This is a genomic window from Vibrio sp. 10N.222.52.C3, assembly GCF_041474195.1.
In the GTDB taxonomy this organism is placed as follows: domain Bacteria; phylum Pseudomonadota; class Gammaproteobacteria; order Enterobacterales; family Vibrionaceae; genus Vibrio; species Vibrio crassostreae_C.
Window position 1 is genome coordinate 1662 of record NZ_JBFRTQ010000136.1, and the last position, 56825, is coordinate 58486.

Sequence of the window (56825 nt, forward strand, 5' to 3'; positions counted from 1 at the left end):
CAGAGCTGTCGAAAACAGTACCGTCAGTTAGTTCGCCGTGGTAGTGAACACGTACTTGCTTGTCTGCAGTTGGGATTTCGCCAGTACCTTCAGTTAGTACTTCGTACTGAAGACCAGACTCAAGAACCGTTACTTCTGAACGAAGAGCGTTGTCAGCTAGGAAAGCTTCGCCGTCAGCAGCAGCAGCTTTAGCTAGTTCTTGACGTGCAGCTTCACCGCGAGTGTGTAGCTCTTGTAGTGCGTTGTTGATTTCGTCAACTTCGATAGCTGGCATGTCGCCAACTAGAGCTGTTGCGATACCAGCAGCGATTGCGTCAACGTTTAGGCCTTCAAGACCAGAACCAGCAAGTTGTTGGCCCATTTGTAGACCGATACCGTAGCTAGCTTTTTGCTCTACAGTTTCAAATTTTACTTCAGACATGAAAAGTCACTCTTTTTGTCAGTACGAAAAGGGTAAGAATACCAGTATTAGCAGCGTGAAGAAACGGCTAGTCCCTGATCACTTGCGCTTTACCGCGCCCAAATCACAGCCATGTCAATTTTCTCGCTTTGGGCCTTGTTGTGACGGAAAGATCTATACTGTTGGTACTTTGGTTTTTATACTGTAGTTATTCAATGTATAGGACGCAGTGGTATGAATCGTCGTCAAAAGAAAAAACAGAAAGTTGACCACTTAGCAGAATTCAAGGATCGACTGAATCAGGTCAAAGAGAAATTGAGTTCGATCGATGTGAAGAAAATGAAAACCTCGACAGCGCAAACTTGGGGTTCATTGCCGAAGTTACACCAAAGACTGTTGATGGTGATTTCTCCGATCGTACTGATATTACTTTTTGTGCCGCTACCAGAACCTAAAGTAGACACAGCTCCAACAACATCGCGCGTTGAGCTTGAAATAAACACCGTCGGCTTAAGCGAACAGCAAAATGCCAAGAACAGCTCATTAGAACCGAGTAACAAAAATTGGCAGGAGTACCTTGTTAAGCAAGGGGATACGTTAGCGCAGGTTTTTCGAAACAACGATTTGCCATTGTCTGACTTGAATGCGTTAGTGCGAATTGAAGGTGCAGATAAGCCGCTCAGTCAGATTCGTAAAGGCCAGCTGGTTCGTTTCAAACTTGCTGAAACTGGGCAGTTGGACATTCTTCAGCTAGAGAAAGGCGACACTTCGGTGATGTTCTTCCGCTTATCCGATGGTGGCTTTGGTCGCAGTAAGTAGATGAATAGTGAGCCTGAGTTAAAGCGCTTCACCAGGCACAGATAAACGATAGAAAAGAGCTAAGCATTAGCTCTTTTTTTTGGTCGCTTGAAAGGGGCGAGTGGCAAGATGATAAGCATGATTCCGATAAAGGTTAATGTATCCGGAATCTCATCGAACCATATTGCACCTATTAGCGCGACAAACACCAATCCTGAATACTCAGCCAAGGCAATTTGGCTAGAGTGTGCTTTTTGATAGGCAGCAACCGCAAGGCCGTTGTAACTTAAGATTAGCGTCGCACTCAGGGCTATGTATCCCAAATGCTCCACAGACACTGGCTGCCAGTATAAGAAGCACAGTACTAATGAGGCTGGAATAGAGAATAAGGTTGTCCACCACAGCGTAGTGACCACCGTTTGCTCACTAGGAAGCTTTCTTACGAGTACATTAAATAGTGCTAGGGTGAGTGCTGTCCCCAAAGCAAACAGTGCCGCCCAATGAAATTGTGATGGCCTCAAGACAATCAATGCACCAATAAAACCTATGGTTGTGCCGATAACCTTGCCGAGTGCCGGTTTCTCTTTCAATAGCAACATTGAGAGCGGCAACATCAGTAAAGGCGCGACATAAAATACTGCGTTGGCGGTTGCCAAAGACAAGTGAGTGATCGCGACCACCATGCACCCACTGCCGGTCAGAATTAACTGACCTCGAATGAAGGTTACCTTAGCCTGCTGTAAGCGCCGTTGTTCTTTTTTCTGCTGTAGCCACAAAGGGGTGATGATGACCAGAGATATCAACTGTCGGAAAAAAATATACTGTAAGGGCGGTACTTCGCCATTTAACAGCTTTACCGCTACGTCGGAAAGCGAGGCAAACAAGTTACCTGCAACCAACAATAGAATACCGGCAGTGATATTCGTCATTATTTTTCTAATCTCATGTCTATATGAGGAATGTCATCTTCGAGATACATATCCGAGATGGTGTTGAAGCCGTGGCTCGCATAGAAGTTTTCTAGGTGTTGCTGCGCGCCAATATCAATGGCCGTATTTGGCCAAAGAGCCTCGCAGCGTGTTAATGCTTCTTTGATTAATTGATGCCCCAAGCCACCACCTCTTGCCGATTGCTTGGTTGCGACTCGACCGATGCTGGTGTTGTCGTAAGAGGTACCTGGTGGTAATAAACGTGCACACGCTACCAACTCTTCATCAGCATAGCCAAGCAGGTGCTCAACACCCGCGAGTGTATCTTTACCGTCCAGCTCTGGATAAGGACAAGTCTGCTCGACCACAAATACATCGACTCTTAATTTAAGTAGTTGATAAAGCTGTTGTGTTGAGAGTTCAGAAAAAGGAATTGAGTGCCAAGTGATCATGTTTACATCCAGAGATTATCGATGCTCTGAATGTACTATGCGCGATGATTGTTGGCATTAACTATTGTTAATTCGACCTTTAATTCTGCTCAGGCTGATTGCGGTTATTCCTAGGTAGGCTGCAATTTGATTGTCGTTCAAGCGCTGCTCAAGGTCGGGATAGTGCTCGCAGAACAGCTGATAGCGTTGCTCTGGTGTATAGAGCAGCATGAAGCGTTCTTTGTTTTCCTTATGCATCAGTTGTGTTTCTAACAGCTTTAAATACAAAGGATTATTTGATGCACGCCACTCGATAACCGCATTCATTGGCAGCTCTAACATGGTGATGGGTGTCAGCGTTTCTAATAGGTAAGGAGAGGCTTGGTTCTTTATCAGACTCTCAAAGCCGATGATCCAATCTTGTTCCCAATAGAACTCTTTGCTGTATTGCTTACCATCATCAGTGAGGTAGCAGGCATGGCACAAGCCTTCAAGTACAAAGTAGATTGAACTCGCCATCTCACCTTGATTGATCAAGATGTGTCTGGTTGGCAGCTCAAGTGGCTTGGCGACAGCGAGTAGAGATTCAATCTGGCTTTCAGAGAAGTCGAAGCTTTGCAGTTGTTCGATAAAAGAGGTGTGCATGAAAATAACCTATCCCAAATAAGTGCCGAAATCATCGCACTTATTTGGAGAGAGGTACAGAGCAGGATAAATCAGAGGCGTGCGTGTTGCTCTAGGTAATCTTGAGCAAGTTCTCTGCCCATGTATTTACCTAAGGTCTTCAATGGAACCTTCTTAAGGTTCACCACAATCAAGCCATCCAAGGCATCATTAAACGATGGGTCGACATTAAAACACACCAGTTTACCGTTCATCCCTAGATATTGGCGCAGCAGTACCGGCAGGCCTTTACCTTGCTCCATGCGTGCTAACACTTTAGAGAGCAGAGGCACACTCGCCAGTGAAGAGAGCAGGTGATTTTGCCAGAACACATGACTGCTGGTATTGAGTGGTGACGAAGGTGAAACCAAATTCGCCTTTTCCTCATCATAATGGTGGATTGATAACGTGGTCGCGATCAACAGACGCGCATTGTGGCTGTAATCATTGCTGATACTGACTGGGCCGAACAGATGGGTATATTGAGGGTGACGAGACACAAAGGTCGCAATGCCTTTCCACAATAGTAACAGTGAGTTCAGGCTCTTTTGGTAAGGTTTACTTACTACCGATCGCCCAAGCTCAATGCTGTTTTCTAGAGTATCAATGAATTCTTGGTTGTAGTTAAACAGGCTACGAGAGTAGAGCTGATCAAGCCCGTGCTCAGCGATGAGTTTGTCGACCATACCGAGTCGATACGCGCCAACCAGTTCTGCCTTGGTTTTATTCCACACAAACAGTTGATGGTAGTAAAGGTCATAGTCATCTAAATCACAGGCCAGCCCGCTGCCTTCTCCGACTTCTCTAAAGCTTTCTTCTCTTACTCGACCAATCTCGCGCATTAAGTTAGGAATGGATTGGCTTGGTGTGCAGTAGACCTCAAAGTTCCCTTGCTCGAGCAGTTTCATCTCTTCAGGGAGTGAGTCTATCTCTATTGATAAGACTTCTGGTGGAATAGGCGCTATCACTTGGGTATCGAAAGAGGGCGCGTGGATTGGCGTGTTCGGACTATCTTGTTGACTCATTAGATAGGTATTAAGTCGTAGGTAGTTGACGATATCCATCTCTTTTTCAAACGATTTTATCTCTGAATACGGAATCGATGAGCCAATCGAGATAGAGATAGTTGTCGCTTGTTTATTAAGAAGTTCACGCCCGAGTAGAGCGGTTCTCAACAGTGGATGAACACGACCCGCTTGATAGAAAAGCTCACTGTTCTTGTCATTGATAAAGATAGGTACCGTGGTGGCTTGGTGACGTTTGACGAATTTCGCTACCGACTTGCTCCACTCGATGTCTGTCAGTGTTTTTGCCCCTTTACGGTAGCTTGATACTTCACCTGCTGGGAATACAATCAATAGTCCACCATCAGCCAAATGACGATTGGCATCTCGAATCGCTTTGGCATTGGTGCGTTTCGATTCTTTACTGTTAAAGACATCGACACCGATGAAAAGATCATCCAGTTCAGGCAGGCGCTTAAGTAACTCATTGGCCAGCACCTTCACATCCTTTCTTACTGATCCTACGAGATCGGCAAGGATCACGCCTTCGATGGCGCCAAGCGGGTGGTTCGCCACAATCACGACAGGCCCTTCTTCCGGGATGTTTTCCGTGCTTCCCGATGCAACCGAGTAGTCGATATTGAGCGCCGACAGAGTGTAATTCATGAATTCGAAGCTAGATAACTCGTTTTTACGATCTTGGTAGAGTCGGTCTAGCTTAGATAGCCCAGTTGCCCACTCGACAACAGACTCACCTAAACCAAAAGGCGTGTAACGTGGTAAACGAAAAGGACTATCAATCATAATGAAATTACCTTACTTAATCAGTTGCGGCCAAACTTTATCGGCTTGTTGAATATGCTGTGCTTGGTCTTGTTCCCAGCGCTGCTTAATCTCTTGGTCGTAGTTAAGATAAAGTTTGTCATCAACTATGGTCCAATACTGTGGGTCACCTGGTGCGAAGTCGTTTTTGGCAGAAACGGCCCATGCGCAATAACCACCATATTGAGGGGCATATTTTTCAGGATTATTAACAAATAAAGTCAGATTCTTTTCAGAAGAGAAATACCAGTCCGCGCCTTTGTACTCTGTGCTGAACTTCTTGCTCCCTTCAACAGGCTTACCGGAAGTGAAATATGCGACGGTATCGTAGCCATCGAGCGCCTTACTGCTAAAGAAACCAGTGTAGATTTCATCGGCGGCAAATACGTACGGGCTAACAAGTAGCAGAACCATGGTGAATAGTTTTCTCATGATGGACTCCATCTATAGATTGATTGCGGGTGATAAATCAAAGGTAAAGCGCTGCTGATTTATCTGACATGGTTTAATGGGTTCGCATGGTGAGCCGGGTGCATAAAACATAGAGGCTTGACCATGCAGGTTACGTAAGTGTGTAAAGCTCACGGTATGTGCGTCTTCGCGATGCATACAGGTCGCTAAATGAGGTTGCTCATTGTGATGGTGAGAGTGGAACATCAGTAAGTTCTGTTGATTCTTACCTGCCGCCATGAGCTGATCATATTTTGCTTGTCGGTAGGCTTGCACTCGCTCTAAATCAACACCGGATGAGAAGAGTGGAGAATCAGTGTCGACTATTTTCTGTTGAATACCATCCCACATGTAGGCGATAACCAGACCATTGTGTTGGGTTAGATTGGGCGCGAAAGCTAGCAAGGTAAATGGGGCAAAAGAGTGTAGGTCTAGCTTGTGAAACGCTTCAGATAGCTGACTGATATTACGACTCGATGATAGGTTTTTAAGTAGCAAACCGCGGCTTACTAAAGGACCAACGGGCACTGTGCCTTGATAGTTATTGAGTAGGCATAGCGAAAGCCCGAACTCATTAATACTTATCCAGCTACCGCCGCCAGTTGGGTCGAGTGGCATAATGATATCGACACCGTTGACTCGATATTGTCTGGGTGGCATTGCCAGTACTCGCGTCTTTTGTTCATCACGATTAAAAAAGACCTGATAACCATTCTCTTCAAGCAGCCAAGATACTGAACACATGATTATTGCTCCCTCAGATAGCTGTTGGTGGTTGGGGCATAACCAAAAGTGTTGCAGGTCTCGACGTCTAGGAAGGTGGTGATCACCTTGATCATCGCGTAATGATGATTGGCATGCAGTGCGGCAAAGGTGACCTCTCTTTCGAGCGTTGAAGGCAGGCTTGCGAACACTTGAGCATCCATCGAAACCTCGGTTTGGATCATGATAGGCGCTTCGAGATCTCGACGGTCTAATCGTTCAAGCCAGTTGATCACATAGTGGATCTCTTTGACTGCAATAGAGCGGTCGTATTCGACAGGATGACCACGACGACGAGTGTTGTAATCAACGGCCTCATCCTCTTTTAAAATCAAGGCGTGAAAAAGATCCAGTGTGTGACGAGTATGTTCACCGATAGAGCTTGTAACGTGTGGCTTTGCTCGTGTCAGGTAATCGCTGTCAGAAATCGCTAACAAAAACTCTAGACCCTGATTCAATATCTCTACCGCTCCCTTGATACTAGGAGAGAAAGAAGTAAGGGCGCTCGGTTGGGCTATGGGGTTCATTCATGATCCTCGTGCAAAGTTAGTCGGTAGTCGGATATTGTTGAACAAGACGTCGCTCTTCTTGCCACGCCGCAAATAAGCTCTTGAAAGAAGGGGATTGGTGGCCTCGTTGTTTTTGCTGAGCGCCAATATCAAAAAGAATGCGATATTGCAGGAGTAGCGTAGAAAATATCTCTCGTAATGGGGTGTTGCGATCCCAGATATGTCCAGCCTCACTGCTTGCGCCATTGACCTCAAGGATCGTGAAATCCTCGCCGTTCATTAGGCTGTGCATGTCCTTAAACTTGACGTCGAGTCGGCCAAAATGAAAACCATCGAAGTCATCGAATATCTCGTCTAAACGTTCAGTTAAAGCCCGAGTGATGTATTGATTGCCATCGCGGAAGATGCAGCCACGGCTATGGCTACCTGCGAACGCGAGTTGGAACTCTTCGCCCTCTGCGAGCACGTGATCCAATTTATCTTCATGCCTTGGTAGATACAGGTGACTGAGCAGCCCAGCACGTGGGCTATTTTCAATTAACTGCTTGAGTGTCGACTTGCCATCACCCATCACCATTGGCGCATATTTGAGTGTGATCGAGATGATCTCGCCTTGCTTTTTGTTTGGGTAACGAACATAGAAAACGCCAGCTTCTGCCTGATAAGGCGCCTTTTCTTGCAGTAGAAAGCGAGCGTTATTTGGGAAAGATTCAACATATTGCTCAAGTTGATCTTGTGTGTTGATCAGCTTGACGCCAACGCCTCGACAGCCAAGATCTGGTTTAGCGACAATCGGGAAATCAAGATCGGATTGTATGAGTGCGCTGCGTGCATCTTCAGCTTGTTTCTTACCGTTGAGATCCGTTTTGGTGAGGGTGATAAACGGAGAGATCCAACGCTGACTTGAAGATCCGGCAAGGCTCAGTATCTCGTGTTTTGATTCGCCTACCATACCGCTTAACTTGATGCTTGGGTTGGCGATGAGCGGCAGTGCCCAGTCAAAGTGCCGTAACCCTTGCATCAGGCTTTGAATCACCACTGGCGTGTAGAAGAACCAAGTTGGAAGAAACTCATAAGGAGAGACGCTGCGCACGGTATCTTTTTCAAGCAAAGGCATGCCTGCATTAATTTGATGTGCTGGAATGATGCGAATATCTTGCGGTGAACTCATGATAATCCTCTAGAGTAGGTTCTATTCATTAATCGATTGCCGATAAACAGCAAAGCGATGGCACACGGGATGATGATCCATTGATATTCAGAGGCTTGCAGCCACGCTGATGTCCCTAAATAGTAGATGGCAGAGAAGACAATGCCAGTCCAGAGCGCAGTGGCACTAATCACGGCAAACAAGAAAGTAGGCAGTGGGATGGCGAAAAAGCCACTTAAGGTAAAGCCGACGGTACGAAGCCCGGGAATAAAGCGGATAACAAAAAGGCTGCTGAATGCGTTCTGACGTAATTTGGTACGAAGCGAACGAAAGTACTTATTAGTGAGGGCTTTATATCGAACACCTCGGAAGTAACGTCCTGATTTACCCAGGTAATAAAGACCGAGATCACCCGTGGCAATACCTATGAAAATAGCAAGCAGCGCATATTGAGGAAGTATTAGACCTTGAGTCGCGATACCTGCCGCCGTAACAATCGCAAGATCTTCAAGCAGATAAGAAAGCGCGATGATGCCAAGCATCAGCCATAGCAGCGACTCCTCCCCTGAATGTAACCATGCTTGAATGCTCTCGACGGTGCTCATTAAATGTCCTTATCTATCCTATAGATGAATGGCTTAACCACCATTTATTGAGTGTAGTAAATTAAATAGACAGGAGGAGCAGATAAAAACTTACAGCTGATTAGTGTTTTTTTGTGTTGGATTCATTCAATTGGTGGTTTGAGTCGTGCTGTTTGACTGCTGTTTTGAAGCTGAAGGCGTGGCATTTGGAAGCGGGTTGAACGAGAGTTTGTCGTTCGAAAATTAGGGCTTTGGGCTGAACATTTAGAAGAAAAGAAAAAGGCTGAGTCGTAAAACTCAGCCTTTCAGAACGTTAACTATGGATTACTTAAGCAATCTATTTAGTTAGGTCAATCTGGTAAACAGCGAAACCAACATCGTCAGTCGCAACACGTTTCATCGGGTATTGACCCTTCTCTTTAATGAACTCTGCTGCTTTGTCGCTTGGAGATGTTTCAAAGCGGATATCTAGCTTGTTATCCGTTTTGATTGGTGCAAATGACCAATTGTTATCCGCGCTTGGGCTCACTTGACCTTGCTCTTTGCTTACGCGAGAGATGTAGTTTGCAAGAACAGTACGGTTCTCATCTGGTGCATCAAATGCGATGAAGTCTTCACCTGTGCCTGGGAACTTAGCGCTGTATGCACGGTAGTTGTTGGTGGCGATCAGGAAGTCTTGCTTCATGTCGATTGGCTTACCTTGGTAAGTTAGGCCAACAATACGCTGTGAGTCAGGGTTAACCACTTTACAGTTCGCATCGTATTTTGCTGGCTGTGTAACATCAATCTGGTAGTTCACGCCGTCAATCACATCGAAGTTGTAAGTACGGAAGTTATCCCACTCAATCAATGATTGTGGAGCCGTCGAGTTCGCGTCGATTTGATTAAACTGACCTGCAGAACACTCTAGCCACTCTTTCACTTCTTTACCTTTTACCTTCATCGCAACTAGCGTGTTCGGGTATAGGTATAGGTCAGCAGCGTTACGGAAAGTCAGTTGACCAGACTCTACTTCAGTAAAGTTTGCTGGGTCATTCTTACGGCCGCCCGCTTTAAATGGTGCCGCTGCAGAAAGTACTGGTGTGCCATCTAGGTCTGGGTCGCCTTGGATGAAGCGCTCAACGTAGTCCTTCTGTGCAAGGTTAACGATTTGAACTGTTGGATCGTCTTGTACTAGAGACAAGAAGCTGTACATCACATCGTCTGCTTTACCAATCGGTTGGTTAACAAACTCACGAGTACCAGCGTGGTCTTTTTCTAGTGCTGTTACGATGCCTTCATCAGCCGCAGCAAGAGATTTCTTCTCGATCTTGTCGTAGATAGGGCGTGCTTCTGATTGGCCTTTAACGACTTCCCACTTACCGTCTTTTTGTGCCAGTGTTAGGTCCATAACACCAACGTGGCTACCCCAACGACCTGGCATTACCGCCGCAACGCCGTTCATTGTGCCCGTTTCGTTGTCGATGCCTTGGATGTCATCAAAACCTTTGCCTGGGAACACAGCGTGAGAGTGGCCGAATGCGATTGCATCAATGCCGTCTACTTCAGATAGGTAGAACGTTGAGTTTTCTTCGCCATTTTTGTATGGGTCAGTTGATACGCCTGAGTGAGGGATAGCAACGATAACTTCAGCGCCTTCCGCTTTCATTTGAGGCACTAACTCGTTAGCCGTCTCAATGATATCGCGAGCGATCACTTTGCCTTCAAGGTTCTTCTTATCCCACGTCATGATTTGTGGTGGAACAAAACCGATGTAACCCACTTTTACTTCGTGCTCTACACCAGCAGTATCTTCGAACGTGTGCGTCTTGATGATATAAGGCGTGAAGTAGTGTTCTTTGGTTTCTGCGTCGTAAACGTTAGCACTGATGTACGGGAAATCAGCGTCGTTGATAGATTCTTCTAGGAACTCAAGACCGTAGTTGAATTCGTGGTTACCTAGGTTTGCAGCGTCGTAGCTTAGTTGGTTCATAGCTTTGTATGCAGGGTGAACTTCGCCTACTTCGATGCCTTTGTCTGCCATGTAGTCACCCATTGGGCTACCTTGCAGCAAGTCACCGTTATCAACTAATACGCTGTTGGTTACTTCGCTTTGAGCTTCTTTTACTAGAGTTGCAGTACGTGCTAAGCCAATTTTTTTCGATGGCTTGTCTTTGTAGTAGTCGTAATCCATTAGGTTGGTATGGATATCCGTCGTTTCTACGACACGTAATTTAATCACTTCATCGGTATCTGGTGTTGTTGTGCAGCCTGCTAAAGTCAAACCAAGACCCGCAAGTACAGCCAATGACAAAGGTTTCATTGCAACTTTCATTTTGTAGCTCCAAAGTGGATAGTAGAAAATTCGTTGCGTAATGTAACAAAACCGAATGAAACAATGATTACAACGAATGTTAAATCGTGACTTTGATCGATTACTTTATGGTGTTCTGCAATATACCTCTCAAAGCTGCCCATCAATGTACAAATGATATCGATAATATTAGTCCATTCATTTCATCTGTTTATCGATAAATCCAATCCCTTATCAGCTTTTCGAATAAAAAATGAAATTTTAGAATTTCCAGTAATATGAGAGGCTCGTCATAATGCCTATATCAAGGACGTATCAGGCAGATGAATAGCAAGGATAGCTCATACGAAGCTTCTGTTTTCTTCTAGTGCCAATACTCCCATTCACACCAGTGGATGAGTTAAATCCCTTACTTGGTATGCCAAGTAATGAATTGCTCGTAACGCGAGCCTTAAAGGAAGCACTGAAATGGACCAAGAACGTTTAACCCACTTAAAACAGCTAGAAGCGGAAAGTATTCATATTATCCGTGAAGTGGCGGCTGAGTTTGATAACCCAGTGATGATGTACTCCATCGGAAAAGATTCTTCTGTGATGCTTCATTTAGCTCGCAAAGCGTTTTATCCAGGCAAGATTCCATTCCCGCTATTGCATGTAGATACGGATTGGAAATTCCGCGAGATGATTGAGTTTCGTGATCGTACGGCTAAAAAGTACGGCTTCGACCTTTTAGTACATAAGAACCCAGAAGGTATTGAGATGGGTTGTAGCCCATTTGTACATGGTTCTTCGAAGCACACTGACATCATGAAAACACAGGGCCTTAAGCAGGCGTTAAACAAGTATGGGTTCGATGCGGCTTTTGGTGGTGCGCGTCGTGATGAAGAAAAATCTCGTGCGAAAGAACGTGTTTATTCTTTCCGTGATAAGAACCATACGTGGGATCCAAAAAACCAGCGTCCAGAGCTTTGGCACACCTACAACGGTCAGGTTAATAAGGGCGAAAGCATTCGTGTCTTCCCGCTATCTAATTGGACTGAGCTCGATATCTGGCAATACATCTATCTAGAGAGCATCGATATTGTTCCACTTTACCTTTCAGACAAACGCCCTGTAGTTGAGCGTGATGGCATGCTGATCATGGTTGATGATGACCGTATGGAGCTGCAAGAAGGTGAAGTGATTGAAGAGAAAAGCGTTCGTTTTCGTACTTTAGGCTGTTACCCATTAACCGGAGCGGTTGAATCTGAGGCGAATACGCTAACGGGCATTATTGAAGAGATGCTGGTGGCGACGTCTAGTGAGCGTCAAGGTCGAGCGATTGACCATGATCAGTCGGGCTCTATGGAGCTGAAAAAGCGCCAAGGTTATTTCTAAGAATCTAAGGAAAGAAAAATGAATAGTGCAGTAGAAGCCGAATTGGCTGAACTAGGGATTGAAGGTTATCTAAGTCAGCATCAGCATAAATCTATGCTTAGATTTTTAACTTGTGGCTCGGTAGATGACGGTAAAAGTACGCTAATCGGTCGCTTACTCCATGATACAAAACAGATTTATGAAGATCAGCTAGCAGCGGTTCACTCGGATAGCCAACGAGTGGGTACCACAGGTGAGAAGCCTGATTTAGCACTGCTTGTTGATGGCTTGCAGGCTGAGCGTGAGCAAGGGATTACGATCGATGTGGCTTATCGTTACTTCTCGACTCAAAAGCGTAAATTCATTATTGCTGATACCCCAGGGCATGAGCAGTACACGCGCAACATGGCAACAGGCGCTTCAACGTGTGATCTGGCTGTGATCTTGATTGATGCTCGTAAGGGCGTTCTGGATCAAACCCGTCGTCACTCGTTTATTTCTAACCTACTTGGTTTGAAGCATTTCATCGTCGCAGTCAACAAAATGGATCTGGTGGAGTACTCGCAAGATCGTTTTGAAGAAATTCGCGATCAATATCTAGAGTTTGCAGAAAACCTAGAAGGCGAAACCAATATTCAGATCTTGCCAGTATCGGCGCTTGAAGGCATCAACGTTGCTGCACCAAGTAAAGAGCTTGCATGGTTCGAAGGCCCATCTCTGCTAGAAGTGTTAGAGAACGTCGACATTGACCAAAAGCGTTCGGCAGGTGAATTCCGATTCCCAGTTCAGTACGTCAATCGTCCTAACTTAGACTTCCGCGGTTTTGCTGGCACCGTTGCCTCTGGCCGTGTCAGTGTCGGTGATGAAATCAAGGCGCTGCCGTCGGGTAAAACCTCTAAGGTTGCACGCATTGTAACTTTTGATGGTGATTTGGAGTCTGCGCAAGCGGGCTTGGCAGTAACACTGACCCTTGAAGATGAGATTGATATCAGTCGTGGTGATTTGATTGTGCTAGAAAACGCGCAGATTGAATCCACTAACCACGTATTGGCTGACATCGTGTGGATGACAGAGCAACCATTGCAACCGGGCAAAGCTTACGACATCAAGATCGCAGGCAAGAAAACCGTTGGTCAGGTTGAAACGGTTCGTCACCAATACGACATCAACAACCTATCGACTCACGCTGTCGATGAGTTGCCATTGAATGGTATTGGTTTGTGTGAATGGTCATTGAACGAGACTGTCGCGCTGGATAAATACCGTGAAAGTGCCGATACCGGTGGCTTCATCGTTATCGACCGACTAACCAACGTGACGGTTGGCGCGGGTTTGATTCGAGACCGTTTGGACTCTGTTGAACAGCAAGTCGGTAACTTCTCTGCATTTGAACTTGAGTTCAACGCATTGGTTCGCAAACATTTCCCTCATTGGGATGCCAAAGATCTAAGCCAACTACTGAAGTCATAAACGACCAAGTAACAGCTTATTGAATTAGGCGGAAACCGATCGTTTCCGCCATAAAGGACGGGTATATGTGGCAACAAGGATTTGTATTAGCGATTTTGCTCGGCATCATTACTTGCCTGCTCGTTACCCGTATTAAGCCAAGCTTTATATTTGCTGGCGCGGCGTTTATTGCTTTTATGGCTGGCATGATCGACTTGTCGAGCTTAGCCAATAACTTCACTAACTCCTCGTTACTGACTTTAATTCTTCTTATCCTCGCATCAAGTGCGTTGGAGAAAACTCGCTTAATCAGTTGGGTTAGCCGCAATATCTCTGAAGGTAGGCTAGGCACCGTGGTTGCGAAGTTGGGTATTTCCACAGCGTTACTTTCTTCTTTTACCAATAACACGGCAGTGGTGGTTTCTTTGATCGGTGCGATCAAACGTAATCAACAGCACGCGCCATCTAAGTTACTTATCCCTTTGTCATACGCTGCCATTTTAGGTGGCACCCTGACATTGATCGGCACATCAACCAACTTGATCATCAATAGCTTTGTTGAAGATGCCGGATTGCCGAGCTTAAACTTTTTCACACCCACCTTGATCGGTTTAGCTGTTTTGATCGGCGGCGTGTTGATCCTTATTCCTCTTAGCTATTTTTTACCCAGCTACGATGATGGTTCTCAAGATGATCTGCCTTACTTTTTAGAAGCCAGAGTGGAGCCGGGCTCACCGTTAGTTGGTCGCAGCGTAAGTGAAAACAACCTCAGAGCATTGAGAAAACTGTTCTTAGCGGAAGTGATTCGAGACGGTAAGACCACCGCATCTATTGACCCTGATTTTATTCTTCAAGCTCGCGACCGATTGCTGTTTTGTGGTGATGTAGAGAGTGTTGCAACACTGCAAGAAATCCAAGGTTTAACCCTGTTTGGTCAGCATCATTTGAATGGCCAGAGCTTTGTTGAAGTGGTGGTGAGTTCGTCGGCAAGCTTCTGTAACAAAACCCTGAAAACCAGCCAATTTAGAGATCGTTTCGATGCGGTTGTGGTTGCTATTCGTCGTGGCCATGAACGCCTAGAAGGTGGGCTAGGGAATATCACATTGACCGCTGGTGATACCTTGATTTTGGTTCCAGGTAAACGCTTTGAAGAACAGCGCCAACAACACAACAAAGAGTTTGTGTTGATGAATGACTTAGATTCGAGTGCCAAGCTTGATGCCGACAAATCGACGTTCGTGTTGCTCGGCTTTGCTAGCGTGATTGGTTTAGCCCTTGTCGATGCAGTACCGATTATCAAAGGCTTAGCTGGTTTTCTACTGTTGCTGGTGGTATTTGGCGTGGTGCAGCTGGGTGAGCTCCGCCGCCGTTTCCCAGTTGATATTGTGGTGATCGTGGGCTCTGCACTTTCTATTGCTCAACTGATGATTTCATCGGGTTTATCTGAGCGGATGGGGCTGATGTTTATGGAGGCGTTTAATGGCTGGGGCGTATTCGGTGCGTTAGTTGCTACCTACTTTATGACTTTGGTTTTGACAGAGCTGGTGACCAATAATGCGGCTGCAGCACTCTCATTTCCGATTGGCTACAGTATGGCAGTAGGTTATGGCGTTGACCCTATGCCGTTCATCATGGCGGTACTGTTTGGTGCCAGTGCCAGTTTTATCTCTCCATACGGCTACCAAACCAACTTACTTGTTTATAGCGTAGGTAATTACCATTTAACGGATTATCTGCGTATCGGCATTCCAATCTCGATTGTATATTCGGGCTTGGTGCTGACCCTAATTCCTTATTTTTTCCCATTTTAATGCTGTTTATTTAAAGGACTAATTATGACCGCAGTACTCAAATCCAAAGATGAGAATGTTGTGTGGCATCAACACTCGATTGATAAAACATTTCGCGCGGATCTGAAATCACAAAAGCCAGCCGTGCTCTGGTTCACGGGGTTGTCTGGTTCTGGTAAATCGACAGTCGCTGGAGCATTAGAAAATCGCTTGGCACAGCTTGGTTACCATACTTATTTATTGGATGGCGACAATGTGCGTCATGGATTATGTAGTGACCTTGGCTTCTCTGAGCAAGATCGTCGAGAGAACATCCGTCGTATTGGTGAGCTTGCTAAATTGATGGCAGATGCAGGCTTGATCGTGTTGTCAGCCTTTATTTCTCCGCATCAAGCTGAAAGGCAACTCGTGAGAGATTTATTGCCGGAAGGTGAGTTTCTTGAGGTGTTCGTCAATACGCCATTAGAGGTTTGCGAACAGCGTGATCCTAAAGGTCTGTATAAGAAAGCACGTGCCGGAGAAATCCCGAACTTCACAGGTATTAGTTCAGTGTACGAAGCGCCTCTGAACCCTGAGATTGATCTACCTGCAGGTGAGAAGACACTCGATGAATTGGTCGAACTGTGTATTGATGCGTTGGAGAAGCGAAATATCTTAGCCAACTGAGATCGTTGGTATGACTAAGGCTACTCAGCTGTTTATCTGTTTATTCACGACCGATAAATAGTGCAGCCTTAGTTTACCGAGACAAGAAACCTATCCTCTAGATTCTCTTTATTCCTCTCTATACTTCACTTTTTACACCGTCAATTTTAGCTCCGTCGAGTGTCTAGACGGTGTAATTTACGCTGCTTTTCACTTCTGTCTGTACTGTGAATTTCTGGCTCAATAGTGCAATCAGTTGATCGTAATACTGCGTGTTTGGCTTGTTACCGAGCAAGGTACAAAGCTCATTGCCTGTAGGGCTGAATCGGTAGTAAACCAGCTTCACGCCTTTTGATAATGGTGCCAGTGACATGCTCTTACCTTGATAGGTTAGGTGCAGGGCTGGATCGAAATCAATCTCTCCGGATTCTAATTCTGTGCCCAGAATAATCCCGAGCTCTATCAAGTGGAGCAAGCTGGAGTAGGGCAGGTTGTGCCCACCAAGGTTGATGGTGTTGGTGGTGTCCCTTTTGCCAAAGTTGAATAGCCCAGCATGAGATTTAAAGCCGAGTAAGAGCTTTCTGCTGTTATCGCTACCAAAGCTACAACCCAGTGATGCTGCCCTTTGTAGGGTTAACGCTTCTTTTGGTGTCATGTCTTTTAAGATTTGCAGTGCCTTCATCGACGTCGAGCCTGGGTTGGTGACTTCTCGTTTCAGTACTTGAGCCCATAGCCTCTGCATCGATGTATTGTGGATCTCTTGTGCCATGTCGAAGAAACGGTATAACCAGTCCTGATCCGGGTCTCCAGCCGCTTCATCCTTACATGAAGAGTGCGCCAACTTTAGAATCTGTTCTAGGTTCTTTTGGCGAAGCTCTCTACGTTTTTTCTCTCGCAATAGTGCCCGTTCGATAAGCGTACTCTCAGCTTTATCCTTTGGCTTGGCACTATGACTAATTAAGGAATCGAGGCCGAAGCTTTGTGCGATGTGCAGCATTCTGCTGGCACTGTCGGCAATATGAGGCTTTTTCTCATGCTTATGCTGTGTGTCGCTAGCATGCTCAATGATCACTGGCTGTTTGGTTTTTGACATAAGAGTACCGTTAGGAGACGACTCAAAACCAATCGTAGTAAATAATTGCTCAGCCTAGCTTGTTAAAACGCTTGATAACTGAGCTACAATTTTTGATTGTAGAATAACCACTTATCAAAAAGCTCCGCCTTGTTCTCAAGGCTTTTTCCTACGCTATTTCTGAACACTTACTTATTGTGATTGGTATAACTGTCTAAAATGTAACTCTTTATCTTATTGGTGGCTAGATTTTGCGAGCATAGTTGAAGGTTTCAACAAAATTTTACTTTTGTTAATGATAATAAAATGTTAAATTTGTTGTAATTCTCAAGGAGGAGTTATGAATCAAGTCAATGATAACAAGCTGAAGAAACAGCTTAGTATAGGGTTATTACTCGCGATTTATGTCGCTGTTCTAGCTTACTTATCTAATTACATCGCGTAATTCAGAAGAAAATTATCGTTATTAAACTGTTATTGAATGATCACACTCGTTCAGTGACGGCAGCTCATCCTTGAGCCACCCTTCTAATGACTACATGTCGTCATACTCTTCAATCGCAGTACCTTCAATAAGATAACCGGTTTGCGCTAAGTCATGGCTGATTGACTCAGTTTTCAGCGTTCCGACCAAATAGATCACATCCCATAACTGCTGTATTGGTGCACCTTTCGGGAACTTCACGTAGATGATTTGGTTCGGTGGCGGCGGTGGCACGTGGATACATGCGCCAAAGTACGGTACCAGCAGAAACTCAGTGATCATATTCTCATCACCTTCCAATGGAATCACAAAGCCAGGAATCTTCACTGTGCTGCCATTCAGCTCTGGGCGAACAGCACCAAGTGTCGATTGTTGAGGTTTGTCCATACTATTGTGGTCAACCATCGGCATACCAAATGAATCTAGCTGAGCACGTTCTGATTCTGGAATCAAATCAATCCATTCAAGTGTTAATACCGATTCGTCATTCTGAGTGGTTTCAGCGTGAGCTGTACTGATAAATGGGAACAGAAGTAGCCCAAGTATCAGTAGGAATTTGCGTTGCATCGTAGGTTCCTATTTTAGATTCGAATCGTCATGCCATCAGACAATGACTGGCGGTAAGCCCTGAAAGCGGGAATAAAGCCGATAATGATTCCAGCAACTTGTACCAGCATAAGCAGTTTCCACTCATGCGGTGTGATTGCGGATATCGATATGTTGATACCATAACTTTGTTGCACAATAGGAGCAACCACTGCGATCAGCGCAAACAATACTGCAACACCTAATGTAATGCCAAGGAAGGTTAGCGCACTGGCTTCACTGATCAGTAAACCAAACACATGACGAGGTCTTGCGCCCATCGCACGTAGGATGGCCATCTCTCGGCGCCTTTCTTGCAAGCTAGTGAGTAGGCTACTGAGCATGCCCAATAAACCGGCGACGACAACAAACCCTGAAACAATCAGTAGTGCTTGTTCTGCTACAGCCATCATTCCCCACAATTCGTGAAGCGCAATGCCCGGCATAATGGCGCTTAAAGGTTCTTGGCGGTAGTTATTGATTTCTCGTTGCAGTGCGAAGGTTTGGATCTTCGATTTAAGGCCAACCATCATCGCGGTAATCTGCTTCGGTTGGAAGTCACGTTGCTTTAGCGCTTCAGCATTCGGTGTGTGCCCGAGGTTGGCACCTGATTCCCAGCCAACATGAATTGCTTCGATTGCCTCTAGCGATACGTGTACGGTTTTGTCTACTGGTGTTCCTGTTGGCGCGAGTATTCCCACAATCTTGAAGGGCAGATTATCGTGACGGCTAAACGCAACATCACTGATACCGTGCGCAAGAATGATTTGATCACCTATTTTGTAATCTAGCTTCTTCGCGACGTCGGCACCAATCACTACGTCAAATAGCTGATTAAACTCTTTACCTTGTTGGAAAGTAAGTAATTGCTTACTTCCATAGCGATAGTTTTCAAAGTAACTATGATTTGTACCCATCACACGGAAGCCTTTGTGTGAATCGCCCAATGATATTGGTATCGCCCACTTTACTGCGTTGTGCTGGCTAAATTCTTCATAGCTTTTCCAGTCGATGTTGTTGGTCGCATTACCGATTCTAAATACGGAATAAAGCAGCAGGTTTACCTGACCAGAGCGGCCACCGACGATAAGGTCAGTACCTGAAATCGTATTGGCGAAGCTGCTCTTAGCTTCGGTTCTAACGCGTTCTACGCCGAGCAAGAGAATGACAGATACCGCCACCGTGAGAATGGTGAGAATAGCCGTGGCTTTACGGTTGAGTACGCTTTTTAAGGCTAAGTGAGTAATTACTTTCATACGACAACCTTAGCTTGGTTAACGGTTTTTAAATCTATGGTTCGAGTAAATAATTTTTCTAGTGTTGGATCATGGCTAACAAAGATAAGAGTAGAACCTGCCTGGTTGGCTTGTTCTAACAACAGTTCGATAAAAGCTTCTCGGTTGTCATGATCCAAAGCCGAGGTTGGCTCGTCGGCAATAATGATTTTGGGTTGGCCGATCAAAGCACGAGCGGCAGCAACACGTTGTTGTTGACCGATGCTTAACTCGGTAACGGGCTTGTCCATTAAAGCTTGAGGTAGTTTTAATCTGAGTAACAACTCTCGAGCCGTCTCTTGTAAGCTTTTCTGGCTTTCAGCGACTTGCTGTTTACGTATCTGTGAAAACTGGCAAGGAAGCGTCACGTTATCGATAACTGATAGATAAGGAAGCAGGTTAAATTGTTGGAAAATATAACCAATATGATCGGCTCTGAATTTATCTCTTTGACGAGGTGTAAGCTGAGTGAGGTCTTGATCAAGGATAGAGACTTCTCCTTGCTCAGCTTGGTTGATTCCGGTCAGTAGCCCTAACAAAGTTGATTTTCCACAACCACTTGGCCCTTTAATAAAAAGGTGCTCTTGGGCTTGGATGTGAAGAGAGGGGATCTCTAGCGTTGGTGGTAATTCAGGCTTCCAACGAAAGCTGATATTTTCGAGTTTGACCACAAGTGATGAACTGTCAGAAGACATGCTAGCTCCAATAATTAAAGCGGTGTATCTACTGGACAGTAATTTGAAACATAAATTCCCAGGAACACACCGATTTGAACAGCCAAGTAAGCGATGACTTACCTGGCTGTTTATTTTACGTTTAATCCGATCTAGGAGTGATTAGAATCGGAAACTAATACGCTCTGCGTTAAGCACTTCTTGTACTTGAGCTGTGTCTGTTAGTAGGTTCACCGTCATTTTTTCAGTGTTGCTGAACTTAGAGAACCACTGAGTGCTAACTGTGTCTAGCTTAGCAACATCTGAACATTCATAGTGGTACTCAACAGTGAACTCACCGTGGCCACCTTCTGAGTGATCGTGGTGGTCGTGACCTTCGTGGTCATCATGATCGTGCTCAGCGTGGTCATGGTCTTTGTGGTCATCATGATCGTGTTCAGCGTGGTCATGGTCTTTGTGGTCGTCATGATCGTGTTCAGCGTGATCATGGTCTTTGTGGTCGCCATAACCGTGTTCCGCATGGTCATGGCCTTCATGGTCGTCATGACCGCCTTCTAAGGTGTTTGCTACAGACTTGAACTTCAGAGTACAACTCGCATTGTTAAAACTAAACAGCTCTTCTGGCTTGTTTAATTGTGCGATAGCCTGTTCAAACACTTTCTTCTGTTCTGCAGTTTTTGGAGCATGTTCAAACCCAACCACATCTGCGCCTGGAGCTGTTACTTCAACAAGCAATTCTTGCCCATCTTGCGCGATGTTTACTTCAACTTGGCCATGTACGTGTGCATCATGAGAGCGGAATTCTTCGTTAGCTAGAGCATTTGTAGAGACAGTCATGCCGATAACAACGGCTAAAAAAGTAGGTTTCATGTTTTTTCCTGAATAAAGGTTAATTAAAAAGTAGTGGTAATTAAGCGATATTTACAGGAGGTGAGCGTGCCAAATAAGCGAAATATAGCCGCTGTAGTGAAGTTACTGACTCTGTAATAGCGACAGTAAATTCCGAATGGAACTCTGGAATCTGTGGTAGTGAGTGCGCTGTGATGAACTGATTAAGCGAAAACAGCTCACAATGGTGTGAAGTGTGGTGCTCTGGTGCGATATCCACAATGTGTGTTGCGGCTAACACGCTTAACATGAGCATAAGCCCAAGCAAGAAGCCTGTTTTGCGTTTCACATTGTTGGGTGTGTTTTGCCACATCAGGATGATTAACCACAGAATTAAAAAAAAGGATAATGTTATAATATAACAATATCCTTTGGTTAGGTCTCGAAAAAGACGCGAATATCTTATTAAAGGCTCGCTTTAATCAACTCAATGACTTGAGTGACTTCTGATTCGTTTAATGCACCTTCTTTTACAAACAAGATTTTACCTTGCTTGTCTTGAACGATAATCGCTGAGCTTTCTTCTTTTAGAGCCCATGTTGACGCAACGGCGCCGTCTTCATCTAGGACCATAGAAGACCATGGAAATTCTTCTTTGCTGCTTTCGGCAGAGGACTTAACAAAAGACCCAGTACCCCAAATCGCATCATCTTGGTTGATGATAGTGGTGGTTTGGTAGCTGTCTTCTGAGAATTTCGATGCGGTAATGGCTGCCATCAGTGGTGCGTTGAGCTCTTTAGAGCTGCTGCGGCCAGCGATAGCTTGAACGACGCGAACTTTACCTAGAAGATCATTGGTTGCCCAAGCTTGATATCCAGTATTTCCGTCGTTTAGAACAATCTCACCATAGTTACTCACATCGACGGCAGGCAGGGTAGCGCCTACTGATAGGTTGTGAGCATTGGCGAAGAGTGGAGAGGCTGCGGCTAGAAAAGCCAGTAGAGTTTTGTTTTTCATTATATTTTTGTTCCGCTTATTGGTTTGCACAGGAAGTATAATATGAAATTTGAAAAATGCCTCTTTAACTTTTTTATCGTACGACGTAGAAAGAAGTTGCAGGCTTGTTACCAAAAGGTATAATGCATCAATATCAAGATGAACAATAGATTATCTTGCTGTTTGCTAAAGGAATTAGCGATTAAATGTGCTTTGAACAGCGACGCTGTTCAGGCATGTGACTGTAGTACTCAAATGGAATTGAGGTTGTATTATGTTAAGAAAATTTTCTACTTACCGTCCACGTCAGGTGGCGCGTTTCGTTAAAGTCCTGTTCAAAGGCCAATTTGCTATTGAAGGTGTTGGAGAGTTTCGCTTCGACCAAGGCAAGGTGCTACTTCCTGAAGTTTCAGACAAACAAAAGCTCACTATTTTTAAAGAAGTTAACGGCACCATTGCAGCGTTGCCGGTGTAACTGAGCTTTATCGATTTGTCTTGCACCGAATAGATTAACAATGAAAAGGGCTTCCTGATGGAAGCCCTTTTTTAATGCGTGTCGTTCACGATGGTATGTCGAACGGCACTTTATTGTGGAGGGAAGCACACACCTGTTCCACCCAACCCGCAATACCCATTCGGATTTTTAGCTAGGTATTGCTGGTGGTAGGTTTCTGCGAAAAAATATTTTCCAGCAGGCAGAACTTCCGTCGTGATCTCGTTGCCTAAAGATTCAGTCATTGCTCGTTGATATTCACGTTTAGAGTGCTCAGCGATAGATTGTTGTTCTTCACTGAAGGTGTAAATCGCAGAACGGTACTGAGTCCCTAAATCGTTGCCTTGGCGCATCCCTTGAGTTGGGTCATGACGCTCCCAAAAGGTTTCAAGTATTCGAGCTAGAGAGGTTTGTTCACTATCAAATATGACACGAACGACCTCGGTATGGCCGGTTTGCCCAGTACATACTTGTTCATAAGTGGGATTAACTGTGTATCCGCCAGCGTAACCAACGGATGTTGAAATAACGCCATCCAATTGCCAAAACAAACGCTCAGCTCCCCAGAAGCACCCCATACCAAACAGGACTTCTTGTTGAGAGCCCGTGGGTGCATCGAGCAGGTCGGTTTGATTGACGAAATGGCGCTCAGTGATTCGAATTGGGTCAGTATTTCCCGGTAGTGCGGTTGCTGCAGAAACCAGTTGTTGTTTGTTTAGCATGTTATATTCCTTTTCGCATACGTTTACCGCGCTGGCTTTTATTTAACGTGGGTTCATATTAACTGTTGGTCAATATTGAATAAGTCTTTAAATTAGACCGTGTTATTCCAGGATTTATTACAGACTCAATGCCTATTTAGCGGTATTATTTCTTTTCACTTATTAACGTATTGATAACTTCTTCACCAATTAAACATGATAAGAAAAACTTTACCAGTTCTGATTGGCACTCTATTGTCATCGACGCTCGCTTTCGCTGACGTTTCCCTTGAAATCAAAGGGCTAGATGGAGCGCTTGAGGATAATGTTGATGCTTATCTGAGTGCGATCCCTGAAGAAGAGTATTCGGTTTCACTAAGATTCCAATCCCGCTTGGAATCTATGATTAAAGAAGCCCTGAATGCGTTAGGCTACTACCACCCTAAAATCACATTTACTCACTCCGAAGATGATACCGAAATGACCGTTACGGTTGAGCCGGGAGAGCCTGTTGTTATTTATACTTCAGATATCGTTCTAACTGGTGAAGCCAAGGATGACCCAGACTTTTTAGCCTTGATAGCGAAGAGTAGCTTGTCTAAAGGTTCGACTCTGAATCATGGTAATTATGACTCTTTGAAATCGTCGATCCGCAACCTTGGCTTAGCGAAAGGCTACTTCGATGGTGCTTATGATCTTAGTAAGCTAGAAGTCGCTCCTGAATTGAACCGCGCTTATGTTCGTCTTCATTATAACAGTGGTATCCGCTATCACTTTGGTACTACTCAGGTTACTGGTAGCCAGATAGAAGAAGATAAGGTGCAGTCACTTAAACCATTTGAGGATGGCGAACCTTACTCAATCACCAAAGTCGGTGAGTACAACCAAAACCTGTCCAATACGGATTGGTTCTCCTCGGTATTTGTTGAACCAGATTTAAGCCAGTTAGGCGAAGGCCGAGAGATCCCGATGAAGGTTAGCCTTGCTCCGCAAGCTCGTAACCAAATCGAAACGGGTATCGGTGTATCCACCGACCTTGGCGTAAAAGGCACTCTGAAGTGGAAAAAACCTTGGGTTAATGAACAAGGCCATAGCTTCAATAGCAGCCTGTCGATTTCTAAACCTGAACAGACGATTACCGCTACCTATAAAATACCTCTGGATGACGTGCTGAACGACTACTATCAAGTTAAGTACGGTATGAAAAACTTGGATAATCGTGATACCAAGAGTTTGGAGTCAAACTTAGCGCTAGAAAGATATTGGCGACTGGATAACGGTTGGCAACGCACGGTCTTCATTCGATACTTGGTCGAAAACTATGAGCAAGGTTTGCAGGATGATTTAGCGCAATTTGTGCTGCCGGGTATCTCTTTCTCACGCACTCGAACGCGAGGCGGTTCGATGCCGATGTGGGGCGATAAACAAACCATTATGGTTGAAGCGGGTGATGATACCTTGTTATCTGAAACTAAGGTTGTTCGTTTTCAAGGTCAAACCGCTTGGATTCGAAGCATTGGCGACAATCACCGAGGCTTAACTCGACTTCAATTTGGCGGCAACTTTGCCGACGAGTTTGATAAGCTATCTCCCTCCCTAAGATTCTTTGCTGGTGGTGACAATAGCATTCGTGGTTATGGTTATGAGTCGATCTCTCCTCGAGATGAAAGTGGCGCACTAACTGGTGCCAAATTCATTGCAACCAGCTCGTTTGAATACCAATACCGCTTGGTTGGAAACTGGTGGGGCGCAGCATTCTACGACATTGGTGATGCCTTCAATGATAAACCTGAATGGAAACATGGTACCGGCGTCGGGGTTCGTTGGGCGTCGCCCGTCGGCCCTGTGAGCTTAGATTTTGCTTGGGGTCTAGATGCAGCAAAAGGTGATGAGTTCCAGTTACACTTTAGTTTAGGGCCAGAATTATGATCAAAGTGATGGGCAAGTGCATCAAGTGGACGTCGATCTCATTGACGTCTATTTTGCTGTTGTTGATAGCCTTGCTAGGTTTTGTTTTGTTCACCAATCCAGGGTTGAACACTGTGTTGTGGGGCGCTGAAAAAGCGTTGCCACAGCTTAAAGTGGAAAGCACTAAAGGGGCTCTGTTCCCGAGTTTTACGCTTAATAATGTTCAGTTTAAAGATGACAGCCTGCATATCGACACCAAAGTTCAAAAGCTGAACTTGGCGATTAATCCTCGCTGTCTGCTCGACCCTAAGTTGTGTGTCGATCGTTTAGCGATTCAAGGATTGGACTTCGCATTTACTGAACTGCCTCCGGCCTCTACAGAAGAAACAGAACCTACTCCGCCCGTAACATCGGTAAAAACACCGTTGCCAATCGTAATCAACCGTATCGCTTTGTCTGATATCAAGTTGAATATCTTAGGGCATGAAATTGAATGGAGCCTGTTCTCTACGGCTTTGAGTATGCAGGGAGAAACGCTGACGGTATCGCCAACCTTATTCAATGATCTGAAGGTTAAGCTTGCTGAGTCGACAGAAGAACCGCAAACAGAAACAGTAGAGCCAGAATCAACCGCTAAAACTGCGATCGAGCTGCCTGAAGTCTGGATTCCTTTACAGGTTGTACTGGAGCGTTTTGACCTCAACCGTTTCACCTTAGAACAAGAAACCCCAATTGTGGTGAACCATCTTGGGCTAGAAGCTCGAGCAGGTAAACATACGGTAGATGTTTCTACTCTAGAGCTCGATATGCCACAAGCAAGCGCTAACCTTGCGGCTAAGGTTGAGCTTAAAGGTGGCTATCCGTTAGATCTTTCTTTAGATGCTTTGGTGAAAGAAACCGACCTCGCTGGTCAGAAGCTATCGCTGAAAGCACAAGGTAGCGTGGCCAAATTAAGCCTAGAGTCTCAGTTTTCTGAATTGATTGAGGCAAAACTGTCTGGGGATATTCAACCCTTAGAGCCAACTCTGCCATTTAACCTTCTTTTGGAGGGAGGTAAAGCGCAATGGCCTCTTACTGGTAAAAGTGACTACCAAGCTGCAATTGAGAAATTCAAAGCCGATGGCTCATTAGATGGTTTTAATGTGCAGCTCAAAGGCGAAGCGGATGGTAAGGAAATTCCGGCCTTAACAATAGACCTGCAAGGCAAAGGCACCACGGAACAAATTGAACTTGAACGTTTGAAACTGAATACCTTGGGTGGAGAACTAAATGGTGTGGTCAAAGCGAACTGGAAGAGTCTCGTTAACTGGCAAGCTGACGTGACACTTAAAGACATTCAGCCGGGCCTGCAATGGCCAGAAGCCGAGGGTAACATTAGCGGAAGCATCGTCACCTCGGGTGAGTTGACGGAAGCGGGCGGCTGGGCGATTGAATTGCCTAAACTGGATATTGAAGGGATCTTACGAGAATATCCTCTCGATATCGAAGGTCAGTTGTCAGCGTCGGATCGCAGCGCGAACGGTGAACCAAAGCTGAAAACCAGCGGTTTGAGTTTGGCTCATGGTGTTAACTCGATTAAGGCACAGGGGCAACTTGATAAGCAGTGGGACATGGGCGTTGAGATCTTCTTCCCTGAGCTTGCAAAAAGTAGTTCTGAGCTGAAAGGTAGAGTGATCGGTAGCATCCAACTTAGTGGCCCAACGAAAGAGCCTGAAGTCGATCTTGCTTTAAATGTTGATAAGGTCGATTGGAATAACGAAGCAACACTAGAATCCTTGTCGCTTAATGGCTCTTTGGTTCCTCTGCCATTACCTGAAGCCCAAGCCGATCTTGTACTCAAAGCTAAGAACTTAACCTATCAAGATCAAAACGTGGAAAGTATTGATCTCACGGTGAGTGGTGGTGAGAAGAAACACACAGTGACACTTGATGTGATATCCGACATCGTGTCGACAAGTTTGGCCATCTCTGGAGAGTTGATTCAAAAGCCTTCTATTATTTGGGATGGGTCGTTAGACCGCGTCAAAATAACCACTCAGCAAGGTCCTTGGGTATTAGATCAACCTGTCGCGATAAAGGCGGATGTCGATAAACAGTTTGCCGATGTTCAAGCGCACTGTTGGAAGCAATCTGGTTCGAGTGTGTGTTTGGATGAAGACGTTCGTGTCGGTAAATCGGGTGAGGCCAAGGTGGCCATCAATCAATTCGATTTCGAGCAGATTAAAGCCTTTGTGCCTAAAGAGACGCAATTGCAGGGCTTAGTCAATGCGACCGCTCATGCTAAGTGGTCTGAACAAGGTGAACCTGAGGTTACGGTAAGTGTTGATATGCCGAAAGGTCAGGTTGTTCAACAAGTTGGTGAGCTAATTACACTGGGTTGGGAAAGTATTGCATTGAATGCCCAGCTGAAAGATAACAAATTGGATGCCGATTTTAAGCTGGATGTTTCCGACAATGGTGACCTGTCTGGTACGGTGTCGTTACCGGATATTCTTGCCGAAGACAAAATGGTCGATGCGGCAATTAAGCTGACCACGTTCCATCTTGATTTCTTACAACCAATTCTAGGTGAATACAGCTTATTGAAAGCCGACCTTGAGAGTGATCTTCAAGTTAAAGGCTCTCTGATGCACCCTCAAGTCTTTGGTCAATTCTCTGTTGATGGTATTCAAGTCAAAGGCGATGTTACGCCTGTTGATGTGAAAGATGGCCGCATCGACCTCGACTTTGATGGTTATAGTGCAAAACTGGATGCGAATGTCGAAACACCTGATGGTCACCTTGATATTGAGGGAACCGGAGATTGGCAAGATCTTAAAGCATGGCATTCGAACGTTAGAGTTTTCGCTGATGAGTTGATGGTTGATATCCCACCGATGGTTAAGGTGAAGGTCGTACCTGATATGACTATTGATGTCACACCAGATCTGGCGAAAATCACCGGTGATATTGCATTACCATGGGGACGAATTGTTGTTGAAGATTTACCACCGTCAGCGGTTGGCGTCTCTTCTGATCAGGTTATTTTGAATAAAGATCTAGAGCCAGAAAACGAAGATACGATTCCATTCAATGTGATGACGAATATTAATATCTCCATTGGTGATGACTTTAAACTGTCTGCCTTCGGTCTTGAAGGTGATTTGGTCGGTAAGCTCAACGTGGCTCAAAAAGACCAAGGTCCATTTATTACAGGTGAAGTGAACATCGTCGATGGTACTTATCAATCATTCGGGCAAGACCTCTTGATCGAAGAGGGTAAGATCCTAATGAATGGACCACCGGATCAGCCATACGTAGCCATCAACGCGATTCGTAATCCTGATAATACTCAGGATGACGTGACCGCTGGTATTCGAGTGACTGGCCCTGCGACAGAGCCTACCATCGAGATTTATTCTGACCCAGCGATGCCACAAGCGAACGCACTGTCTTATATTTTGCGTGGCCAAGATATCGACGGTGAGTCGAGCGGTTCGATGACAACGACTTTAATCGGTTTGAGTTTAGCGAAGAGTGGTAAGGTTGTTGGTGAAATCGGTGAAGCCTTTGGTGTAAAGGACTTGCAACTGGATACTGCAGGCTCTGGCGATGACTCTCAAGTGACGGTAAGTGGTTACATCCTGCCTGGCTTACAGGTGAAGTATGGTGTGGGTATCTTTAACTCGTTAGGTGAGTTTACCGTTCGTTATAGATTGATGCAGGATCTCTATGTTGAAGCTGTTTCTGGCCTAGACAGTGCTGTGGATCTTCTCTATCAATTTGAGTTCGAGTAGAGCCGTATGGGAGGGCATATGCAGCATCTTGTTTTTGTCTATGGAACCTTGAGGCAAGGTCAGTCCAATCACCATTATTTGCAGGGCTGCGATTTATTAGGGCAGTTTGATACACCTAAGGAATACGCACTTTTTGATTTAGGTGCCTATCCGGCGATGATTTTGGGAAAGAAAAGTGTCGCTGGTGAGGTCTATATCATTAACGACGAAATTTTAGAGTCGCTCGATCGGCTAGAAGATGTTCCTGTTGAGTATCGTCGCGAGCAAATAGAGACTATATTTGGATTAGCATGGGTATATTTGTATCAGCTTGATCTAACAGCTAATAAAGAAATACTTTCGGGTAACTGGTGTCAGCGGAACAATGATTCCTAACTAGTTAATCACCTTACGAGACAACAAAAAGCCAGCACTGAGGTGCTGGCTTTTTAATAGCGTTAGTTTGAGAATGAAATGAGAGGGTTACTCAGGGTTCAGCTCAAGAAACTCTTCTACTTTACGTACCATTTTTGTTGAACCAACGAAGAAAGGCACACGTTGGTGTAGCTCAGTTGGTTTGATATCCATGATACGCTGTGCACCGTCTGATGCAATACCGCCAGCTTGCTCCATAAGGAAAGCAATAGGGTTGCATTCATAAAGCAAACGCAATTTACCTTGAGGGTGGCTCTCTGTACTTGGGTATAAGTAGATGCCGCCTTTTAGCAAGTTACGGTGGAAATCAGACACAAGAGAACCAATGTAACGTGACGTGTAAGGGCGGTTATCGCTTGGCTCGCTTTCCTGACAGTATTTGATGTACTTCTTAACACCGGTTGGGAAGCGGATGTAGTTACCTTCGTTGATCGAGTAGATCTTGCCTTCGTCTGGAATCATCATGTTTTCATGAGATAGACAGAAAGTACCCAGAGATGGATCGTAGGTGAAACCATTTACGCCAGCACCAGTTGTGTAAACCAGCATGGTTGAAGAACCGTAAATTACGTAGCCGGCAGCTACCTGTTTGTGACCTGGTTGCAGGAAGTCTTCTTGAGTCGGTGGTGTTCCGATTGGAGAGACACGGCGGTAGATAGAGAAAATCGTACCAACCGATACATTTACATCGATATTTGATGAACCATCAAGTGGGTCCATCAACACGACGTATTTTGCGTTTTTGTTGAGCTCTTTATTGAAGGCAACCGCTTCGTCTTCTTCTTCACTTGCAACACCACAAACTTGGTCACGAGCTTCTAGAGCCGCTTTAAATTTGTCGTTCGCGTAAAGGTCTAGCTTTTGTTGCTCTTCACCTTGCACGTTGTCTGTACCAACAGCGCCAGTGATGTCGACTAGGCCAGCCTTGTTGATCTCACGGTTAACAATTTTTGCAGCAAGTCGAATAGACGACAAAAGGGATGATAGATCACCGCTTGCATGGGGGAAGTCACTCTGTTTCTCAACAATGAACTCACCAAGGGTGCGCATCTCAGACATGTTATTTCCTTAAACTTCTCTCAATATTAGGGGGGATTTGAGCACTGTAGATTCGGCCTCTTGAGTGGGCTTTATTCATCTAGACGCTTACCTAAATTCTAAAGGTTAGATCTTTTTAATGGTAATGAACTAAGCGACACAGATCTCACTTACTATGTCGACTCAATTTGTTTTGCATTGCCGCTCGCTTTTAATCGCCATTTAATGATAATGAGTGCAAGCCGTTTTAATTAGGCATTGTTTATTTAGCCAAGCGTTTGGAAGCAATTTATGCATATTCATATCTTAGGAATTTGTGGCACCTTCATGGGTGGTGCTGCGGTATTGGCTCGTCAATTAGGTCACAAGGTTACGGGTAGTGACGCGAATGTTTACCCACCAATGAGCACCTTGTTGGAGTCGCAAGGGATTGAAATTATTGAAGGGTTCGACCCAAGCCAACTAGAGCCTAGGCCTGACCTGGTGGTTATCGGTAATGCGATGAGCCGTGGTAACCCATGTGTTGAGTATGTCTTGGATAACAACCTTAGATACACCTCTGGTCCACAATGGCTGCAAGAGTTCTTATTGCATGACCGCTGGGTTCTTGCGGTGTCCGGTACTCACGGTAAAACCACAACTTCCAGTATGTTGGCTTGGATCTTGGAAGACTGTGGCTATGCACCGGGCTTCTTAGTTGGCGGAGTGTTGGGTAACTTTGGTATCTCTGCTCGCCTTGGTGAAAGCATGTTCTTCGTGGTAGAAGCCGACGAATACGACAGTGCTTTTTTCGATAAACGATCTAAGTTCGTTCATTACCACCCAAGAACCTTAGTGATGAATAACCTAGAGTTCGATCATGCGGACATCTTTGACGATCTTGAAGCGATTAAGCGACAATTTCATCATTTGGTGCGTACTGTGCCAAGCAATGGTCGCATTTTCTCACCTAAGCAAGACAGCGCTATTGAAGATGTTCTAGCTCGCGGTTGCTGGAGTGAAACTGAATCGAGTGGCGAGCAAGGCGACTGGGATGCCAAGAAACTGGTCAAAGATGGCTCTCAATTTGAGGTTTACTTCCAAAATGAATGTGTTGGAACCGTAAATTGGGATTTAGTGGGCGACCACAACGTAAATAATGCTTTGATGGCGATTGCAGCTGCACGTCATGTGGGCGTGACACCTGACCTTGCTTGTGAATCACTAGCTACCTTTATTAATACTAAGCGCCGTTTGGAGTTTAAAGGCGAGGTGGCAGGTGTGTCTGTTTATGATGATTTTGCTCATCACCCAACGGCGATTGAACTTACGCTCGGCGGCTTACGTAATAAGGTCGACTCGAAAAAAATCATTGCCGTTTTAGAGCCTCGTTCCGCCACCATGAAACGTGGTGTGCATAAAGAAACCTTGGCTGATTCGCTTAAACAAGCGGATTCTACCTACTTATTCCAACCGGATAACATTGATTGGTCAGTTCAAGATGTTGCAGACGCTTGTCACCAACCGGCACACGTGAGTGATGACATGGATGCATTCGTTGCTAAAATTGTCTCAGAGGCACAAGCTGGCGACCAAATTTTGGTAATGAGTAATGGTGGCTTTGGTGGCATTCATCAAAAACTGTTGGATGGATTGGCACTCAAAGGCTAACGGCATCCACGACCTTATAATTTGAAGTAATTGAGAACATGACAAAACACGATAAAGCGATAACCCTTGCTTTCACTGGCGCATCCGGTGCGCCTTATGGCCTGCGTTTACTTGAATGCCTTTTGGCAGCCGATTATCAGGTCTACTTGCTGATTTCATCGGCAGCGCGAGTGGTATTGGCGACCGAGCATGAACTTAAGTTACCTGCTGGGCCAGATGCGGCGAAACAAGCTTTGGTTAAACATCTTGGCTGCGACCCTGAAAAGCTGGTGGTGTGTGGCAAAGATGATTGGTTCTCGCCGGTTGCCTCTGGTTCAGCAGCACCTAAACAGATGGTCGTTTGTCCATGTTCAGCGGGAAGCTTGGCTTCGATTGCTCATGGTCTATCAGATAACCTGATTGAGCGAGCAGCAGACGTAGTCATGAAAGAGCGAGGCCAATTGTTGTTGGTGGTTCGCGAGACGCCATTTTCGACGCTTCATCTCGAGAACATGCACAAACTTTCGACCATGGGCGTAACGATCATGCCTGCAGCTCCGGGTTTTTATCATCAACCCAAGTCAATTGAAGATCTGGTCGACTTTATGGTGGCGCGTATTCTAGATCACCTTGGTATCGAACAAGGTTTAGTGCCACGTTGGGGTTACGATCAACGTAATTGATCCAAACTTGATAGCTTATTGTTAAAAATCAAATTACAATTCTGAACACTCATCGGGGAGCGAACCATTCAAATAATGAATGCTAGCTGAGATCAAGCAGGTGCTTGGGACCCGTAAACCTGAACCAGATAATGCTGGCGTAGGAATTGAGTTAGGAACAACCTCTACCGTTCTCCTCCCTCAAACCTGTGCCGCTCAGACCATGGAGAGCGTCCAGTGAAATTCACATTAACTACCCTTGCTGTTACTACAGCTATTTCTTTTTCTGCCTTTGCTGCAGACAACACTTTGACTATATACACCTATGACTCTTTTGCTGCGGATTGGGGCCCTCGTCCTGCCGTTGAAAAAGCATTCGAAGAGAAGTGTGGTTGTGATGTGAATTTTGTCGTTCTAGAAGATGGCGTGTCTATTCTGAACCGTTTACGTCTTGAGGGCGGCAACAGCAAAGCCGATATCTTACTAGGTCTCGACAACAACCTGATGGCTGAAGCGAAAGCGGCGGGCTTATTGGCTGAGCATAATGTTGATACGTCATCGGTAACGCTTCCCAATGGTTGGAACGACAGCACTTTTGTACCCTATGACTTTGGCTACTTTGCTTTTGTTTACAATAAAGAGAAACTGGAAAACCCGCCGAAGAGCTTGAAAGAACTGGTTGAGCAGCGTGATGATCTTAAGGTCATCTACCAAGATCCACGTACATCAACACCAGGCCAAGGCATGATGCTTTGGATGAAATCAGTATACGGTGATGAAGCGACAGCAGCATGGAAGAAGCTTGCTCAGAAAACAGTGACTGTAACCAAAGGCTGGTCTGAAGCTTACTCTATGTTCCTAGAAGGCGAGTCGGATTTAGTGTTGTCTTATACAACGTCTCCGGCTTACCACATTATTGCTGAAAGCGATTCTAAGTATGCAGCAGCAAGCTTCGAAGAAGGGCATTACACTCAAGTGGAAGTGGCCGCTAAGGTTAAAGGCAGCAAGAACGAAAAGCTTGCTGATGAGTTTATGGCGTTTATCCTAAGTGATGAATTCCAATCGGCGATGCCAACAGGCAACTGGATGTACCCAGTGACCGATATTGAGCTTCCAAAAGGGTTCGAGCAACTTACGGTTCCTCAGAAAGCGCTAAGCTTTACGCCCGAAGAAATTGCAGCTAAGCGTAAGCCATGGATTCGTGAATGGCAGAGTGCACTTACTTTTTAATTTGCTTTTAAAAAATTAGCTTTCTAACTTTCTGTATTTAAAGGTTTGTTCGATGTTAACTGAGCGAACCATTTACGGTAAAAAATCAATCTATGATAAAGAAAACACCTAAGGTTGGGATTTGGGTAGCGATACTCATTACCGCCTTCGTGGTTTCAGCAGTTGGGGCATTGCTTAGCAATGCCCCTTCTCTTGATATCAGCCAAGTATGGTCCGATCCCTACTATTGGCATGTAACGAAATTCAGTTTTTATCAGGCGGCACTCTCAACGGTGCTGAGTGTTGGCTTTGCTATACCTATTGCTCATGCGCTGTGTCGTAGACAATTTTTTGGACGCGCTTTGTTGTTAAGGCTGTTCGCGTCGACCTTAGTCCTGCCAGTGTTAGTGGGTGTATTTGGCTTACTTGCGATCTATGGCAATAGTGGTTGGTTAGCTAAGTTTTTGGCGAACTTCGATATTGAATTGCCATTTTCCATATACGGATTGAATGGTATTTTGCTGGCGCACGTTTTCTTCAACTTGCCTTATGCCAGTCGCTTACTTCTGCAAGCGTTAGATACCGTGCCTGCCGAGCAACACAAGCTTTGTGCTCACTTGGGTATGAGTCATTGGAACAAATTCAGATGGGTTGAATGGCCTCGCTTAAGACAGCAATTACCACATGTGTGTGGCTTAGTCTTCATGTTGTGTTTTACCAGCTTTGCTACCGTGATGGCGCTAGGCGGTGGACCTAAATCAACCACTATCGAGCTCGCTATTTATCAGGCGATTAAATTCGACTTTGACCTTCAAGCTGGTGCCTTGCTCGCGATATGGCAAATGCTGCTGTGTGGTGTGCTAGCGGTGAGCATTCAACGCCTATCGAAGCCTATTTCAGTGACGGCCAGTCAGCTGTCGGAAGAGAAATATTTGGTTAAGGACAGCTGGTGGTCAAAAGCTTGGGATAGCTTTTGGATCATCATAGTCTCAATGCTGGTATTGCCGCCATTAGCTATGGTTATCGTCAGTGGAATTAACTCGCAGGCATTAACCGTACTCAGCAGCGAGCCGTTTTGGGCGGCGTTAATGACCTCGGTTAAAGTCGCGTCATTAGCAAGTGTTATCGCAGTTGGTATTGGTATCGCCATACTACTGACTAGCCGAGCATGGCGTTTACAGAACAAGAATTTTCGAGCCGATAAAATCGAGCTGATTGGCACTATTATCTTGGTGACTCCGGGGCTGGTGATCAGTACGGGTATCTTCTTATTACTGCGTTCATTCACCGATGTATTCAGTTTAGCTTTCTTTATCGTGATTGCCGTCAACAGCTTAATGGCGCTGCCTTACGTAATTAAAACCCTAGCTCAACCTATGCTGCATTTGTCTCAGCAGTACCAGTATGTGTGTGCAAGCTTGGGTATGACAGGTTTCACGCGTTTTAGGTTAGTGGAGTGGCGAGCATTGCGTAAGCCGATGGCGCAAGCCTTCTCGATTAGCTTTATGTTGGCGATGGGTGATTTAAGCGCGATTGCTTTGTTTGGTAGCCAAGATTTTAGAACTCTGCCTTTGTACCTATTCCAATTGTTAGGCAGCTATCAAATGGAAGCGGCGGCGGTAGTTTCTGTGAGCTTACTGTTATTGAGTGTCGGCAGCTTTAGCTTAATAGAATTCTTATTTACTCGAAGATCTAAGCTCGATGCTAAAGAATTAAGGAACCGATGATGTTAGTGATGAAAGATGTGGATTACCACTATCACAGAGAGTTGTTTAGCTTTGATTTTCAAGCTGAGCAGGGCGATATTGTTGCGCTTATGGGGCCGAGTGGTGCGGGTAAGTCTACACTGTTGGCGCTAGTTGCTGGTTTCATCGAGCCTACATCGGGTGAGATATCAGTGGCTGGGCAGTCGCTTATTGGTAAAGAAGCACATCAGCGTCCGTTGGCGATGTTGTTTCAAGAGCACAACCTGTTTGCTCACCTTACGGTGCGAGAAAATATTGGTTTAGGTCTGCATCCAGGTTTAAAGCTTACTGCAACCCAAAAGCAAGCTGTGGAGCAAGCCGCAGCGCAAGTTGGCGTCGCTGAGTATTTGGATAGGTTACCTGAGCACTTATCCGGCGGTCAACGCCAGCGTGTTGCGTTAGCGCGTTGTTTTGTCCAACCTCATGATATTTGGCTGCTTGATGAACCTTTCTCTGCGCTTGATCCTTTGCTGCGTGAAGAGATGCTTAGCTTAGTGAAGCGATTAGCGGCAGAGCGAAATATTACGGTCTTGATGGTGACTCACCATTTAGGTGACGCACGCAGTATCGCGAATAAGTTTGTGTTTGTGGCGCTAGGTAAGGTGTTGGTTGAAGACTCGATAGAGGCACTGACGGCGGATCATCCACAGACAGAATTAAGCTCATTTGTTAAAGCGGGTGAGTGACGATTCATCACTCTTGTTTAATCTCTCTGATATTGAGTACGTAGAAAACAAAAAGACCTAGCATGCGCTAGGTCTTTTATTGTCTTACAGAATAAAGCGACAAAGATTAGTCTTCTAGCTTTAGCTCTTTTAAGATTTGGAAGATTTCACGAGAAGCCTTTGCTGGCTTGTTCGCTGATTTCTCTTTGTTAGCTTGGCGAGCTAGCTGACGAAGACGCTGACGGTCTGCTTCAGGGTACATGTCCATGACTTCTGAAATGGCAGCATCGCCTTCAGCAACAACGCGATCACGCAGTTGCTCAAGCTTGTGCAGTTCAGCGGTTGCTTGCGAGTGCTTGTTACGTACTTTATCCAAAGCCGCTTGAATTGGCTCAGGATCAACATTGCGCATTACTTTACCAATGTATTGAAGTTGACGGCGCTTCGCTTCATTTTTAAAGCGTTGTGCATCTTTAATCGCTTGTGCCAAATCTTCAGACAGAGGAAACTTGTCTAATACAGAAGGCTTCAGGGAAACAAGTTCTTCCCCCAGTTTTTGTAGCGCTTCCATGTCGGTTTTCATTTCTGTCTTACTTACCCAGATGATTTCTTCTTCTGGTTCCCATGGGGCTTTTTGGTTTTTGCGAGCCATCTTTTCTGCCTATGTCACTATCTCAAACGAATATATTGCCTATTTTAGCAAGAATCTTGGGGAGAAAGCGAAATTCTTGTTATCCTACGTAATATTGACCTAAAAAATTAGAATAGATATGGATGTAAAACAGCAAGTCGCCCAGCAAAGAGTTGAGCTAGAAGCCGCAGTAGCTAAAGCGTTGGATATGGCATCAGTGAGTGCAGACGCAGCTGAGGTCGCTATTACTAAGTCAACGGGTTTAAGTGTTTCAACACGTATGTGTGAAGTGGAAAACGTTGAATTTAATAGTGATGGTGCGCTAGGTATTACTGTTTATCGCGGCCAGAAAAAAGGCAGCGCATCTACATCTGATCTGAGTGAAAAGGCGATTGCTCAAACCGTCGCGGCCGCACTTGATATCGCTCAGTACACTTCTGAAGACCCATTTGCCGGTCCTGCGGCAAAAGAATACATGGTAAAAGAAATTCCAGATTTGGATCTTTTTCACCCTGATGAACCAAACCCTGACTATGCCGCTGAGATTGCGATTGCTGCTGAGAAGCAAGCGTTAGCTTATAGCGATAAGATCAAACAGAGTGATGGCGCAAGCTACGACAGCCACTATGGCGTTAAGGTTTACGGTAACAGTCATGGCTTACTAGCCAGCTACGCTTCAAGCCGTCATAGCACGAGCTGCTGCGTGATTGGGCAAGGCGCTAATGGTGAAATGGAACGTGACTACAGCTACACCGTTGCACGTCACCGTGACGAACTGTGGACGCCTGAGCGTGTAGGTCAGGAAGCTGCAGAAAAGACGATTAGCCGTTTGGATGCGAAAAAGCTACCAACAGGCCAATACCCAATTATGTTCGCTAACGATGTTGCGACAGGTCTTATCGGTCACCTTGTGATGGCGATCAGTGGCGGCAACCTTTACCGTAAGTCATCTTTCTTATTGGATCATTTAGGTCAGAAAATCCTACCTGATTGGTTCAATATCTCTGAGCGTCCTCACATCCTACGTGGTTTGGCTTCAAGCCCATTTGATAGCGAAGGTGTGTTCACTCAAGATCGTGAAATCATCACTGACGGTGTGCTAGCAACTTACCTACTAACGAGCTATGCCGCACGTAAGATGGATATGACGCCAACCGGTCATGCTGGTGGTATTCATAACTGGTTCGTTAAATCGACCGGTCAAAACTTTGAGCAGATGCTAAAAGAGTTGGGTACTGGCTTCCTAGTCACTGAAGTGATGGGCCAAGGCGTAAACACCGTAACGGGTGATTATTCACGTGGCGCTGCGGGTTTCTGGGTTGAAAACGGAGAGATCCAATACCCAGTATCAGAAGTAACAATCGCAGGTAACCTAAAAGACATGTTTACTCAGATTGTTGCGGTTGGTAATGACGTAGAAACACGTTCGCAAATTCAAACGGGTTCTATCTTGCTTGAGTCAATGAAAGTCGCAGGCGAGTAATTCAATTAACACTAATTGATTGAATTAAAAAAGGGAGCCAATGGCTCCCTTTTTGTTTTCTGTATGTCGCCAAAAATTGGCTAGCTGCTTCTGCTAACTAGATCAGTATGGTCGCTAAGCCTAAGAACACCGATAGGCCGATAACATCAGTGACTGTTGTGAGTGCCATACCGCCAGCAAGGGCTGGATCGATATTCATCTTCTTCAACATCACTGGGATGGTTACACCAGCAATACCTGCGACAATCAAGTTGGTCATCATCGCCGCTGAGATGATGCCTCCCAGTATCCAGTTACCTTTCCAAGCCACCACGATACCACCAATGATAACGGCCCATAGAACGCCGTTTAGGAAGCCGATGGCCGCCTCTTTGAGTAGTAGTTCGCGTTTGTTACTGTCACCGATATGACCGAGTGCCAAACCACGAATCACCAGAGCAACGGTTTGGTTACCCGCAACACCCCCCATCGAAGGCACGATAGTCATCAGAACCGCAATCGCTGCCATTTGATCGAGCGTTGCTTCAAACATGTTTGATACAGATGCTGCCGCCAGTGCTGCGAGTACGTTAGCACCAAGCCACACACTACGACGACGAGCAGATTTTACGACCGGTGCGAAGGTATCTTCGTCATCGTCCATACCCGCCATACTCATCATTGAGTGTTCGGCATCTTCACGGATAACATCAACCACGTCATCGATGGTGATACGACCAACAAGGTGCTGGTTACTATCGATGACAGGCGCAGAAACCCAGTTACGACGTTCAAACAGGCTCGCGATATCTGACGCACTGGTTTCTACCGCGATCGCTTCGTCGGCATCATCCATCACTTCTGAAACAGGGACATCAGGTTGAGTCGTTACTAGCGTGGTAAGTGATAGGTTACCGATAAGACGTTCTTCTTCATCAATAACATACAGAGCATCAGTTGCATCCGGCAGTTCGCCACGCATACGCATGTAGCGCAATACAACGTCAACATCGACATCACCACGAATCGTGATTACGTCGGTGTTCATGATCGCACCCGCTGAATCTTCAGGGTACGACAGGGCAGTTTCAACTAATGCACGATCGACGGAGTCCATTTGAGAAAGGACTTCGCGAGAAACATCGTCGGGTAGGCTTCGAAGTACGTACGCGACGTCATCGGTTTCCATACCTTCGGTTGCTTCTGCCAAGGTCTCAGGTGCCATTTTCGACACAAGAGCATCTTTGACGTCTTCGTTTAGTTCATCAAGAATTTCACCGTAGTCTTCAGGATCGGTGAGTTGCCAGAGTACGTCACGACTTTTGCGAGGGGAGGCTTCTAAAAGGTGTGCAATATCCTCAGGTTCCATGTCCTGAAGTTGTCGGCGTACGTGAACAAATCGGCCGTTTTCTAGGGCTTCGCTGACTTCTTGGAGGGTTTGGTGAGCTTGGTCGAATTCTAATTGCTCTGCCATATTTTCCTCCTATCTCATTATTCTTACAATGCTTGGAATAGTAACTTAATTCTAGGGCTTATTTAAATCATAAACTTAGGTAGAACTAAGATTTAATATAGGTTGGTTCACCGTTTGAGTTTGCGGTGTTGTGAGTAAAGCGTCTTAGCTACTCACCCTCATCAAATTTATCTTCGATAAGGTGGCAAACGGCATCAAGTGCTTGTTGTGAATCAGTACCCGAAGCTTGAATCGTGATGTGTTGGCCTTGGGCTGACTCCAGCATCAATAGTCCCATTACGCTGTCTGCGGTGGCACTTTTATCTTCTTCACTATGAATTGTGATAGTGGCATCAAAGCTTTGTGCAAGCTCAACCAACTTTACGGCCGCTCTAGCGTGAAGACCCAAACGGTTTTGGATCAGTACAGTTCGAGTTAATTCCATGGTTAGCCCTGTTGGTGCGTCTCTAAAGAGGCATGTCTGATTTGAACTTGATGACCAAGTTGTTCGAAGTACTCACCAATTTTCTGGGTTAGATAGACCGAGCGGTGTTTGCCGCCAGTACAGCCAATCGCGACCGTTAGGTAACTGCGATTGTTCTTCTCTAACATTGGTAACCACTGTTCAACAAAGCCTTGGATCTGTTGCTTGAGTTCCAGAACTTCTGAGTGTTCTTCTAGAAAGGAGTGAATTGGTGCATCTAGCCCGGTTAGTGGTCGTAGTGCAGGTTCCCAGTGAGGGTTCGGCAAAAAGCGAACATCAAACACGTAGTCGGCATCACTTGGCAAGCCATACTTAAAACCGAAAGATTGAAAGACGATGATCAGCTCTTGCTTCTCTTTGCCTTCAACTTTAAATCGAACCTTTTCACTCAATTCGTAGAGGTTGCAGTCACTGCTGTCGATCACAATGCTGGCGTGCTCTGCGAGAGGTGTCAGAAGTGTCTTCTCTAAATCAATCGCTTGCTCAAGAGAGAGCTTTTCTTGGCCAATTGATAAAGGGTGGATTCTGCGGGTTTCGCTGTAGCGCTTAAGGAGTGTCTGCTTGCTGGCATCGAGGAACAATACATCAACATCGATGTTTGTAGCTGACTCGAGTTGCTCGAGCGTGTCGGTGACTAACTGAGGCTCTTTCGGTAGGTTACGTATATCAATACTTACCGCAACGTTTTGGTTGCTTTCGCGTACCGATTCGACAAAGTTGTTGAGCAGGTTTACTGGTAGATTATCGACACAGTAATACCCCAAGTCTTCTAGGACTCGTAACGCAACACTTTTACCGGCCCCTGATTGGCCACTAACCACGATTAATCGCATGTTATTGCTCGCAAGTTGGCACTTGAATCATGATGTCGTAAAGCTCTTGATCGCTCTGAGCATTACGCAGCTGTTTAAGAGTCTGCTTGTCGTTTAGTCGTTCTGCCATACAAGAAAGGGTTTTTAGATGCTCTTTGCATTGTTCGCTAGGAACAAGCAGGGCAAATAGTAGGTCGACAGGACGATTATCAATCGCATCAAATTCGATAGGATCTTGGCATTGCAGTAATACAGCTATCGCTTTATCACTGACATTCATACGAGCATGGGGAATCGCGATACCATTACCAATACCGGTACTGCCCATCTTCTCACGGCTCAACATACACTCAAATAGCTCTGTTGAATCTTGACCGCAGCTCTCAGCTGCTATCTGGCTGATGAGCTCAAGGGCTCTTTTTTTGCTTGTGCATTGGACTGCACTTTTGGTGCAGTCCAATGAAAGTACTTCGCTTAATTGCATGTTAGTGACTACTTAGCTTTTCTTTGTGCTTGTTGAGTTGGCGGACGAGTTTATCAACCAATGAATCAATCGCGGCATACATGCTTTCATCTGTTGCTGTCGCATGGATTTCCCCCTGATTTATATGCAGGGTAGCTTCTGCGATTTGATTGATTTTCTCAACTTTTAAAACAACCTGAACGCTATTGATATGATCAAAGAAGCGCTCAAGTTTGTCGAATTTGGTGTGAACATAGTCTTGCATTGAATCGGTAAGATCAACGTGATGGCCTTGAATATTGATTTGCATAGACTTTCCTTTTCAGTTGGTTGCCTGATCATAGTTGCTAAGTAACTAGCGACTAAATGAGCTTATAGCAGGCGTTTACGCTGACTCGATGGGGCAATGCCCAGAGACTCACGGTATTTCGCTATGGTACGTCTAGCTACCTGAATTCCTTGGTCAGCCAGTAAAGCAGCAATCTTACTATCACTTAGAGGCTTCGCGGTATTTTCCGCTGCGACAAGCTTCTTGATGAGTGCGCGAATTGCTGTAGATGAACATTCACCGCCATTGTCAGTGCTGACATGGCTTGAGAAAAAGTATTTGAGCTCGAAGATGCCACGTGGCGTATGCATGAATTTTTGAGTCGTCACACGAGAGATCGTGGATTCGTGCATATCAACAGCTAACGCAACATCATTAAGAACCATTGGCTTCATCGCTTCTTCGCCATGTTCGAAGAAATCACGCTGATGTTCAACAATGCATCGCGCAACTTTGAGTAGCGTCTCATTTCGGCTCTCTAGGCTTTTAATTAACCACTTTGCTTCTTGCAAATTTGAGCGGATGTATTGATTGTCGGCGCTGTTGCCTTTACTGCCCAGATCAGCGTACTGCTGATTCACTTTCAACTTAGGCACGCTATCAGGGTTAATGGTCACTAACCATTTGCCAAGGTCTTTGAAGACAGATACATCTGGAACCACATACTCAGTTTCATCCGGAGTAATCTTACTGCCAGGACGAGGGTCCAGCTGTTGAATCAGTTGCAAAACTTCACGTAGTTCTGCTTCTTTCAACTTGGTCTCTTTGATAACCAGTTTGTAATCGCGATTGCCGAGTTGGTCGATATGGCTAGTAAGTACTAACTTAGCTTCGTTAAGCCAAGGCGTATCTTGGGGAAAGGTTGCCAGTTGCAGTAACAAGCAATCTTGCAGGTTGACTGAACCGACACCTAGCGGATCAAACTGCTGAATTCGTTTACGTACCGCTTCAATTTCATCAAGCTCGATCTCTTCATTGTCGAAGTTTTCAAGGATGTCTTCACAAGTTACAGTGAGGTAGCCGTAGTCGTCGATGGCATCGATTAATGCAAAAGCGATGCTTCGGTCGGTGTCAGTGAATGGCGTTAAGTCGAGTTGCCAAAGTAGGTAATCGTGCAGGCTTTGAGTGGTTTCGCCTTGATAAACCGGCATGTCGTCATCAATCGCAATACCCGTGTTACCGGTGTTCGCGCTGTAGACGTCTTCCCAAGTTGTGTCGATTTCTAGTTCGTTGCCAATCTCTGATTTTTCGATTAAGTCTGAGCTATCAGGTAAGTCTTGCTCTGTGGCTTCAACAGTTTCTTTTTCGTCACTGCTAGGTTTTTCTTCCGATGTTGGCGTATCTTCATTGCCTTCTTCGACATCGAGTAGTGGGTTAGATTCAAGTGCTTCTTGAATCTCTTGCTGCAAATCTAAAGTAGACAATTGCAACAAACGAATCGCTTGCTGCAATTGAGGAGTCATTGCTAACTGTTGGCCTAGCTTAAGTTGTAATGAGGGTTTCATTCAGTGTGACTTACCTAGTTATTATTCTTAGAACTCTCGATACTCTCTATATAATCATAGACGGAATTGTTCGCCTAGATAAACTTGTTTAACTTGTTCGTTATTGAGAACATCTTCAGGAGTACCCTCAGCGATCAGGTGTCCTTGGCTTACGATGTAAGCTTTTTCACACACGTCTAATGTTTCACGAACGTTGTGGTCGGTAATCAAAACGCCCAAGCCGCGATCACGCAGGTGAACAATGATTTTTTTGATATCGATTACTGAGATCGGGTCAACACCGGCGAATGGTTCATCCAATAGAATGAACTGCGGGTTTGCTGCTAGTGCACGAGCAATCTCTACACGACGACGCTCACCACCCGACAGAGCCATACCATTGCTGGTGCGGATATGTTGGATGTGGAACTCTTCTAGCAGGTCTTCCAGCTTATCTTGGCGTTGTTCGTTGGTCATTTCATCACGGGTTTGTAAAACCGCCATGATGTTGTTCTCTACGGACAACTTACGGAAAATCGATGCTTCTTGAGGCAGGTAACCGATACCAAGACGAGAGCGGCTGTGCATTGGTAAGATACTGATGTCTCGGTCATCAATGCTGATGGTACCTTCATCACGCGCCACCAAACCAACAATCATATAGAAAGATGTGGTTTTACCTGCACCGTTAGGCCCAAGCAGACCGACGATCTGGCCTGACTCTACCTGTAAGCTTACATCGGTAACAACCTTACGTTTACTGTAGGTTTTCGCTAGGTTTTTTGCTTTAAGAACAGCCATCGTTACTTATTCACTTCCGTTGGTTGTAAAACCGTTGACACTCGTTTGTTTTCACCACTGTCAGCGACTAATTTCTGAGAACCGATCTGGTAAGTGATCTTAGAACCGCGAATGATGCTGCCATCTTGAGATAACATCGCATTCTTAGTCATGATCAGTCGGTCGGCAACAAGCTGGTAGTGCAGGTCGTCAGCTTCACCGTAGAGTGTCTTACCGTCGTCAGTAAGCTGAGAGAAGGTTGCTGGCTTACCGAAGCCTTGAATTTCTTCAATCTCACCGTTTACGGCGTTACGAGTAACAATAACCTTATCGGCATTGATATTGATGCTGCCTTGTTTAAGGTTCACATCACCAAGGAAAGTCACTTGGTTACTTTTCATATCCAATTGCTGGCTGTCTGAGTCAATGTAGACAGGTTGCTCACTATCCGAAGACAGAGCATAGACATTAGGTGCCGCAAGGGTCAAAGCGAATAAACTAAGGTGTAAGAGTTTCATATCTACCTTGAACAGAATTAAAGAGGATTGCATTGTTGGTACCGAAGTTACCTTTCATTGCTTGTCCCTCAGTTTCAAAAAATGTACCGATCATATGGACCGGAGTCTCTGAATAAAAATCTCGGCTAGGCAGCTCAACAACCATTTTATCTGTGGTCATTGTATCGAAGCTGGCTTCTGGCAACAGGTTCTTTGCCACGACGTTGTCATAAAACGTGACAACTTGATTCTCATCCATAATCGCGCGATCAGCGGTGACTTGCCATTCAATCGTGTGCCCTTCACGGAATACCGAAAGAACTGGGTTTTGAAAGTGCGTATCGCCAACTACTGAGTAGTGTTCTAAATACGTCGATTCAACCTGATAGCTGCGAATACCGCTTTCGTCGTAGCTAATGTTGTTCAGGCTTTTGCCACTAAACGCGGGCAGCTCCAAATTTGGAGCCACTTGTATCGTTGATGTTTGCTCTTTGTCGTACAAGTAATAGGTCGACCAAGAGGCAATAAATATGAGTATTAAATAGATAATACGAGTAAAACTCATATGCTTAAACCTTTATGCACGTCGAGTTCATTTCTTGCTTGTAAAATAAGGTCACAGACTTCACGTACCGCGCCATGACCACCGTTAATGGTTGTCACGTAGTTTGCACGCTTTGCAAGTAGCGGGTGCCCATCTGCCACACAGACCTTCAAGCCAACTTTTTCCATTACAGGCCAGTCAATCAGATCGTCTCCGATGTAACCTGTATTTTCAGGGTTTACAGAAAGCTTATCGCAAATATCTTGGTATGCCTTAACTTTATCGTCTTGACCTTGATAAATCAGCTTAATGCCTAGAGCGGTCATACGATTCTCAACAATTTGAGATTTGCGACCCGTGATGATCGCGATTTCAATGCCTGCGTTCATCAGTGATTTGATACCGTAACCGTCACGAGTGTGGAAGGTTTTCAGCTCTTCACCGTTGTTGCCCATGTAGATGCGACCATCAGAGAAGACACCATCGACATCGCAAATCAGCAGTTTGATCTCTTTTGCAATTGCAAATACATCTGAATTAACAGTGCCGTATAGAGTTTCGACTGTCTGTGTCATTACATTACTCCTGCTTTCAGTAAGTCATGCATGTTTAACGCTCCGACTAATTTACCTTCTTGGCATAACATCAGGCCATTGATGCTCTTCGCTTGCATCAAGTTTAAGCCCTCAACCGCGAGCATGTTTGGCTCGGCTACCGTCGGGTTTAGCGTCATCACATCACCGATCTGCGTGTTATGGATATCAACGCGTTTGTCTAAGATACGGCGTAAATCACCATCGGTAAAAATACCGGCCATTTGGCCATCTTCACCAACGATTGCTGTCATGCCTAAGCCTTTCTGAGATATCTCTAGTAGAGCGTCTCTTACTAGTGCGTCGGGTGCTACAACAGGAAGTGAATCGCCTGTGTGCATGATGTCGTCGAGCTTCAACAGCAGCTGACGACCTAAAGCGCCACCAGGATGAGACAGGGCAAAGTCTTGAGCGGTGAAGCCTCGAGCTTGTAAAAGTGCGACGGCTAATGCATCACCCATTACTAAGGTAGCTGTTGTGCTGGTTGTTGGTGCTAAGCCCAGCGGACAAGCTTCTTCCGGTACTGAAATTTGTAAATGGATATCAGACAGGGTTGCCATGTTTGATGCTGGCTTGCCTGTCATGCTGATGATCTTGATGCTCAGACGCTTTAACACAGGAAATAGGCTGAGGATTTCTCCCGATTCGCCGGAGTTGGATATTGCAATCACAATATCACCAGGTTCGATCATGCCTAAGTCGCCATGCGCCGCTTCACCTGGGTGAACAAAGAAAGCCGATGTCCCGGTACTTGCCAATGTTGCTGCGATTTTGTTGCCAATGTGGCCTGATTTACCCATGCCCATCACAACGACTTTGCCTTTGTTGTTCAGGATAAGGTCGCAAGCTTTACAAAAATCATCATTAAAATATTGGTCTAATTGAGTGAGACCTGCAACTTCGGTTTCCAAAACTTGTTTTGCAACGCTGCGGTAATCAAATGGCTGAGACATCAAATACTCCAAGTACGGGAAGTTAAATCAACAATTAAGCCGACATGTTCATTAATAGGTAACTTTGGTAGGCCACGAACGTCACAATTAACACGCCGCCTTCAATACGATTCACACTACGAGATTTTCCTAGTGCCATCACAACAAGTAGTAGCGATACGCCTAGCATTACCCAGAAGTCACGACCCATAGCGAACTCGCTCAAGATCGAAGGGTTTAGGATGCCCGGGATACCCATAACAGCAAGGATGTTGAATACGTTTGAACCAATGATATTACCTACAGCCATATCATCTTCACCCTTCATAACGCCGGCTAGTGATGCTGCAAGTTCAGGAAGGCTAGTACCAACAGCAATGATGGTTAAACCAATGACAAGGTCGCTCATGCCGAAGAACTTCGCGATGATCACAGCGTTATCTACCAGCATATCAGCAGCTAAAGGTAGGACGATTAGACCAATCACGACCCACATTGCAGCCTTAGGGTTACTTACGCCTTCAGGGATCTCTGATTCTTGCTCATCAAGGAAAGCATCGCCGTTCTTTTTCTCGCTGCGGCTGATTTGCAACATAGCAAACAAAAACGCGGCAAAAAGAACAAACAACAACACGCCTTCATAGAAGCCTAAATGGTTATCCCACAATAGGGCGCCCGCTAGCAGAGTGACACCGATCATTAATGGTAGTTCACGACGAATCACGCCTGAGCTAATCGATAACGGCTTGATAAGGGCTGTAATACCTAAAATCAGCGCGATGTTGGCGATGTTAGAGCCCAGTACGTTGCCTACAGCTGTATCTGTTTTGCCATCAAGGGCTGCTGTCGCAGAAACCATCATTTCAGGAGCCGAAGACCCCATTGCTAAGATCGTCATACCGATAACTAGTGGTGAAATACCGAAGTTGCGAGCAAGAGCAGCGGCACCGTAAACCAGCTTATCTGCACTCCACACCAAAAAACCTAGACCGATAATAAGAAACGCAATCGCTTCAAGCATGATGATTCCTAAAAAATTAATAAAAACGGAGAATTAACCGCTAATTTTGACCTGTTGCTAGATAAAAGGGAAGTCACTCGGCAAATTAATTACCAGTTAGCAGGCAAGAAAGAGAGATCAATAGATAATTTCCTAATGCTTTCAAATCCCTGCATAGATTCCTGTTTAATATGAATTAATTGAACAGTGCTTTTAATTCTAAAGTAGACTCATTATTATTGCAGCCATAATTGGCGTTTTTTAAAGCAAGGAAACAACAAAAATATGTTGAACACTGAGCTTGTGAAAGTTAAGAACCTCAGCTTCTCACGCGGTGACCGCGTTATCTTTGATGACATCAGTTTAGAGGTGCCTCAAGGCAAGATAACCGCCATCATGGGGCCGTCTGGGATCGGCAAAACGACTTTACTGCGTTTGATCGGTGGGCAACTGCCGCCAGATGAAGGCGAAGTTTGGTTTGATGGTGACAATATCCCTGCATTATCACGTCGAAAGCTATATCAAGCACGTAAGAAAATGAGCATGCTATTCCAATCGGGTGCGCTTTTTACGGATCTCAATGTCTTTGATAATGTGGCGTTTCCGCTGCGAGAGCACACTGAACTTAATGAAAAATTCATTCGTACCATCGTATTACTTAAGCTTGAAGCGGTAGGATTACGAGGGGCTGCGCAATTAATGCCGAGTGAGTTGTCCGGCGGTATGGCGAGACGAGCAGCGTTAGCTCGTGCGATCGCACTGGATCCAGAACTTATCATGTACGATGAGCCGTTTGTTGGCCAAGATCCCATCACCATGGGCGTATTGGTTGAATTGATACGAAATCTCAATCAAGCCTTGGGCTTAACCTCGATTGTTGTTTCTCACGATGTGCCAGAGGTGATGAGTATTGCTGATTGGGTTTACCTCATGGCAGATAGCAAGATTATTGCCGCTGGAACACCTGATGAGTTGTACAACAATAGCGATCCGAGAGTGCAGCAATTTTTGCAAGGCGAAGCCGATGGTCCAGTACCATTTAGATTCCCTGCGAAGAGCTTAGAAAAGGATTTGTTTTAATATGATTGTTAAAACTATTGCGGGTGTCGGTAAGCGTACACTTGCGAGCTGTGAGTCATTTGGTCGAGCAAGCCTGATGTTATTTGGGGCTTTGTTTGGCATCCCGCGACTAAAAAACTTCCCCTTATTAGTAAAACAACTTTATAGCGTTGGCGTTCAGTCATTGGCTATTATTTTAGTTTCGGGTCTGTTTATCGGCATGGTGCTCAGCCTGCAGGGCTATGTCGTGTTAATTGACTACGGCGCTGAGGGAAACCTTGGTCAAATGGTCGCGCTTTCACTGTTGCGTGAGTTGGGGCCTGTGGTGACTGCGTTATTATTTGCAGGTCGAGCCGGTTCAGCACTCACGGCAGAGATTGGGTTAATGAAGGCAACAGAGCAGATCTCAAGCCTTGAGATGATGGCCGTTGACCCTCTTAAACGCATTATTGCACCACGTCTTTGGGCCGGGCTTATCTCAATGCCATTGCTTGCTATGATTTTTATGGCGGTAGGTATTTGGGGCGGTCAACTGGTTGGTGTTGATTGGAAAGGCATTGATCACGGCAGCTTCTGGTCTGCGATGCAGTCTTCAGTAGAACTTGGCCGAGATATTGGTAACAGCATGATCAAATGTATGGTCTTCGCTATCACCGTAACTTGGATCGCACTTTTCAATGGTTATGACGCAGTACCGACTTCAGAAGGTATCAGTCAGGCAACCACACGCACTGTAGTGCACTCTTCTCTAGCGGTACTAGGGCTAGATTTTGTTCTTACCGCATTGATGTTTGGGAATTAATCATGCAACAAACTCGAAAATTAGAATTATGGGTCGGCACCTTTGTTATTGCCGGAATTTGCGCAATCTTAATCATGATCTTTCAAGTCGCTGACGTAAAAGGCATAGGTTCGAACCATACTTACAATCTAAAAGCGACCTTTGACAACATTGGCAGCCTAAAAGTTCGTTCTCCAGTGAAAGTGGGTGGCGTCGTTGTTGGACGAGTTAAAAGCATTGAGCTTGATACCGAGAGCTACCTTCCTGTCGTTGAACTGTCTATTGACGGGAAGTACTCACAATTTCCAGATACCTCTAGTGCTCAAATTTTAACATCTGGCTTAATTGGTGAGCAGTACATTAGTCTGGTTCCAGGCTTCATTTTTGATGATGAAGAGATGTTGGTCGATGGTGATTCAATTGAAGACACTAAGTCAGCATTGGTACTAGAAGATTTGATTGGCCAAGTGCTGTATAGCGTTGGTGGTTCTAATGACAGCGAAGCTAAGGAATAAGATAATGTTGAAAACTATTAGTTATTTAAAAGCTATTGGTTACTTGAAATCAATGTTTATGGCGGCAATGGCGTTGCTTATTTCTACCCAAGCCTTTGCTGCAGAATCGATTGACCGTACTCAGCCTTACCAGATGATGACTCAAGTTGCCGAAGTGGCATTTGAGCGTTTGAAGAGTGAACAAGACAACATCCACCAAGATCCAGAGTTATTGAAGGTCATCGTGGAAGAAGAGTTGATGCCTTATGTGAATGCACAATATGCAGCTCTTAAGTTACTTGGACCAAACTTGAAAGGCGCGGATAGAAAAGACGTGGGCGTGTTTATCGATTCATTCCGTAAATACCTTGTTTCTTCTTATGCCCAAGTGCTGACTCAATACACAGATCAGACGATTGAATTTGGTCCAGAACCAAAAATCAAAGCGGATAGCCGCATTACCAGTATCAAGGTCGACATCATCGATACGCCGCGACCAAACATTAAGCTTGAATTTAAGCTTCGCAAAGACAAGAAATCTGGCGAGTGGAAAGCATTTGATATGGTTGCCGAAGGTATTAGCTTGTTGTCGAGCAAGCAATCGGAGTGGAATACTAAGATTCGTCAAGAAGGCATCTTACAAGTTGCAGACGAACTAGAGAAATTAGCCGCACAACCGATTCGTTTTGAGAGTAACAAATAATGAGCCATTCTCAATGGCAAGCACTAAGCTCTAAAGAGTATCAACTGTTCGGTGATTTAGACCGAGACAGTGTCCCTGCAATCTGGCGTATATTGGAAAAGTGGCAAACGACGGAATCGAGCGTTGAAATTGACCTTAGCCATATAAACCGAGTCGATTCAGCAGGAATGGTGATGCTAATTCACTTATTAGAGCATGCAAAAAATCAAAACTGTCATATAATGCTCAGTTTCGTGCCAGAACAATTACGAACGTTGTTCCAATTGAGCAATATCCAGCCAATGATGGCAGAACACATAAAAAATTAGGCAGGAGCTATTTGTGGACAGCACAAAAGTACAAGAATTATTAGCAGAAGCACTGAACCTTCAGGAAATTTTCGTGAAAGGGGAAGGCAGTCATTACGAAGTTGTTGCGGTTGATCCATGTTTTGACGGCATGAATCGAGTTAAGAAGCAGCAACTAATCTACGGCCCACTAATGGAATACATTCAACGCAATGACATCCATGCTCTTTCTATTAAGGCTTTCACGCCGGAAGAGTGGGAACGTGATAAGAAACTGATGTCACTTTAAGGTTTATGATGGAAAAGTTTCGAGTTATTGGATCGGATAAGCCGCTAAGCGGTGAAGTGACGATCTCAGGCGCAAAAAATGCAGCGCTACCTATCTTATTTGCTTCAATTCTTGCTGAAGAGCCAGTGGAAGTAAGTAACGTTCCTCACCTACGTGACATCGATACTACGATGGAACTGCTTAAGCGTTTAGGCGCAAAAGTATCGCGTAATGGTAGTGTTCATGTTGATGGCAGCGAAATTAATGAATTTTGTGCGCCTTACGATTTAGTGAAAACAATGCGTGCTTCTATCTGGGCTTTAGGTCCTCTAGTCGCTCGTTTTGGTGAAGGCCAAGTGTCACTTCCAGGCGGTTGTGCAATTGGTGCTCGACCTGTTGATCTGCATATCCACGGCCTAGAGCAACTAGGTGCGACCATTAAGTTGGAAGATGGTTATGTGAAAGCAAGTGTTGATGGCCGTCTGAAAGGCGCGCACATCGTGATGGATAAAGTAAGTGTGGGTGCCACCATTACTATCATGTGTGCAGCAACGCTAGCGGAAGGAACAACAGTACTCGATAACTCAGCGCGTGAGCCTGAGATTGTTGATACGGCTGACTTCCTAAACAAACTGGGTGCTAAAATTTCTGGCGCAGGTACAGATACGATTACTATCGAAGGCGTTGAACGTCTTGGTGGTGGCCAACACTCTGTGGTTGCTGACCGTATTGAAACAGGTACTTTCCTGGTTGCTGCTGCTGTTTCTGGCGGTAAAGTGGTTTGTCGCAACACCAACGCTCATCTTCTTGAAGCTGCCTTAGCGAAGCTTGAAGAAGCGGGTGCGAAGGTTGAAACGGGCGAAGACTGGATCAGTCTTGATATGACGGGTCGTGAACTGAAAGCGGTGAAAATCGTAACGGCACCTCACCCTGGTTTCCCAACCGACATGCAAGCACAGTTTACTCTGCTTAACATGATGGCGAAGGGCAGTGGTGTTATCACTGAGACTATCTTTGAAAACCGTTTTATGCACATTCCTGAGTTACAGCGAATGGGTGCAAAAGCGGAAATCGAAGGTAACACGGCTATCTGTGGTGAAACGGAAAAACTGAGCGGCGCTCAAGTAATGGCAACGGACCTTCGCGCATCTGCGAGCCTTGTTATTGCTGGCTGTATTGCTCAAGGTGAAACCATCGTTGACCGTATTTATCACATCGATCGTGGCTACGATAAGATTGAAGATAAATTGTCAGCCTTAGGCGCAAACATTACACGATTTAGTGAGTCGAACTAACCTAGGTTAGTGGATTCATGAATCAGTAAGATGAAAACATAAAAGTCGGAACCTTGGTTTCGGCTTTTTTATAGTTGTATTTACCGCGAGTAAATCTATTGCTCATTTTTGCGCGAATAGATGAATCAACTTGGCGGTCGGTGAGGAACAAAATGATAGCAATATTACGTATTTTCGCAGTGGCGATATTTGCGATTCTTATGTTTGTATTTGGTTGTGGTTACTGCCTATTAAGTCCACGCAACCCGAAACACGTATTTACCTTTGGCCGTTATTTCGGTCGCATGTCGAAGATCTTCGGCATGAAGTTAGAGCTTCGCATCCCAGCAGATGCCTACTCTCGCGGCCAACATGTTTATGTGGCGAACCACCAAAACAGCTGGGATCTATTCACGATTTCATCAGCGGTAACGCCAAAAGTGGTAACTGTTGGTAAGAAAAGCCTAGTGTGGATGCCTCTATTTGGTCAGCTTTACTGGTTGACGGGTAACATCCTAATTGACCGTGCTAACCGTAGCAAAGCGGTAGGTACGATTGATCAGGTCGTGACGAGTCTAAAAGAGAGCGATGTTTCAGTTTGGATGTTCCCTGAAGGCACTCGTTCTCGTGGCCGTGGTCTGCTGCCATTCAAAACAGGTGCATTCCATGCTGCGATTGGTGCTGGCTTGCCTATCATCCCTATCGTGTGTAGCTCAACCGGTGGCGTGAAGCTAAACCGTTGGAACAATGGTCACGTGATTGTTGAAATGCTGCCACCAATCAGCACTGAAGGCTACGACAAGTCTAATGTTCGTGAACTGGCTAACCTAGCTCGTGAGCAGATGGCTGCGAAACTTGAAGAGTTAGACAAAGAAGTGGTTGAGCTTAATAAAAAGTAATTATCTAAGCGAAACGATGAACAATAAAAAAGGTTGCCAACTGGGCAACCTTTTTTTGTATCTAATAAACACCCAGTATTACGCTAAGTCGTTTATTAGAAGGTGTTTAATCTAAAGATTAAAACCTATTTGCGAACCGCAATAGCTTCGATCTCGATACCTACATCTTTTGGCAGACGAGCTACTTCAACACATGAACGTGCAGGGTAGTTTGCAACGCCGTGCTCATCGAAGAATTTACCGTAAACTTCGTTTACTGTGCCGAAGTCGTTTAGGTCTTTAACGAATACCGTTAGTTTTACGATGTCTTTTACAGTCAGGCCTGAAGCTTCAACAACCGCTTGAACGTTGTCTAGAGATTGGCGAGCTTGCTCTGCGATATCAGCAGATACTTCACCAGTTGCTGGATTTACTGGGATTTGACCAGAAGTCAGTACCATGTTGCCAAGGTCAACGCCTTGTACGTATGGGCCGATTGCAGCTGGAGCAGATTCTGTGTGAAGTACTTTAGTCATTGGTTTATTCCATCAGTTATTAGATAAAAATCAATTTTCAGTGTGCCTTCAAACTTTGGATAGGTAAAGCGCAAAATACCCCGCACAGGCGAGGTATTTGATAGTTTTTACATTCGCTCTTCTTTGCAGTATGACGTTATCTTTCTGTTACGATCTCGCGAGAGAAGACTTTTTCGCAATACTTACACTTCAATCGAATATCTTCTTTCTTTTCAAAGATCTTAAAGCTACTTTCAACCGGTTCATTGTGAGTAATACAGTTGGTGTTTGGACACTCGAACACATCGTTGATTTGCTCAGGAAGTTCTAGTGGTAGTTTCTTAACCACTTCGTAATCTTCGATTTGATTCACTGTTGCGTGAGGCGCATAAAGTGCCAGCTTGCTCGCCTGTTCTTCTGTGATAAACACATTCTCAATCTTGAGCAGGTCTTTTCCGCCTAGTGCAGAAGACGGTAGATTCAGGCCAATCGTCACGCGCTGATGAGAATTGTGCATGTCGAACAGTTTTAGAACCTTGATCCCGATATTGGCTGGGATATGGTCGATAACAGTACCGTTTCTGATTGCTTCAACTTTTAATTGAGTCTCTTTAGACATTATATCTCTCCTCTACAGCGTTTCGTTAAGAACAAGGGCTAGCAATGCTTCACGGGCGTAAACACCATTCTCTGCTTGCTGGAAGTAGTAAGCGTAAGGTGTTTTATCGACATCGACAGTAATTTCATCAACGCGAGGAAGAGGGTGCAGAACCTTCAGGTTATCGCGTGCATTTTCCAGCATCGAAGCGGTCAGGATGTATGCGGATTTTATGTGCGCGTATTCTGACTCATCGAAGCGCTCTTTTTGAACTCGAGTCATGTACAAGACATCGAGCTCAGGAATCACATCTTCCATGTCCGTCAATAGTTGGTACTTGATGCCCGCTTCATCAAGCTCTTCGCAAATGTAGTCTGGCATCGCTAGAGCTTCTGGAGCCACGAAGTAGAAACAGATGTTGTCGAACTTCGCTAGTGCTTGAGTCAATGAGTGAACCGTACGGCCGTACTTAAGGTCACCAACGAATGCAACGTTTAGGTTGTCGAGGCGGCCTTGTGTCTCAGCGATAGAGAATAGGTCTAGTAACGTTTGTGTTGGGTGTTGGTTTGCGCCGTCACCTGCGTTAATAACAGGTACACCGTTTGAGAACTCAGAAGCCAGACGCGCTGCGCCTTCTTGAGGGTGACGCATCACGTAAGCGTCAACGTATGAAGAGATAACCTGTACCGAGTCCGCTAGCGTTTCGCCTTTCTTTGCCAAAGAAGTGTTACCACCACTGTCGAAACCAATCACATCACCACCGATGCGTTGAATCGCAGTTTCAAAAGAGAGACGAGTTCGCGTAGAAGGTTCGAAGAAGCAGCTGGCAACAACTTTGTTCTTGATGAGTTCTGGGTTTGGCTCAGCCTTTAGCTGACCTGCCGTTTGAACAATTAATTCTAGCTCTTCACGAGAAAGCTCTGGAATTGAGATGATGTGCTTTTGATAGAGCGAATTCGCCATGATCTTCTTCCCCACAATAATGTATTGGCCATAAAAAAGCCCCCCATAATGGGAGGCTTTAAAAAAGTGCTGAAAAGCAGAATAGACGGCCTGGTAAGCATCTTAGCTTACGAGCAATATTTGGTGTTTTCACAATATTACTATGTGTTTTCACAATATCATTATGTTTTATCACAACATTGCTTGGCGTCATTTTCACTACTCTCAGACAAATTGCCGAGAATTATACGCTTTCAATTTGTGAGCGCAAGCGATTACATCAAGCTTTTGTTTACTTTCAGTATTCGCTATTGACCCAGTGTCGCAACCATCACCGCTTTGATGGTATGCATGCGATTCTCAGCTTCATCAAACACAATTGAGTAATCCGATTCAAAGACTTCATCAGTAACTTCTAAACCGTTCATTCCATACTTATCTGCGACTTGCTGGCCGATCACGGTTTCATTGTTATGGAAAGCGGGTAGGCAGTGCATGAATTTCACTTGAGGATTGCCAGTGAGCTTAATGACATCCATATTCACTTGGTAAGGCGTCATAACAGCAACACGTTCGTCCCAAGCTTCTGGCGCCTCGCCCATCGAAACCCAAACATCGGTGTAAAGGAAATCACAGCCTTTTACGCCTTCAGCAACGTCTTCTGTCAGCGTGATTTTGGCACCTGTACTTTGCGCGATAGCTTGGCACTCTTCAACGAGCTGCTCTTCCGGCCAAAAAGCTTTTGGAGCGACAAGGCGAATATCCATGCCCATCTTCGCCGCACCGACTAACAGAGAGTTACCCATGTTATTGCGTGCATCGCCTAGATAAGCAAAGCTTATTTGGTGCAGATGTTTTCCGCGGCCATGCTCAAGCATAGTGAGGAAATCAGCCAAAATCTGAGTAGGGTGGAACTCATCGGTTAAGCCATTCCAAACAGGCACGCCCGCATAAGCGCCTAGGTCTTCAACAATACTCTGGCCAAAACCACGATATTCGATGCCATCGTACATACGTCCCAATACACGAGCCGTATCTTTCATTGATTCTTTTTGACCAATCTGAGAACCAGAAGGGCCAAGGTAAGAGACTTGAGCACCTTGATCAAAGGCGGCTACTTCAAAAGCACATCGAGTTCGAGTTGATGCTTTTTCAAAGATCAAAGCGATGTTTTTACCGTTAAGCTTTTTCTGCTCTGTTCCTGCATACTTAGCTTTTTTTAGATCAGCAGACAGATCGAGTAAAAACTGAATCTCTTTAGGAGTAAAGTCGAGAAGTTTTAGAAAGTTACGATTGCGAAGATTAAAGGCCATCTCTCGCTCCTTGCGAATATAGAATCAATGAAGAACTCAGTTAAACATAAAAATGCTATATT

At 45.2% G+C, this 56825-nt stretch carries 60 protein-coding genes and 1 riboswitch; of the genes, 23 read left to right on the forward strand and 37 right to left on the reverse strand.

Annotation, left to right across the window (positions count from 1 at the left end; all coding sequences use genetic code 11):
• Positions 1-421, reverse strand: a 421-nt coding sequence (locus tag AB4517_RS18920; RefSeq protein WP_372137368.1) for an FKBP-type peptidyl-prolyl cis-trans isomerase N-terminal domain-containing protein, incomplete at its 3' end; no start/stop codon positions are given.
• Positions 422-634: 213 nt separating this feature from the next.
• On the opposite strand from AB4517_RS18920, the gene AB4517_RS18925 reads away from it, so the two are divergent.
• On the forward strand, positions 635-1219 hold the full coding sequence (locus AB4517_RS18925; RefSeq protein ID WP_017068022.1) for a LysM-like peptidoglycan-binding domain-containing protein: 585 nt from the start codon (positions 635-637) through the stop codon (positions 1217-1219).
• 59 nt (positions 1220-1278) lie between these two features.
• Here the strand turns inward: AB4517_RS18925 and AB4517_RS18930 are convergent, their stop codons facing one another.
• From AB4517_RS18930 to AB4517_RS18975, 10 genes are all read right to left on the reverse strand, one after another.
• Complete coding sequence (locus AB4517_RS18930; RefSeq protein WP_372149194.1) at positions 1279-2127, reverse strand: DMT family transporter; 849 nt, start codon at positions 2125-2127, stop codon at positions 1279-1281.
• Positions 2127-2579, reverse strand: coding sequence for a GNAT family N-acetyltransferase (locus AB4517_RS18935; RefSeq protein ID WP_017058878.1), 453 nt, complete (start codon positions 2577-2579; stop codon positions 2127-2129). Before AB4517_RS18935 ends, AB4517_RS18930 begins: the two co-directional genes overlap by 1 nt.
• 57 nt (positions 2580-2636) lie before the next feature.
• Positions 2637-3203, reverse strand: a complete 567-nt coding sequence (locus AB4517_RS18940) for a Crp/Fnr family transcriptional regulator (RefSeq protein WP_017067547.1) — start codon at positions 3201-3203, stop codon at positions 2637-2639.
• Between the two features lie 71 nt (positions 3204-3274).
• Positions 3275-5029 (reverse strand): lysophospholipid acyltransferase family protein, encoded by a 1755-nt coding sequence (locus AB4517_RS18945; RefSeq protein ID WP_372149197.1) that lies wholly within the window; start codon positions 5027-5029, stop codon positions 3275-3277.
• A gap of 12 nt (positions 5030-5041) precedes the next feature.
• Positions 5042-5479, reverse strand: a complete 438-nt coding sequence (locus AB4517_RS18950; protein WP_017063714.1) for a YHS domain-containing (seleno)protein — start codon at positions 5477-5479, stop codon at positions 5042-5044.
• A 12-nt stretch (positions 5480-5491) separates the two neighbouring features.
• Positions 5492-6241: an NRDE family protein gene (locus tag AB4517_RS18955; RefSeq protein ID WP_372149200.1), complete on the reverse strand. Its 750-nt coding sequence runs from the start codon at positions 6239-6241 to the stop codon at positions 5492-5494.
• A 2-nt stretch (positions 6242-6243) separates the two neighbouring features.
• Complete coding sequence (locus AB4517_RS18960) at positions 6244-6786, reverse strand: hypothetical protein (protein ID WP_032545608.1); 543 nt, start codon at positions 6784-6786, stop codon at positions 6244-6246.
• Between the two features lie 19 nt (positions 6787-6805).
• Entirely contained in the window at positions 6806-7939 is a 1134-nt protein-coding gene (locus tag AB4517_RS18965; RefSeq protein WP_372149203.1) for a D-alanine--D-alanine ligase, read from the reverse strand.
• The gene (locus AB4517_RS18970) at positions 7936-8523 is read right to left on the reverse strand and encodes a DedA family protein (protein ID WP_017100018.1); all 588 of its coding nucleotides are present in this window, start codon (positions 8521-8523) and stop codon (positions 7936-7938) included. The genes AB4517_RS18965 and AB4517_RS18970 overlap by 4 nt, the downstream gene beginning before the upstream one ends.
• A gap of 316 nt (positions 8524-8839) precedes the next feature.
• Complete coding sequence (locus tag AB4517_RS18975) at positions 8840-10816, reverse strand: bifunctional 2',3'-cyclic-nucleotide 2'-phosphodiesterase/3'-nucleotidase (RefSeq protein WP_372149206.1); 1977 nt, start codon at positions 10814-10816, stop codon at positions 8840-8842.
• 411 nt (positions 10817-11227) lie between these two features.
• Here AB4517_RS18975 and cysD point away from each other — a divergent pair, with 411 nt between their 5' ends.
• The 4 genes from cysD (at position 11228) to cysC (ending at position 16056) form a co-directional block, all read left to right on the forward strand.
• Positions 11228-12172, forward strand: coding sequence for a sulfate adenylyltransferase subunit CysD (gene cysD / locus AB4517_RS18980; RefSeq protein WP_226088532.1), 945 nt, complete (start codon positions 11228-11230; stop codon positions 12170-12172).
• An 18-nt stretch (positions 12173-12190) separates the two neighbouring features.
• Complete coding sequence (gene cysN, locus AB4517_RS18985) at positions 12191-13621, forward strand: sulfate adenylyltransferase subunit CysN (RefSeq protein ID WP_017063719.1); 1431 nt, start codon at positions 12191-12193, stop codon at positions 13619-13621.
• Between the two features lie 65 nt (positions 13622-13686).
• Complete coding sequence (locus AB4517_RS18990; protein WP_372149209.1) at positions 13687-15411, forward strand: SLC13 family permease; 1725 nt, start codon at positions 13687-13689, stop codon at positions 15409-15411.
• A gap of 24 nt (positions 15412-15435) precedes the next feature.
• The gene (gene cysC, locus AB4517_RS18995; protein ID WP_017069396.1) at positions 15436-16056 is read left to right on the forward strand and encodes an adenylyl-sulfate kinase; all 621 of its coding nucleotides are present in this window, start codon (positions 15436-15438) and stop codon (positions 16054-16056) included.
• 163 nt (positions 16057-16219) lie between these two features.
• Here cysC and AB4517_RS19000 read toward each other — a convergent pair whose 3' ends face one another.
• The 7 genes from AB4517_RS19000 to AB4517_RS19030 all read right to left on the reverse strand — a co-directional run bounded on the left by AB4517_RS19000 (position 16220) and on the right by AB4517_RS19030 (position 21969).
• Positions 16220-17128: a TIGR03899 family protein gene (locus tag AB4517_RS19000; protein ID WP_017069397.1), complete on the reverse strand. Its 909-nt coding sequence runs from the start codon at positions 17126-17128 to the stop codon at positions 16220-16222.
• Between the two features lie 514 nt (positions 17129-17642).
• Positions 17643-18158 carry a DUF3299 domain-containing protein gene (locus AB4517_RS19005; protein WP_017058892.1) on the reverse strand — a complete coding sequence of 172 codons (516 nt, stop codon included), beginning with the start codon at positions 18156-18158 and terminating at the stop codon, positions 17643-17645.
• A gap of 14 nt (positions 18159-18172) precedes the next feature.
• A complete protein-coding gene (locus AB4517_RS19010; RefSeq protein ID WP_017067558.1) occupies positions 18173-19432 on the reverse strand; it encodes an FtsX-like permease family protein in 1260 nt (419 codons plus the stop codon).
• Positions 19429-20145, reverse strand: coding sequence for an ABC transporter ATP-binding protein (locus tag AB4517_RS19015; protein WP_017058894.1), 717 nt, complete (start codon positions 20143-20145; stop codon positions 19429-19431). The genes AB4517_RS19010 and AB4517_RS19015 overlap by 4 nt, the downstream gene beginning before the upstream one ends.
• Before the next feature lie 141 nt (positions 20146-20286).
• Positions 20287-20994, reverse strand: a complete 708-nt coding sequence (locus AB4517_RS19020; protein ID WP_136981963.1) for a DUF2796 domain-containing protein — start codon at positions 20992-20994, stop codon at positions 20287-20289.
• A gap of 40 nt (positions 20995-21034) precedes the next feature.
• Positions 21035-21325, reverse strand: a complete 291-nt coding sequence (locus AB4517_RS19025; protein WP_017063722.1) for a DUF2607 family protein — start codon at positions 21323-21325, stop codon at positions 21035-21037.
• 92 nt (positions 21326-21417) lie between these two features.
• Positions 21418-21969 (reverse strand): YtfJ family protein, encoded by a 552-nt coding sequence (locus AB4517_RS19030; RefSeq protein ID WP_017063723.1) that lies wholly within the window; start codon positions 21967-21969, stop codon positions 21418-21420.
• A gap of 253 nt (positions 21970-22222) precedes the next feature.
• Between AB4517_RS19030 and AB4517_RS19035 the strand changes: the two genes are divergently transcribed.
• A complete protein-coding gene (locus tag AB4517_RS19035; RefSeq protein WP_017058898.1) occupies positions 22223-22423 on the forward strand; it encodes a DUF1107 family protein in 201 nt (66 codons plus the stop codon).
• Between the two features lie 110 nt (positions 22424-22533).
• Here AB4517_RS19035 and msrA read toward each other — a convergent pair whose 3' ends face one another.
• Positions 22534-23163 (reverse strand): peptide-methionine (S)-S-oxide reductase MsrA, encoded by a 630-nt coding sequence (msrA, locus tag AB4517_RS19040; RefSeq protein ID WP_372149211.1) that lies wholly within the window; start codon positions 23161-23163, stop codon positions 22534-22536.
• A 195-nt stretch (positions 23164-23358) separates the two neighbouring features.
• On the opposite strand from msrA, the gene AB4517_RS19045 reads away from it, so the two are divergent.
• From AB4517_RS19045 to AB4517_RS19055, 3 genes are read left to right on the forward strand one after another with little or no spacing between them, the layout of a single operon-like run.
• Positions 23359-25071: an autotransporter assembly complex family protein gene (locus AB4517_RS19045; protein ID WP_065584316.1), complete on the forward strand. Its 1713-nt coding sequence runs from the start codon at positions 23359-23361 to the stop codon at positions 25069-25071.
• Positions 25068-28826 (forward strand): translocation/assembly module TamB domain-containing protein, encoded by a 3759-nt coding sequence (locus AB4517_RS19050; RefSeq protein ID WP_372149213.1) that lies wholly within the window; start codon positions 25068-25070, stop codon positions 28824-28826. Before AB4517_RS19045 ends, AB4517_RS19050 begins: the two co-directional genes overlap by 4 nt.
• A gap of 18 nt (positions 28827-28844) precedes the next feature.
• Complete coding sequence (locus tag AB4517_RS19055; RefSeq protein ID WP_017069403.1) at positions 28845-29201, forward strand: gamma-glutamylcyclotransferase; 357 nt, start codon at positions 28845-28847, stop codon at positions 29199-29201.
• Between the two features lie 87 nt (positions 29202-29288).
• Here AB4517_RS19055 and fbp read toward each other — a convergent pair whose 3' ends face one another.
• Positions 29289-30299 (reverse strand): class 1 fructose-bisphosphatase, encoded by a 1011-nt coding sequence (gene fbp / locus AB4517_RS19060; protein ID WP_008220458.1) that lies wholly within the window; start codon positions 30297-30299, stop codon positions 29289-29291.
• Positions 30300-30569: 270 nt separating this feature from the next.
• On the opposite strand from fbp, the gene mpl reads away from it, so the two are divergent.
• The 5 genes from mpl to thiQ all read left to right on the forward strand — a co-directional run bounded on the left by mpl (position 30570) and on the right by thiQ (position 36209).
• Positions 30570-31928: a UDP-N-acetylmuramate:L-alanyl-gamma-D-glutamyl-meso-diaminopimelate ligase gene (mpl, locus tag AB4517_RS19065; protein WP_017071296.1), complete on the forward strand. Its 1359-nt coding sequence runs from the start codon at positions 30570-30572 to the stop codon at positions 31926-31928.
• Positions 31929-31966: 38 nt separating this feature from the next.
• Positions 31967-32590, forward strand: coding sequence for a flavin prenyltransferase UbiX (locus tag AB4517_RS19070; protein ID WP_016787846.1), 624 nt, complete (start codon positions 31967-31969; stop codon positions 32588-32590).
• Positions 32591-32633: 43 nt separating this feature from the next.
• Positions 32634-32753: riboswitch (TPP riboswitch) on the forward strand.
• A gap of 53 nt (positions 32754-32806) precedes the next feature.
• Positions 32807-33799: a thiamine ABC transporter substrate binding subunit gene (thiB, locus tag AB4517_RS19075; RefSeq protein ID WP_372149216.1), complete on the forward strand. Its 993-nt coding sequence runs from the start codon at positions 32807-32809 to the stop codon at positions 33797-33799.
• A gap of 92 nt (positions 33800-33891) precedes the next feature.
• Positions 33892-35505 (forward strand): thiamine/thiamine pyrophosphate ABC transporter permease ThiP, encoded by a 1614-nt coding sequence (thiP, locus tag AB4517_RS19080; RefSeq protein WP_372149219.1) that lies wholly within the window; start codon positions 33892-33894, stop codon positions 35503-35505.
• A complete protein-coding gene (gene thiQ, locus AB4517_RS19085; RefSeq protein ID WP_017071293.1) occupies positions 35505-36209 on the forward strand; it encodes a thiamine ABC transporter ATP-binding protein in 705 nt (234 codons plus the stop codon). The genes thiP and thiQ overlap by 1 nt, the downstream gene beginning before the upstream one ends.
• 106 nt (positions 36210-36315) lie before the next feature.
• Here the strand turns inward: thiQ and yjgA are convergent, their stop codons facing one another.
• Positions 36316-36840 (reverse strand): ribosome biogenesis factor YjgA, encoded by a 525-nt coding sequence (yjgA, locus tag AB4517_RS19090; protein WP_017069408.1) that lies wholly within the window; start codon positions 36838-36840, stop codon positions 36316-36318.
• Positions 36841-36958: 118 nt separating this feature from the next.
• Between yjgA and pmbA the strand changes: the two genes are divergently transcribed.
• Positions 36959-38302, forward strand: a complete 1344-nt coding sequence (pmbA, locus tag AB4517_RS19095; RefSeq protein ID WP_017058910.1) for a metalloprotease PmbA — start codon at positions 36959-36961, stop codon at positions 38300-38302.
• A gap of 97 nt (positions 38303-38399) precedes the next feature.
• Here pmbA and mgtE read toward each other — a convergent pair whose 3' ends face one another.
• The 12 genes from mgtE to AB4517_RS19155 all read right to left on the reverse strand — a co-directional run bounded on the left by mgtE (position 38400) and on the right by AB4517_RS19155 (position 47672).
• Positions 38400-39755 carry a magnesium transporter gene (gene mgtE / locus AB4517_RS19100; RefSeq protein ID WP_017058911.1) on the reverse strand — a complete coding sequence of 452 codons (1356 nt, stop codon included), beginning with the start codon at positions 39753-39755 and terminating at the stop codon, positions 38400-38402.
• A gap of 148 nt (positions 39756-39903) precedes the next feature.
• Complete coding sequence (locus AB4517_RS19105) at positions 39904-40179, reverse strand: HPr family phosphocarrier protein (RefSeq protein WP_008220439.1); 276 nt, start codon at positions 40177-40179, stop codon at positions 39904-39906.
• A 2-nt stretch (positions 40180-40181) separates the two neighbouring features.
• Positions 40182-41051: an RNase adapter RapZ gene (gene rapZ, locus AB4517_RS19110; RefSeq protein ID WP_372135518.1), complete on the reverse strand. Its 870-nt coding sequence runs from the start codon at positions 41049-41051 to the stop codon at positions 40182-40184.
• 1 nt (position 41052) lies between these two features.
• Entirely contained in the window at positions 41053-41514 is a 462-nt protein-coding gene (gene ptsN / locus AB4517_RS19115) for a PTS IIA-like nitrogen regulatory protein PtsN (protein ID WP_004738707.1), read from the reverse strand.
• A gap of 1 nt (position 41515) precedes the next feature.
• Complete coding sequence (gene hpf / locus AB4517_RS19120) at positions 41516-41803, reverse strand: ribosome hibernation promoting factor (protein ID WP_009847742.1); 288 nt, start codon at positions 41801-41803, stop codon at positions 41516-41518.
• Positions 41804-41865: 62 nt separating this feature from the next.
• Complete coding sequence (locus AB4517_RS19125) at positions 41866-43326, reverse strand: RNA polymerase factor sigma-54 (protein ID WP_017058913.1); 1461 nt, start codon at positions 43324-43326, stop codon at positions 41866-41868.
• Positions 43327-43380: 54 nt separating this feature from the next.
• Complete coding sequence (lptB, locus tag AB4517_RS19130) at positions 43381-44106, reverse strand: LPS export ABC transporter ATP-binding protein (protein ID WP_004735304.1); 726 nt, start codon at positions 44104-44106, stop codon at positions 43381-43383.
• A gap of 2 nt (positions 44107-44108) precedes the next feature.
• Positions 44109-44603: a lipopolysaccharide transport periplasmic protein LptA gene (lptA, locus tag AB4517_RS19135; RefSeq protein WP_017058914.1), complete on the reverse strand. Its 495-nt coding sequence runs from the start codon at positions 44601-44603 to the stop codon at positions 44109-44111.
• Entirely contained in the window at positions 44584-45147 is a 564-nt protein-coding gene (gene lptC / locus AB4517_RS19140) for an LPS export ABC transporter periplasmic protein LptC (RefSeq protein ID WP_017058915.1), read from the reverse strand. Before lptC ends, lptA begins: the two co-directional genes overlap by 20 nt.
• Positions 45144-45701, reverse strand: coding sequence for a 3-deoxy-manno-octulosonate-8-phosphatase KdsC (gene kdsC / locus AB4517_RS19145; RefSeq protein ID WP_017058916.1), 558 nt, complete (start codon positions 45699-45701; stop codon positions 45144-45146). The genes lptC and kdsC overlap by 4 nt, the downstream gene beginning before the upstream one ends.
• Complete coding sequence (gene kdsD, locus AB4517_RS19150) at positions 45701-46672, reverse strand: arabinose-5-phosphate isomerase KdsD (RefSeq protein ID WP_017058917.1); 972 nt, start codon at positions 46670-46672, stop codon at positions 45701-45703. Before kdsD ends, kdsC begins: the two co-directional genes overlap by 1 nt.
• Before the next feature lie 34 nt (positions 46673-46706).
• Complete coding sequence (locus AB4517_RS19155; RefSeq protein ID WP_017063737.1) at positions 46707-47672, reverse strand: calcium/sodium antiporter; 966 nt, start codon at positions 47670-47672, stop codon at positions 46707-46709.
• A gap of 264 nt (positions 47673-47936) precedes the next feature.
• On the opposite strand from AB4517_RS19155, the gene mlaF reads away from it, so the two are divergent.
• The 8 genes from mlaF to AB4517_RS19195 all read left to right on the forward strand — a co-directional run bounded on the left by mlaF (position 47937) and on the right by AB4517_RS19195 (position 53416).
• Entirely contained in the window at positions 47937-48731 is a 795-nt protein-coding gene (gene mlaF, locus AB4517_RS19160; protein WP_017058919.1) for a phospholipid ABC transporter ATP-binding protein MlaF, read from the forward strand.
• Between the two features lies 1 nt (position 48732).
• Positions 48733-49512 (forward strand): lipid asymmetry maintenance ABC transporter permease subunit MlaE, encoded by a 780-nt coding sequence (gene mlaE, locus AB4517_RS19165; RefSeq protein WP_017058920.1) that lies wholly within the window; start codon positions 48733-48735, stop codon positions 49510-49512.
• 2 nt (positions 49513-49514) lie between these two features.
• A complete protein-coding gene (mlaD, locus tag AB4517_RS19170) occupies positions 49515-50006 on the forward strand; it encodes an outer membrane lipid asymmetry maintenance protein MlaD (RefSeq protein ID WP_017058921.1) in 492 nt (163 codons plus the stop codon).
• Between the two features lie 52 nt (positions 50007-50058).
• On the forward strand, positions 50059-50688 hold the full coding sequence (locus tag AB4517_RS19175) for a phospholipid-binding protein MlaC (protein ID WP_120459707.1): 630 nt from the start codon (positions 50059-50061) through the stop codon (positions 50686-50688).
• Positions 50688-50996: a lipid asymmetry maintenance protein MlaB gene (locus AB4517_RS19180; protein ID WP_017058923.1), complete on the forward strand. Its 309-nt coding sequence runs from the start codon at positions 50688-50690 to the stop codon at positions 50994-50996. Before AB4517_RS19175 ends, AB4517_RS19180 begins: the two co-directional genes overlap by 1 nt.
• 13 nt (positions 50997-51009) lie before the next feature.
• A complete protein-coding gene (ibaG, locus tag AB4517_RS19185; RefSeq protein ID WP_017058924.1) occupies positions 51010-51264 on the forward strand; it encodes a BolA family iron metabolism protein IbaG in 255 nt (84 codons plus the stop codon).
• Between the two features lie 8 nt (positions 51265-51272).
• Positions 51273-52538, forward strand: coding sequence for a UDP-N-acetylglucosamine 1-carboxyvinyltransferase (gene murA / locus AB4517_RS19190; RefSeq protein ID WP_017058925.1), 1266 nt, complete (start codon positions 51273-51275; stop codon positions 52536-52538).
• A 152-nt stretch (positions 52539-52690) separates the two neighbouring features.
• A complete protein-coding gene (locus AB4517_RS19195; protein ID WP_372149223.1) occupies positions 52691-53416 on the forward strand; it encodes a 1-acylglycerol-3-phosphate O-acyltransferase in 726 nt (241 codons plus the stop codon).
• 125 nt (positions 53417-53541) lie between these two features.
• Here the strand turns inward: AB4517_RS19195 and AB4517_RS19200 are convergent, their stop codons facing one another.
• From AB4517_RS19200 to AB4517_RS19215, 4 genes are all read right to left on the reverse strand, one after another.
• Positions 53542-53931: a RidA family protein gene (locus AB4517_RS19200; protein WP_004735319.1), complete on the reverse strand. Its 390-nt coding sequence runs from the start codon at positions 53929-53931 to the stop codon at positions 53542-53544.
• Between the two features lie 136 nt (positions 53932-54067).
• On the reverse strand, positions 54068-54529 hold the full coding sequence (gene pyrI / locus AB4517_RS19205; protein WP_017058927.1) for an aspartate carbamoyltransferase regulatory subunit: 462 nt from the start codon (positions 54527-54529) through the stop codon (positions 54068-54070).
• 12 nt (positions 54530-54541) lie between these two features.
• Positions 54542-55471: an aspartate carbamoyltransferase gene (pyrB, locus tag AB4517_RS19210; protein ID WP_012604860.1), complete on the reverse strand. Its 930-nt coding sequence runs from the start codon at positions 55469-55471 to the stop codon at positions 54542-54544.
• A 287-nt stretch (positions 55472-55758) separates the two neighbouring features.
• On the reverse strand, positions 55759-56763 hold the full coding sequence (locus tag AB4517_RS19215; protein ID WP_019821479.1) for an ornithine carbamoyltransferase: 1005 nt from the start codon (positions 56761-56763) through the stop codon (positions 55759-55761).
• Between the last annotated feature and the right edge of the window lie 62 nt (positions 56764-56825).

What these genes read in the sequence shown, in the direction of transcription:
- AB4517_RS18925 (WP_017068022.1), top strand. Translation starts at nt 635, where the DNA reads ATGAATCGTCGTCAAAAGAAAAAACAGAAAGTTGACCACTTAGCAGAA.
- AB4517_RS18930 (WP_372149194.1), bottom strand. Translation starts at nt 2,127, where the DNA reads ATGACGAATATCACTGCCGGTATTCTATTGTTGGTTGCAGGTAACTTG.
- AB4517_RS18935 (WP_017058878.1), bottom strand. Translation starts at nt 2,579, where the DNA reads ATGATCACTTGGCACTCAATTCCTTTTTCTGAACTCTCAACACAACAG.
- AB4517_RS18940 (WP_017067547.1), bottom strand. Translation starts at nt 3,203, where the DNA reads ATGCACACCTCTTTTATCGAACAACTGCAAAGCTTCGACTTCTCTGAA.
- AB4517_RS18945 (WP_372149197.1), bottom strand. Translation starts at nt 5,029, where the DNA reads ATGATTGATAGTCCTTTTCGTTTACCACGTTACACGCCTTTTGGTTTA.
- AB4517_RS18950 (WP_017063714.1), bottom strand. Translation starts at nt 5,479, where the DNA reads ATGAGAAAACTATTCACCATGGTTCTGCTACTTGTTAGCCCGTACGTA.
- AB4517_RS18955 (WP_372149200.1), bottom strand. Translation starts at nt 6,241, where the DNA reads ATGTGTTCAGTATCTTGGCTGCTTGAAGAGAATGGTTATCAGGTCTTT.
- AB4517_RS18960 (WP_032545608.1), bottom strand. Translation starts at nt 6,786, where the DNA reads ATGAACCCCATAGCCCAACCGAGCGCCCTTACTTCTTTCTCTCCTAGT.
- AB4517_RS18965 (WP_372149203.1), bottom strand. Translation starts at nt 7,939, where the DNA reads ATGAGTTCACCGCAAGATATTCGCATCATTCCAGCACATCAAATTAAT.
- AB4517_RS18970 (WP_017100018.1), bottom strand. Translation starts at nt 8,523, where the DNA reads ATGAGCACCGTCGAGAGCATTCAAGCATGGTTACATTCAGGGGAGGAG.
- AB4517_RS18975 (WP_372149206.1), bottom strand. Translation starts at nt 10,816, where the DNA reads ATGAAAGTTGCAATGAAACCTTTGTCATTGGCTGTACTTGCGGGTCTT.
- cysN (WP_017063719.1), top strand. Translation starts at nt 12,191, where the DNA reads ATGAATAGTGCAGTAGAAGCCGAATTGGCTGAACTAGGGATTGAAGGT.
- AB4517_RS18990 (WP_372149209.1), top strand. Translation starts at nt 13,687, where the DNA reads ATGTGGCAACAAGGATTTGTATTAGCGATTTTGCTCGGCATCATTACT.
- cysC (WP_017069396.1), top strand. Translation starts at nt 15,436, where the DNA reads ATGACCGCAGTACTCAAATCCAAAGATGAGAATGTTGTGTGGCATCAA.
- AB4517_RS19000 (WP_017069397.1), bottom strand. Translation starts at nt 17,128, where the DNA reads ATGTCAAAAACCAAACAGCCAGTGATCATTGAGCATGCTAGCGACACA.
- AB4517_RS19005 (WP_017058892.1), bottom strand. Translation starts at nt 18,158, where the DNA reads ATGCAACGCAAATTCCTACTGATACTTGGGCTACTTCTGTTCCCATTT.
- AB4517_RS19010 (WP_017067558.1), bottom strand. Translation starts at nt 19,432, where the DNA reads ATGAAAGTAATTACTCACTTAGCCTTAAAAAGCGTACTCAACCGTAAA.
- AB4517_RS19015 (WP_017058894.1), bottom strand. Translation starts at nt 20,145, where the DNA reads ATGTCTTCTGACAGTTCATCACTTGTGGTCAAACTCGAAAATATCAGC.
- AB4517_RS19020 (WP_136981963.1), bottom strand. Translation starts at nt 20,994, where the DNA reads ATGAAACCTACTTTTTTAGCCGTTGTTATCGGCATGACTGTCTCTACA.
- AB4517_RS19025 (WP_017063722.1), bottom strand. Translation starts at nt 21,325, where the DNA reads ATGTGGCAAAACACACCCAACAATGTGAAACGCAAAACAGGCTTCTTG.
- AB4517_RS19030 (WP_017063723.1), bottom strand. Translation starts at nt 21,969, where the DNA reads ATGAAAAACAAAACTCTACTGGCTTTTCTAGCCGCAGCCTCTCCACTC.
- AB4517_RS19035 (WP_017058898.1), top strand. Translation starts at nt 22,223, where the DNA reads ATGTTAAGAAAATTTTCTACTTACCGTCCACGTCAGGTGGCGCGTTTC.
- msrA (WP_372149211.1), bottom strand. Translation starts at nt 23,163, where the DNA reads ATGCTAAACAAACAACAACTGGTTTCTGCAGCAACCGCACTACCGGGA.
- AB4517_RS19045 (WP_065584316.1), top strand. Translation starts at nt 23,359, where the DNA reads ATGATAAGAAAAACTTTACCAGTTCTGATTGGCACTCTATTGTCATCG.
- AB4517_RS19050 (WP_372149213.1), top strand. Translation starts at nt 25,068, where the DNA reads ATGATCAAAGTGATGGGCAAGTGCATCAAGTGGACGTCGATCTCATTG.
- AB4517_RS19055 (WP_017069403.1), top strand. Translation starts at nt 28,845, where the DNA reads ATGCAGCATCTTGTTTTTGTCTATGGAACCTTGAGGCAAGGTCAGTCC.
- fbp (WP_008220458.1), bottom strand. Translation starts at nt 30,299, where the DNA reads ATGTCTGAGATGCGCACCCTTGGTGAGTTCATTGTTGAGAAACAGAGT.
- mpl (WP_017071296.1), top strand. Translation starts at nt 30,570, where the DNA reads ATGCATATTCATATCTTAGGAATTTGTGGCACCTTCATGGGTGGTGCT.
- AB4517_RS19070 (WP_016787846.1), top strand. Translation starts at nt 31,967, where the DNA reads ATGACAAAACACGATAAAGCGATAACCCTTGCTTTCACTGGCGCATCC.
- thiP (WP_372149219.1), top strand. Translation starts at nt 33,892, where the DNA reads ATGATAAAGAAAACACCTAAGGTTGGGATTTGGGTAGCGATACTCATT.
- thiQ (WP_017071293.1), top strand. Translation starts at nt 35,505, where the DNA reads ATGTTAGTGATGAAAGATGTGGATTACCACTATCACAGAGAGTTGTTT.
- yjgA (WP_017069408.1), bottom strand. Translation starts at nt 36,840, where the DNA reads ATGGCTCGCAAAAACCAAAAAGCCCCATGGGAACCAGAAGAAGAAATC.
- pmbA (WP_017058910.1), top strand. Translation starts at nt 36,959, where the DNA reads ATGGATGTAAAACAGCAAGTCGCCCAGCAAAGAGTTGAGCTAGAAGCC.
- mgtE (WP_017058911.1), bottom strand. Translation starts at nt 39,755, where the DNA reads ATGGCAGAGCAATTAGAATTCGACCAAGCTCACCAAACCCTCCAAGAA.
- AB4517_RS19105 (WP_008220439.1), bottom strand. Translation starts at nt 40,179, where the DNA reads ATGGAATTAACTCGAACTGTACTGATCCAAAACCGTTTGGGTCTTCAC.
- rapZ (WP_372135518.1), bottom strand. Translation starts at nt 41,051, where the DNA reads ATGCGATTAATCGTGGTTAGTGGCCAATCAGGGGCCGGTAAAAGTGTT.
- ptsN (WP_004738707.1), bottom strand. Translation starts at nt 41,514, where the DNA reads ATGCAATTAAGCGAAGTACTTTCATTGGACTGCACCAAAAGTGCAGTC.
- hpf (WP_009847742.1), bottom strand. Translation starts at nt 41,803, where the DNA reads ATGCAAATCAATATTCAAGGCCATCACGTTGATCTTACCGATTCAATG.
- AB4517_RS19125 (WP_017058913.1), bottom strand. Translation starts at nt 43,326, where the DNA reads ATGAAACCCTCATTACAACTTAAGCTAGGCCAACAGTTAGCAATGACT.
- lptB (WP_004735304.1), bottom strand. Translation starts at nt 44,106, where the DNA reads ATGGCTGTTCTTAAAGCAAAAAACCTAGCGAAAACCTACAGTAAACGT.
- lptA (WP_017058914.1), bottom strand. Translation starts at nt 44,603, where the DNA reads ATGAAACTCTTACACCTTAGTTTATTCGCTTTGACCCTTGCGGCACCT.
- lptC (WP_017058915.1), bottom strand. Translation starts at nt 45,147, where the DNA reads ATGAGTTTTACTCGTATTATCTATTTAATACTCATATTTATTGCCTCT.
- kdsC (WP_017058916.1), bottom strand. Translation starts at nt 45,701, where the DNA reads ATGACACAGACAGTCGAAACTCTATACGGCACTGTTAATTCAGATGTA.
- kdsD (WP_017058917.1), bottom strand. Translation starts at nt 46,672, where the DNA reads ATGTCTCAGCCATTTGATTACCGCAGCGTTGCAAAACAAGTTTTGGAA.
- AB4517_RS19155 (WP_017063737.1), bottom strand. Translation starts at nt 47,672, where the DNA reads ATGCTTGAAGCGATTGCGTTTCTTATTATCGGTCTAGGTTTTTTGGTG.
- mlaF (WP_017058919.1), top strand. Translation starts at nt 47,937, where the DNA reads ATGTTGAACACTGAGCTTGTGAAAGTTAAGAACCTCAGCTTCTCACGC.
- mlaE (WP_017058920.1), top strand. Translation starts at nt 48,733, where the DNA reads ATGATTGTTAAAACTATTGCGGGTGTCGGTAAGCGTACACTTGCGAGC.
- mlaD (WP_017058921.1), top strand. Translation starts at nt 49,515, where the DNA reads ATGCAACAAACTCGAAAATTAGAATTATGGGTCGGCACCTTTGTTATT.
- AB4517_RS19175 (WP_120459707.1), top strand. Translation starts at nt 50,059, where the DNA reads ATGTTTATGGCGGCAATGGCGTTGCTTATTTCTACCCAAGCCTTTGCT.
- AB4517_RS19180 (WP_017058923.1), top strand. Translation starts at nt 50,688, where the DNA reads ATGAGCCATTCTCAATGGCAAGCACTAAGCTCTAAAGAGTATCAACTG.
- murA (WP_017058925.1), top strand. Translation starts at nt 51,273, where the DNA reads ATGGAAAAGTTTCGAGTTATTGGATCGGATAAGCCGCTAAGCGGTGAA.
- AB4517_RS19195 (WP_372149223.1), top strand. Translation starts at nt 52,691, where the DNA reads ATGATAGCAATATTACGTATTTTCGCAGTGGCGATATTTGCGATTCTT.
- AB4517_RS19200 (WP_004735319.1), bottom strand. Translation starts at nt 53,931, where the DNA reads ATGACTAAAGTACTTCACACAGAATCTGCTCCAGCTGCAATCGGCCCA.
- pyrI (WP_017058927.1), bottom strand. Translation starts at nt 54,529, where the DNA reads ATGTCTAAAGAGACTCAATTAAAAGTTGAAGCAATCAGAAACGGTACT.
- pyrB (WP_012604860.1), bottom strand. Translation starts at nt 55,471, where the DNA reads ATGGCGAATTCGCTCTATCAAAAGCACATCATCTCAATTCCAGAGCTT.
- AB4517_RS19215 (WP_019821479.1), bottom strand. Translation starts at nt 56,763, where the DNA reads ATGGCCTTTAATCTTCGCAATCGTAACTTTCTAAAACTTCTCGACTTT.